Origin of the sequence: Thiobacillus sp. SCN 63-57, from assembly GCF_001725555.1 — a bacterium.
In the GTDB taxonomy this organism is placed as follows: Bacteria; Pseudomonadota; Gammaproteobacteria; order Burkholderiales; family Thiobacillaceae; genus Thiobacillus.
This window is the reverse complement of record NZ_MEGP01000004.1, coordinates 1-55,741: the sequence shown is the minus strand read 5'-3', so window position 1 is coordinate 55,741 and position 55,741 is coordinate 1. Positions and strand designations below refer to the sequence as shown.

Here is a 55,741-nt window from a genome sequence, read left to right as displayed (position 1 = left end):
TCGCTGCGCTGATGAACCGCCAGCATCCCGGGCAGAACTTCGGCGCCAGCCTGCAGAACGAGATCACGCCGGAATTCGTGCGCGACGAAGTCGCCCGCGGCCGCGCCATCATCCCCAACAACATCAACCACCCGGAATCCGAGCCGATGATCATCGGCCGGAATTTTCTCGTCAAAATCAACGCCAACATCGGCAACTCCGCGCTCGGCTCCAGCATCCAGGAAGAAGTCGAGAAGATGACCTGGGCGATTCGCTGGGGCGGCGACACCGTGATGGATCTCTCCACCGGCAAGAACATCCACGAGACGCGCGAGTGGATCATCCGCAATTCGCCCGTACCCATTGGAACAGTCCCGATCTACCAGGCGCTCGAGAAGGTCGACGGCAAGGCGGAAGAACTGACCTGGGAGATGTTCCGCGACACGCTGATCGAGCAGGCCGAGCAGGGCGTCGACTACTTCACCATCCACGCCGGCGTGTTGCTGCGCTACGTGCCGATGACCGCCAACCGCATGACCGGCATCGTTTCGCGCGGCGGCTCGATCATGGCCAAGTGGTGCCTCGCGCATCACAAGGAGAGCTTCCTCTACACGCACTTCGAGGACATCTGCGAGATCATGAAGGCCTACGACGTGGCCTTCTCGCTCGGCGACGGCCTGCGCCCCGGATCGATCTACGACGCCAACGACGAGGCGCAGCTCTCCGAACTGCGCACGCTCGGCGAGCTGACCCAGGTGGCGTGGAAGCACGACGTCCAGGTCATGATCGAAGGCCCCGGCCACGTGCCGATGCAGCTGATCAAGGAGAACATGGACATCCAGCTGGAGTCCTGCTCCGAGGCGCCGTTCTACACGCTCGGCCCGCTGACCACCGACATCGCGCCCGGCTACGACCATATCACCAGCGGCATCGGCGCCGCCATGATCGGCTGGTACGGCACCGCGATGCTGTGCTACGTCACGCCGAAGGAGCACCTCGGCCTGCCGGACAAGGATGATGTGAAGGAAGGCATCATCACCTACAAGCTAGCCGCGCACGCGGCCGATCTGGCCAAGGGCCATCCCGGCGCGCAGATCCGCGACAACGCGCTCTCCAAGGCCCGGTTTGAATTTAGGTGGGACGACCAGTTCAATCTTGGCCTCGACCCCGACAAGGCGAAATCCTTCCACGACGAGACGCTGCCCAAGGAGTCGGCCAAAGTCGCGCACTTCTGCTCGATGTGCGGCCCGCACTTCTGCTCGATGAAGATCACCCAGGACGTGCGCGAGTTTGCCGCGAAGGAGGGCCTGAACGAAGCCGAAGCCCTCGAGAAGGGCATGGAGGTGAAGGCGGTCGAGTTCGTGAAGCAGGGCGCCGAGGTCTACCGCAAGATCTGACATTCCAGTACACGACCGGCGCCGAACTTGTACAACAGATTGTTCAGATGGCTTTTTCGGCTTGTCGCCATGCTGGTTTGGCTGGGCAGCGTACCGGTGGCTGCCCAGCCGCTGTCAGCCGTCCTCGATCATGAGTCGGCCATTGGCCTGTCGACGGAATTTCTGAAAGAGCAGGACGGGCGGCTCACCCTGCCGGCCGCGATTGCGGCCTACCAGGCGGGACAATTCTCTCCGGGGAACAGCCCGGTCCTGAATTTCGGCATTGGTTCGAAGCCTGCGTGGATCCATTTTGCGGTGGACAACCCGACCGCCGCGCCGCTGCAGAAAAGACTGTCCATCGAAATCGCCTGGCTCGACCAGGTCGAGGTCTACGTCCAGTATCGCGGCAAGACGGTCGAACGGTACCGGGCCGGCGATACGCTGCCCTTCGCGCAACGCCCGGTCGACAGCCGTTACTTCGTGTTCGACCATACGTTCGAGCCGGGGACCAGCGACGTGTTCATCCGCCTGGAGACGCCCGACCCCATGGTTGCGCCGATCTATCTGTTGAGCCCGGAAACATCGCGGCTCCGGCAAATGCAGCAGGAATTCAGCTATGGCATCGTCTATGGTTTCCTGCTCGCCCTGATGGCGTATAACGCCATTCTTTTCGCCAGTCTCCGTAGCTCGCGCTATCTGTACTATGCGCTCTACCTGGCGATGTTCGTCGCCATGAATGTCGCCTATACCGGTCATGGTTTCGCCTGGTTCTGGCCCGATTCGACCATCTGGCAGCAATGGTCCAACCCGGTCCTGATGTTCCTGTATGGCGTGTCCGGCCTGCTGTTTGCCATCCGCTTTCTCGATCTGCAGGTGTATTTCCCGCGAGTGCGCAAGGCGGTCATCGGGTTTTGCGTCATCTTCGGTATTCTGCTGGCGGCGGCCATCCTGCTGGACAGCCAGAAATATGCGCTGCTGGATGCATTCGTCTTCGCGTTCCTGTTCAGCAGCATCATGCTGTTGCTGGGCATCATCTCGGTCCGCACCGGGCAGAAACCGGCGCAATATTTCCTCATTGCCGCCCTCTCGGCCATGGTGGGCGCCCTGCTGACGACCTTGTCGGTCTGGGGCTTCATCCCGCACAACAGCTGGACGTTCCGTGCCGTGGAAATCGGCATGCAGCTCGACGCCACGCTGCTTGCCCTGGCGCTGGCCTACCAGCTGCGCGTCGGCCAGGAAGAACGGTTGCGTGCCGAACGGCTGGCGCAAATGGACCCGCTGACCGGATTGAACAACCGGCGCGCCTTTTACGACAAGACCGGCGCACTGTGGAGCCACGCCATTCGCCACGGGCATCCCACGTCGGTCATGCTGCTCGACATCGATCTGTTCAAACAGGTCAACGACGCCTATGGGCACGCACACGGCGACGACGTGCTGAAGGCGACCGCGGCCATTCTCAGGCAATCCATTCGCCTGGGCGATGTGCTGGCCCGCTGGGGGGGCGAGGAATTCATCGTGTTCCTGCCCGAAACCGATCGGGATGAGGCGACAAAGCTGGCGGAGCGGCTGCGTACCGCGATCGCGGCCATGCGCGTGCCGCACGAATCCGGCGCAAGCGCGGTGACGGCGAGCTTTGGCATTGCCCAGCGTGCGCCCGCCCATCTCACGCTGGACGCCCTGATCGCGGCCGCCGACGAATGCCTTTACCAGTCCAAGCAACAGGGACGGAACCGGGTGACCGCCTGCGAGTCTGAACAAGCGCTTTCTCTCTGAATGCCGCGATCACGAAGCGGCCATGAGCGCCGCGTATAATCCGCAGCGCGTCAGCCCGACGCGTTTTTTTTTTCATGCCCAGACCCTTGCCATGACCGATCCCACCATTCTCCTGCACGCGCTCATCCTCGGCATCGTCGAGGGCCTGACCGAGTTCCTGCCGGTGTCCAGCACCGGCCACCTGATCCTGGTCGGACAGCTGCTTAACTTCAACGACGACAAGGGCAAGGTGTTCGAGATCGCGATCCAGTTCGCGGCGATCCTGGCAGTGGTGTGGGAATACCGGGCGCGCCTCGGACATGCGCTGGTCAATGTCACGACCGAGCCGGCCTCGCAGCGGCTGGCGATCAACCTGATCGTGGCCTTCCTGCCTGCGGCGGTGCTGGGCTTTCTGTTCATCAAGCAGATCAAGCACTATCTGTTCAATCCCATCGTCGTCGCCTCCGCGCTGATCATCGGCGGCGTGCTGATTTTGTGGGCGGAACGGCGCAAGCACGTCATCCGTGCGGAAACGGTCGACGACATGACCTGGCGCGATGCGTTGAAGGTCGGATTTGCGCAGGCACTGGCGATGATTCCCGGCACCTCGCGTTCGGGGGCGACGATCATCGGCGGTCTGTTTTTCGGCCTGTCGCGCAAGACGGCAACGGAGTTCTCGTTTTTCCTCGCGATCCCGACCATGTTCGCCGCGACGTTCTACGACGTCTTCAAGAACCGGCATCTTTTCAGTGCGGACGACATCGGCCTGTTTGCAGTGGGCAGCGCGGCTTCGTTCATCAGCGCGCTGCTGGCGGTGCGTGGCCTGATCCGTTTCGTCAGCCGCCACGATTTCACGGTGTTCGCCTGGTACCGCATCGTGTTCGGCCTGTTGGTGCTGCTGACGGCGTATACCGGATGGGTCGACTGGGGCAGCGGCGGCTAGCCCGCGCTGACGGACCCCGGCGTTCAACCCGCCTTCGGCGGGTTCTTGTCGAGTTTTCGCTGCAGGGTCCGGCGGTGCATCTTCAATGCGCGCGCGGTGGCCGAGATGTTGCCGTCGTGTTCGTTCAGCACCTTCTGGATGTGTTCCCATTCCAGCCGTGCCACGGATAGCGGCTCGGGACTGACTTCCAGCGCGGCATCGGGCTGGTCGCGCATGAGCGCGGCGAGGATCTCGTCGGCATCCGCCGGTTTCGCCAGGTAGTGTCGTGCGCCTAGGCGGACCGCCTCGACGGCGGTGGCGATGCTGGCGTAGCCGGTGAGCACCACGATGGCAGGCGCGGGTGTGCGCGCGGCGAGCGCGGCCACGACAGCCAGCCCCGATTCGCCCGGCAGCTTGAGATCGACGACGGCATGACTGGGGGAAAAGGCCGTGGCCACGGACCGGGCTTCTACCGCATCGTGCGCCACGGCAGTCTCGAAGCCGCGCTTGCCCATGGCGCGCGACAGGGCCGCCGCAAAATCGGCGTCGTCTTCGACGATCAGCAATTTCTTGTTCATACGGGATGTGTCCAAGGCAAGGTGATGCGCACGCGGGTACCGCCGCCGTTGCGTTCGGCCAGGGTCAGCGTGCCGCCGATCCGTTCCAGGGTGGCGTGGGTGAGCGCGAGGCCCATGCCCCAGCCGCGCCCTGGCTTGCCGCTGAACAGCACGCGTCCCGCCTGCGCCTTCTGTTCGGGCGTAAAGCCGGGGCCGCGATCCGCGATATCGATCGCCAGCGCGTCGCGGCTGGCGGTGGCTGCGAATTCGACGGCGTGGGGCGACACGTCGGCTGCATTGTTCAGCACGTTCAGGATCGCCTGCTCCAGGCCCTCGGGCGGGATGAAGTCGCGGCTGTCGTTCAGTAGCGTGAAGCGGACATGGGCGTCGGGGCGCAGCACCTGCCAGCGCTCGACCAGGGTGGCGAGCCAGGCATCGAGCGGATGGGCGGCCGCCGCACTGTCCTGGGCGCGTGCGGCAAGCTGGGTGAGGATCTGCTTGCAAGCCTGGGCCTGTTTTTCGAGCAGATGGCAATCGGCGCCGATGTCGGGGTCGTTGGCGAATTCGCGCGCGAGCTCATGTGCCGTGGTCTGGATGGTGGCGAGTGGGGTGGCGAGTTCGTGCGCAGCCAGCGCGGCCTGCGTGCCCAGCGCGACGATGCGTTCGTCGCGCAGCTGTTTTTCGCGCAGCGCGGACAGCTCCTGGTCGCGCGTGCGCAGGGCGGCATGCATGCGGGTGACGAAGAAGGCGATCAGCCCTGCGCTGATGAGGAAGTTGAACCACATGCCGCCCAGATGCATGCCGTAGGCGGCGATCGGATCGGTCACGGCGAGCGGCTGGAAATAGAACAGCAGCAGGCCGTAGAAGCCGCCCGCCACGGCTGCCAGCAGCCACACCCAGCGCGGGCGCAGGCTGATCGCCGCGATGACGACGGGCACCAGCATGAGCGAGACGAAGGGGTTGGTCACGCCGCCGCTGAAAAAAACCAGCACCGCGAATGCGGTGAGGTCGGCGAGCAGGTGGGCCAGAAATTCCATCTGGGTAGCGGGCAAGTCCAGCCGCAGCCGCCATGCCGTGGTGAGCGAGAACATGCCCATGAGCAGCAGGACCGCACCCATCGGCAACAGCGGCATCGGGATGCGCAGGCCCCAGTGCAGCCAGACGATGCCGGCCGCCCAGCCGCCGATCAACGAGAGGCGCACCGCCAGCAGACGCCCCAGCAGGGCACGCGCGGGCAGGGTGGACAACAGGGTGGAATCGGTCGCTGACGACATGGCGGCATTGTAATACCCGTGTCGCCGGGTGCCGCGGGCTGCGGCAATTTGTCCAATTGTGCGCATCGTGCGCCGTCTTTAAAGTGTGCAGGCGTTTTACCCGCGCTCTGCTCCAAACCTGTCCCGCCTGCCCGGCGGGATTTTTTTGCCGTGTCGCCTGCCGTCGAATGGTGGCGTTGAAATGAAACGAGCCCCGGGCACACAGCGCCGCGGGACCCGGATTCGCAGCGGGGATTAAAGCCCGCTGCGGCATTCCTAGAACTGGTAGTTCACGCCGGCATAGACCGAGCGACCCGGGCCGGGCACGGCGATGCCCCAGGGGATGCCATTGATGGACATCGTCATGCCCTGGCCGACATAGGCGCCGCCCAAGGGCAGCGCATAGCCCCTGTCGAACAGGTTGTCGATCCCCACGTCCAGGCGGACCTGCTTCCATGCGTAGCTGCTGCGCAGATTGAACAGGCTGTAGCCGCTGGTTTCCACTTCGTTCCGGACATCCGAGACGGTGTGTTTGGCCGCGACGAACTGCGCTTCGACCGTGTTGGTCAGGCGTCCCCGTTTTTGCGTCAGGGCCAGCTTCGCGTTCAGCGGCATGATGTTGTACAGGTTGTCACCCGTATCCCGGTTTTCGCCGCGGGTGACATTCACGATGCCGCTCACGGTGAAATCGCCATACGCGGGCGTGCTGGCGGCGAGGAGATGACCGGAGAGGTCGACGCCAACCAGCCGGGCCGACTGGTTGACGTACTTGAGCACGTTGAATTGTCCGTCGGGGCAGCTGGCGCTGCTGCAGCGTGCGTCGATGTAGTCCCGGACATGCGTGTAGTAGGGCGCGATGCGCACGCCCCAGACTTTCTGCCGGGCATCGTGCCAGTCGGCGGCAAGGCTCAGCGTGTGCGCCACCTCCGGCTTGAGGTCGAGGTTGCCGACATAGCCGTTTCCGTCGCCGACGAAGTTGTTCATGATCGCTGCCATGGGCCAGGTGGACCAGGTGTAGCGTTCGTACAGATTGGGCGAGCGGGTCTTTTGCGCGAGGCCTGCCTCGTAGGTCTGCGTGGCATCCGGGGTGTAGCGCGCCAGCGCGGTCAGATCCCAGTTGCGATCGGTCCTGCTGTGATCCTGGCTGTTGAAGCTGGCGCTATCGGCAAGCTGGTTGCCCATGCACATGCCGCTGGTGCAGTAGCCCGCCGCATCGCCCGCATCCGTCCTGACCGTCTCGTGGCGCAGCCCCAGCAGGCTGGTCCACTGCGGCGTGAGGCGCGCCTCCCATTCGCCGAACAGGGCGTAGCGGTCGCGCTGGCCGTCGTTGATGTTCCAGAAGGTGCCCGGAGACATGCCACCCGTCCCCGACGGCGGCCACCAGTCGTCCAGTCGATAGACCTGGTATTCGCTGCCGACCCGCACGGTGTCGCGTTCGGAAAGCCGGATATCCGCGTTGACCGATACGCCGGTGGTCTTCCCGTCGGAGTTCATCGGCATGCCCGGGGCGGTGCCGTACACGAACTGCTTGTCGTCGCCGAAGTTCATTTCGTGCCGGGTCTTCTCGTGATAGACGCGCGCCTTCAGAACGCCCCACTGATATTGCCCGGTGTAGCCCAGATTGACCTGATCGCTCGTGTTGTCGGTCATGTCCATGCGCTGGTTCGGGAAATTCTCGTACGGAATGTGCTGGCGACCCAGCTTCAGATCGAACAGGTGATTCTCATTGCGCAGCGCGATCGCGAGCGCCTGGTTGATCGACCGGTAGGCGGACGAGCCGACTTCGTCGAGCGGCAGCGTATGTCCGGGTCGTCCCGTGAGCGTGCTCGTCTTGAAATTGTCACCCGCCTTGTAGTTGTCCGACTGCGCGGTCGAGCCGGTATAGGTCACGCTGAGGTTTTCGCCGGCCACCGTGACGGCGGCGTTGGCGCCCATGGCATTGCCGTTGCTGCGGTAGAAGGTGCCGACCGATCCCCGGGTGAGGACGCCTTCGCCGGCGCGGGCGAATTGCGGTTTGGCCGATTCCACGATGAGAGTGCCGCCGATGCTGTCGCCACCGACGCTGACAGGCGTGATGCCGGCGAATACCTTGACAGCATCGACCCGGGTGGGATCGATGTAGGACAGGGCTGGGTTCATGTGGTTGGGACAGGACGCGATCAGGTCCATGCCGTCGACCTTGATGCGCAGGCGGTCGTCGCCCAGGCCGCGAATCGACGGCAGGCTCGACACCCCGCCGGCACCCTGGAGATTGAGGCCCGGAACGTCCCGGAGCAGGCTGGCCGTGTCGCTGGTGGCGGCATGCAGGGGCTGCAGGCTTGCCGCATCCAGGGTCACGCCGTTGAGCTCGGCATCGGTGGAATCCGGCGCGCCCACGACGACGACGGTCATGAGCGGCGTCTCCGGGAGAACGGGCGAGGCGTCGCTCTGTGCGGCGGCATTGTTCCAGATTGCCGACAGGGCAAGCGAGAGGGCGAAGGGGAGGGGCTTTCGGGGAAACAGCATGTTCTTCTCGGCGTTGTTGAAATTTTGCCCGAGTCTAAAAAAGCCGCGCGCCGCCGAGAATGTGACAAATCGCCGCAACCCATGCGGTTGACGCCCCGATTGCATGCCGTTCCGGGCGCCAACCCGTCGTACATTCTTTCGCGCATGCCGCACGGCGTCTGGCCCGGGCGGTTTGCGGCATGTCGAGGAAAGGTGGATGGATGCATGCGCACGACATGCGACGATATGTCGCACTGCCGGGGGTGGACAATTTGTTATCGTGCACGAACTGAAACCCCTGCGTGACGTGACGAATGAACCCCACCTGGCAGACCGGCCTTGCGCTACCGCTGTTGCTTCTCCCGATGGCCGCAGCCGCCAGTTGCGGTTCGGCGTTCTGCACGATCAACACCGACTGGGATACCCAGACACCCTGGCAGGAAAACGCCACACGCCTGGACCTGCGCATGGAAATGATCCATCAGAATCAACTGCGTTCCGGTACGGACAAGACCACGGCCGCAGGCGTGACGGGTGAACACGACGAGATCAAGACGCTCAACCGGAATATGGTCGCCAGCGTGAGCCATGCCTTCAGTTCTTCCCTGGGCGTGACGTTGCAGGCCCCGCTGGTGTCGCGTGACCATTCCCACGTCTTCAACGGCGTTGGCGGCCCCGAACCGGAAAGCTGGAATTTCACCCGGCTCGGTGACGTGCGTGTGCTGGCGCATCTGCGGCTGGATGATGCACAGTCCGCGCACGGCCAGGCCTACGGCCTGATCGGCGGCGTCAAGCTGCCGACGGGTTCGACCAAGGTACGCAATGCCGACGGCGAACTGGCGGAACGATCATTGCAGCCGGGATCGGGTTCCACCGACGTGATCGCGGGCGGGTTCGTCTCCGGCCATCTGGCGCAAACGGGCTGGCACACGCAGATGAACTGGCAGCATGCGGTCAGCGAGCGGCAGGATTACCAGCCGGGTGACCATGTCAGTCTCGATGCGGGGGTGACCTATCCGCTCGGGGCAGTGCACGCGCTCGCGCAAATCAATCTGCTCTGGCGGGGACACGATTCCGGCAGCAATGCCGAACCGGCCGACAGCGGTGGAAAGTATGCGTATTTTTCCCCTGGCCTGGCGATGCCGGTCGGCCATAATGCCCAGGTCTACGGGCTGGTCCAGCTGCCGCTGTATCAGAATGTGAACGGTACGCAACTGACGGCGGACTGGGCGGCGACCCTGGGTTTGACAATGCATTTCTGAGAGAAGAGGAAACCGGAATGAAACATGGATGGATGATTGCAGCAGTCTTCAGCCTGGCAGCGCAGACGGCCTGGGCCGCCAATATCAGCGTGACCGATGCATGGGTACGCGCCACCATGCCGGGCCAGCCCGTCGGCGGCGCCTACATGCAGATCCAGTCGGATGCCGATGCGCGCCTGGTCGGCGTCTCCAGCAGCGTCGTGCCGCGGGTGGAAGTGCACGAAATGAAAATGGATGGCGACGTGATGCGGGTGCGTGAAGTGAAGGCGGTCGATCTGCCGAAGGGCAAGACCGTCTCGCTGGAACCGGGCGGTTTCCACATCATGCTGATGAATCTGAAAAAACCGATCGCGGCAGGTGATGTCATCCCGCTCACGCTGGTGATCGAATCAGGCGGCAAACAGCAGACCGTCGAGGTGAAGGCCGAAGCGCGTGCCATGGGCGGCGCCATGCAGATGCAGCACCCTCACTGAGCCGCGTCACCCGCTCACGCCCGTTCTTCAGCGGGCGTGAGCGGGTGAAACTGCCGTACCGAGTATCGCGCCGCGCGCCCGCATATCCTCCAGCAGCGCGCCGCCAGCCTGCAGGATCAGCGCAGGGTCGGGATGGCGGCTTTCGGCGGCGATGCGTTCCAGCGCGGCGCGGCCGCTCAGCGTGCCGGATTCCAGTAGCGTCAGCAGGCGCGCGGTGAAGGCGTTGATCTCGCTGAACTGCACTTGATCGGCCGCATCGCGGAACACCAGCAGACAGGTGTCCGCAGGCCGTATCTTGCGGCGCGGGCCGATTCGATGGACCGGCCAGTCGTAATGCAGATTGGCCAGTACCGGGTTCAGGATGGGCAAACCATCGACCAGGTCGCCCGCGTCGTCGATGTCGCGATCGGCGACGCGGTCCGACACGGACAACACCAGTTCGATCCACTCGTAGTGCGCCAGTGCGAGCGTCCAGGGCGGGTAGGTTTCCGGCGTGTTCCATTCGTTCTGCAGGAACTGGATGAACTCGTCGGGGATCTGCCGGAAGTAGGGCGTGCGGCAGCGATGCGTACTGAAGAACGCGCGCACCAGCCGTGTCCACCTGCGCGTGCCGAGCACCTGCCGCAACACCGGAAAGCACGCCAGCAGGAATCCCTCGATATTGTCGTAGAGCAGCGTGTTGTAGATTTTCATGCGCCGCGCCTCCACGCCGTGCGGACGCGGGTTCGCCTTGGGGTCGCGGATATGCGCCGTGAAGGCGAATTGGTAACGCTGGAATTCAGGACGTGCGGGCGACGGAGGCATGCGGACGGTAAGTGGCCTGAATGCGCGCGATATGCTCGACCTCGTGCGCCAGGTCGGCCAGCGGTGGAATGTTGAAGTCGCGTTCCAGCAGCGTGGGGGCGACGCCGTGGATGCGGTAGGTTTCGTCGAGCAGCGACCATACCGGATCGATCACGTCGGCGCCGTGGGTGTCGATGATCAGATCCTGTGCTTCGTTGTGATGTCCCGCCATGTGCAGGTACACGATGCGTTCGGTCGGCATGGCGCGGATGAATTCGACCGGGTCGTAGCGGTGGTTCACGCTGTTGACGTAGACGTTGTTGACGTCGAGATGCAGGTCGCAATCGGCTTCCTGCAGCACGGCGCGAATAAAGCCGGCTTCGTCCATGTCGGCGATCGGTGCGGCCGCGTAGAACGACGCATTCTCGATGGCGATGCGGCGTTCCAGGATGTCCTGCGTGCGCCGGATGCGTGACGCGACGTAGTGGACGGCCTCCTCCGTGAAAGGGATCGGCAGCAGGTCGTACAGATGGCCGTCGTCCGAGCAATACGACAGGTGCTCGGTAAACAGTGCGATCTGATGCAACTCCATGAACTGCCGGGTTTTGTGCAGCAGCATGTCGTCAAGCGGTGACGGCCCGCCGAGCGACAGCGACAGGCCGTGGCAGACAAACGGGTAGCGCTCGGTAAAACTGCGCAGGTCGCGGCCGCGTGCGCCGCCCATGTCGATCCAGTTCTCCGGGGCAAGCTCGAAAAAATCGATGGCGTCAGGGACGCGGGCTTTCAGCGCAGGGATGAGTTCGCGCCGAAAGCCCAGCCCCGCACCGGACGGGCGCAGGGGCTTCATGCTTACTTCATGTCGCCTTTGTTCATCCCGTCAGCCTTGGGGGCCTTTTTGGGGGCGCCACACTTGCCCTCGCCGCACTTGCCTTCCGGCATTTTCTTGTCGGTGGCCTGCATCTCGACTTCTGCGGCTTTTTTCTTGGTGGCGCCGCATTTTCCGTCCGCGGGCTTGGTGGCCTGGTTGTCGGCCACCTGGTAACCGCTCGAGAGCGCGGACAGGGCGAAGGGGTTGCTTGCGGCGGAAGCGAGGGGGGCGGCCGCCATACTGGCAACGAACGCGGAACCGGCAGCAGCGACGAACAGGGATTTTTTCGACACGATTTGTCTCCTGATATTAATTAAAAAAGTTACGACAACACCGGAAAATCCCGGCTTCTTGCAACACGCTCAGCGATCGAGCTTGTCCTGCAATTCGGTTGCGATGCGCTGACGGGCCGTGTCAGTGAGCCCCTTTGCGTCATCGTAGGCATCCGTTTCCACGCTGAACAGTCGGCGCATTTCATGCAGCTGCCGGGCGAAGCGGGTGCAGTTCTCGCAAATGAGCAAATGCAGCTGCATGGCCACCCGATCAGCAAACGGCAGTCGCGCGTCCATCGCACGTGAGGCGAGCACGGTGGTTTCCTTGCATGTCGATATCCACTTCATGCTGCACCTGCCTTCGAAAAGCCATTCAATTCCAGGCATTGCCGCATGAACAATCGTGCGCGATGCAGCAGTACCCAGCAGTTGGTCGGCGAGATACCGAGTTCCTTACAAATTTCTTCGGTTTCCATGCCGGCGACCTCGCGCAGGCTGAACACCTGGGCCATGGCGGGCTTCAAGCGGTCGGCACACTCGTCCAGCACGCGCCGTAACTGGTTGAGTTCGGCCTCGGCCTGCGGATTGCCCCAGGGCCGTAGTGGTTCGGCCCAGTGGCCATCCTGCTTGAACAGGAGGTCGACGGCTTCCTCGCCTTCTTCGTCGCAGGGAAGCGCGACTTCGCGCAGCTGTTTCCGGATCAGATCGACGATCTTGTGTTTGAGGATGCCGGTGAGCCAGGTGCGCGGGCTGGCATCGCCCGCATAGCGGGCCTGGGCGGCGATCGCGGCGAGCAGGGTTTCCTGCACGGCGTCCTCGGCCTGTTCGTCGGAGTGCAACTGGCGTCGTGCGACCCGGAACAGATAGTCCCCATGGTCGGCCAACCAGGTTTGCGCGTCGAGTGTGCTCATCGAATGATCCTTGTTCCCACGTCGTGGGGGCGTAGGCACTTTAGAGGCTGCTGCCCAAAGGGACAAGCCGGCCTCTTGAAAAGCCGGACGGGTTGCCCCAGATCATGCGTATCCGCAACGTTTGTCAACCAGAAGGAGGACACGATGTCTAACATGACCCGCTACGATCCGTTCGAAACCGATTCCCTGGACAACCTGTTCCGCGGCTTTTTCCGCCCGGTGAAACTGGACAGGGACATGCCGCAGATCCGCATGGATGTGAAAGAGGATGAAACCGGCTACGCCGTGCATGCTGATATCCCGGGCGTGAACAAGGAAGATATCCATATCACCATCGACGGCAATACCGTATCGATCAGCGCCGAGACGAAAAAGCTTACCGAGCAGAAGGACGGCGAGAAAGTGCTGCGTCGCGAGCGTTATGTCGGCCGCGTCGGTCGCAGCTTCGCACTCGAGCATGAGGTCGACGAGGCAAGCGCAAGCGCCCGTTATCAAGATGGCGTGCTGGAACTGGTGCTGCCGAAAAAAGCAGCGGCCGCGGCCAAGCGTCTGGCCGTGCAGTAAGCCGGCGGTTTCGGGCTCGAAAGGCGGCCGCGCGCCGCCTTTTTTATTGGCGTAAAATCCGCGCAATCTTATACGGAGCCATCATGACCCCCCTCCACACTGCCGCCGAGAAGGCCAACATCCTGTCCGAGGCGCTGCCCTACATCCAGCGCTTCTACGACAAGACCATCGTCATCAAGTACGGCGGCAACGCCATGACCGAGCGGCATCTGATGGAGGCCTTCGCCAAGGACGTGGTGCTGCTGAAGCTGGTGGGGATGAACCCGGTGGTCGTGCACGGCGGCGGCCCGCAGATCGCCGGCCTGCTGCAGCGCATCGGCAAGCAGAGCGAGTTCATCCAGGGCATGCGGGTGACCGACGAGGAAACGCTGGATGTGGTGGAAATGGTGCTCGGCGGCCTGGTCAACCAGGACATCGTCACATTGATCAACAAGCATGGCGGCCGCGCAGTGGGGTTGACCGGCAAGGACGGCAATTTCATCCACGCCAAGAAGATGCTGGTGCGCAGCAAGGAAAAGGCCGACGAGATGCTCGACATCGGCCAGGTCGGCGAAATCACCAGCATCGACCCGGAAATCATCCAGGTGCTCGACGCACGCGATTTCATCCCGGTGGTGGCACCGCTCGGTACCGACTCCGAAGGCAACGCGTACAACATCAACGCCGACGTCGCCGCCGGCAAGATCGCTGGCGTGCTGCAGGCCGAAAAGGTCATTTTCATGACCAACACGCCGGGCGTGCTCGACAAGCAGATGCAGCTGTTGACGGGGCTCACCCCGCGCGAGGTCGACGAGTTGATCGAGGACGGCACCATTTCCGGCGGCATGATTCCCAAGGTCGGCTACGCGGTCGACGCGGTGAACAGCGGTGTCAAGACTGCGCACATCATCGACGGCCGCGTCGAGCACGCCCTATTGCTGGAAGTGCTGACACCCGAAGGCGTCGGTACCCTGATCAAGCGGGCCTGACCATGCGCTACTGGCTGATGAAATCCGAGCCGAGCGACGTCAGCATCGACGACCTCGCCGCCATGCCCAAGCAGAGCGTCGCCTGGTATGGCGTGCGCAACTACCAGGCGCGCAATTTCATGCGCGACCAGATGAAGCCCGGCGACAAGGTGCTGTTCTATCATTCCTCGTGTGCCGAACCCGGCATCGCCGGGCTGGCCGAAGTCAGCGTGCTGGCCTATCCCGACGCCACCCAATTCGATCCCAAGAACAAGTACTTCGACCCCAAGGCCACGCCGGAAACGCCGCGCTGGTTCAATGTCGACGTGAAACTGGTGAAGAAGACGCGGCTGATGTCGCTGGCGGAAATCCGTGGCTATCCCGAACTCGCCAACATGCGCATCCTGCAGAAGGGCAATCGCCTGTCCATCACCCCCGTCGACCCAGCCGAGTACGCTTTCATCGTCAAGCATCTTTGATGATCGAACTGGCCGCATTGGCGCCTTATGGCGACCTGTCGCTGTTCGCCGCCTACGGCGGGCTGGGGCTGGTGGTCGGTTTCGTGGCTGGCCTGCTGGGCGTCGGCGGGGGCCTCATCATCGTGCCGGTGCTGATCATGCTGCTGCACACGCATGGCCAGGCGGTCGGAATGGAACCGCAACTGGCATTGGGAACCTCGCTCGCGACCATCCTGTTCACGTCCCTGTCCAGCGTTCGCGCACACCAACGCCGCGGGGCTGTCGAATGGTCTCTGGTACGGCGCATCGCGCCTGGCATCGTGCTCGGCACGCTGGCGGGGGCAGCCTTGGCAGCGCGGATGCCGGCCACGGTGTTGAAAATATTTTTTGTGATTTTCTTGTTCTACGCGGCCATCCAGATGTGGCTGGATTTCAAGCCGGCGCCGCATCGCGGCCTGCCCGGACGCGTCGGGACCTCGCTGGCTGGCGGCGTGATCGGCGTCGTGTCGAGCTGGGTCGGTATCGGTGGCGGCACCTTGTCGGTACCGTTCATGCTCTGGCACAACGTCCCGCTGCACCGGGCGATCGCCACGTCGGCGGCGATCGGCTTTCCGATCGCGTTTGCCGGCGCGGTGGGCTACGTGCTGGGCGGCTGGACGGTGAGCGGCCTGCCTGCAGGCAGCTTGGGATTCGTCTATCTGCCAGCGCTTGCCGGCATCGTGCTGGGCAGCGTGCTGACCGCCCCGCTGGGTGCGCGCACCGCCCACCGGCTGCCGGTGCGTCCCTTGAAACGGGTTTTTGCGCTGCTGCTGTTTACGCTCGCGCTGCGCATGGTATGGACATTCTAGGGATGCCCGCCCGTAGCCTTGATCTAGCGTTCCGAGGCGCGGATTCCCACTAGATATGGGGTGGTGACGCGAGGTTCAATTTCGTGCTTGAGCGGGCGCCAGCCGCGCGTTAGTCTCTGGACACATGCCGAAAATTCGTCGCATGACCGATCAATGTCCTCGTGGAGAAAGCATCATGGCGCACCTGCAAGCTGTACGGACCACTCTGCAACCACAGCAGAACGATTACAGTCAACTTACGACGTACTACGACGAGCACAATCAGGTTGCCTGGGGCTACATGAACGCGGCGCCGCGCCCCTGTTTCACGGGGACGTTGCTGCGGGAGATCGTCGATTGGTTTGGTGACGTGGCCCGACGCGTGGACGATCCGGAGTGCGCCGACGTGAATTATGTGGTGGTGGCCTCCGGCCATCCCGGGATCTACAACCTGGGGGGTGACCTCAGTCTGTTTCGCCAGTTGATCGAGGCGCGTGACCGCGAAAACCTGTGCAAATATGCGCAAGCCTGCATCCGCCCCTTGTTTTTGAATGCCCTGCATTTGAACCGCCCCAATCTGAAAACCATCACCCTGGTGCAGGGAGACGCACTGGGGGGCGGCTTCGAGTGCGCGCTTTCGGGAAACATCCTGATCGCGGAGCGCGGGACGAAAATGGGCTTTCCGGAAATACTGTTCAATCTGTTCCCCGGCATGGGCGCCATGACCCTGCTCGGCAGGAAGATCGGTTACACCAAGGCCGAGAAAGTCATTCTCAGCGGCAAGCTTTATACGGCCGAGGAAATGTACGAACTGGGCGCCGTGGATGTTCTGGTCGATCCGGGCAGCGGCGAGCAGGCGGTCTACGACTTCATTCGCAAGGAGGCGCGTCAGCGCAACGGCGCCCTGGCATTGCGGGCGGCGCGCGAACTGTCCCAGCCGATCGCACATGACGAGCTGATGCGGATCGCCGAAATCTGGGTGGATGCGGCGTTGCGGCTGGAGAGCAAGGATCTGCGCATGATGGAACGCCTGGTCATGCGGCAGACCGGCAAGGTCGAAACCGCACATACCGGCGATTCAGTTGTGCTCAGCGCGTAATTTGCTGGTTTGATAGGCGGCGAGTGTGGCCTGTGCGGCCGCCAGGGCGTCCCGTACTGAATCGAGCCTGGCGCGGGCCACGGGCGTCGCGAGTTCGAACGGCTTGATGCGTTCGGCTTCCGAGCAGAATTGGGCCAACTGGTTGGCACCGACATCGCGGGCGCCGCCCTTGAGCATGTGCAGCTGGTCGTGCCACTGGCCATAATCCTGGACGGTCAGCGCGCGCTCGATGTTGCGCAAGGCGCGTGCGCTGTCTTCTTCGAAGCTCGTCAGCAGGTCTTCCACGAAACCCGGTCCGCCAAGCTGGGCGAGATTGTCGAGAATCGATTCGTCCAGTTCATCCACCGCCGGCTGCGCGCGGGCAGGGGCATTCGTCGCTGTTTGCGCCGACTGCCCCGCCAACCGGGCGATCACCTCGATCAGCTCGCGGCTGTTGACCGGCTTGGTGAGGAAGGTGTCTGCGCCAGCTTCTTCGCAAGCCACCTGCGCTTCGCTCCGCGCATCCGCAGTCAGCATGATGATGGGCAAATGGCCGGTTTCCATGAAACGCCAGCGTTGCACCACCTCGGGTCCCGACAGTTGCGGCATATGCATGTCGATGATGGCCAGGTCGAATGGCTGCTCGCCGGATTCGAGCATGGTCAGCGCTTCTTCGCCGTCATGCGCCAGATAGGTCGTGTGTCCGGCATGTTCCAGCAGGCCGCGGATCACCCGCTGGTTGACCGGATTGTCCTCTGCCACCAGGATGTTCAACCCCGGTGTGTGCCCCGCCTGCGCCTGCAGGTGGTTGGCCAGCGAGACTACGTTGGACGGCGTGTCGTGGCTGGTGACGGCGTGGATGGCGTTGAACAGCAAGGTCGTGTTGACCGGGGTACGCAGCACCGAGGCGTAGCCTTCGCGGAGCAGCTGCGTATCGCGCGACAGGGTGACGCGGGCATCAGATTCGATCAGGATGACCGGCAGGGCCGCCAGACTGGGATCGTCGCGCAGTAAGTGCAGGAAGGCGACCGGATCGCCCGGCAAGGTGCTGCGTTCCACCACCACTGCGCCCAGCGGCGTGCCGCCCGACAGGTAGGCCGACAACTCGGCGGCAAGCCGGGTGGTGTTGTCGACCGCCACCGTATCGGCCCCCCAGTTGCGGATCACGCTCTGGATGCGCGTCGTGAGTTCGCCGCTTGCCAGGATCGCCACGCGCATCGGCGCGTCGAACTGCTCGGGCACGGGGCCGGCCTGGCTTGCCTGCAGCGCGAACGGCAATTCGAACCAGAAGGTCGTGCCCTCCCCTTCGCGGCTATGCACGCCGATCTGGCCGCCGAGCGCTTCCACCAGCTGCTTGGCGATGGTGGTGCCCAGGCCGCTGCCGCCAAAGCGGCGCGTGATGCTCGGGTCCGCCTGGGTGAAGGTGTCGAAAACGCGGGGCAGGGCGGCTTCCGAAATGCCGATGCCGGTATCGACGACCTCGAAGCGCAGGCGTTGCGGATTGGCCTGTCCGATCGGCCGGACGTAGATATCCACGCGTCCGTGCTCGGTAAACTTGATGGCGTTGCCGATCAGGTTGATGAGGACGTGGCGCAGGTGGCGTACATCGCCATGCAACTGGAACGGTGTCTGCGGCGCGATATGCGACGCCAGCACCAGACCCTTGCTCTGGGCCTGGGTGGTCATCATCGCGATCGTGCCGTTCACCAGGCGATGCAGGTCAAAATCCTCTTCGTTCTTGGCAATGCGGCCGGCTTCGATGCGTGAAATATCGAGTACGTTTTCGATCAGATCCAGCAGCGTATTGGCCGATGCACGGATGATCTGGGCGAATTCCTTCTGTTCCTTGTCGAGCCGCGTTTCCGCCAGCAGGTCGGCGACGCCGATGACGCCGTTCAGCGGCGTGCGGAGCTCGTGGCTCATGTTGGCGAGGAAACTGGATTTGGCCTGGTTGGCCTTGCGTTCGCGCTGGATGGCGGAATGGACCTGCTTCAGCAGCGACGCCGAATACAGCGGTACGGCAATCATGGACAGCAGGAATGCCACCCCGATGGACATGTGCTGGCTCCAGTAGGGCGAAAGGGCGAGGACCAGTACAAACCCCGCGATCGCCATAGCGGTGGCGGCATACAGGTAATTGGCGCCGTAGCGGAAGCCATTGCCCAGCGTGACCCACAGATACACCACCAGCAGGGGGCTGCCGGCCTCCCCGGTATAGGTCAGCAGGAATGAACACGTCGCATAATCCAGTGCCATCGCGACGAGGCGGCGTGCCGGAGAAATATTCAGTCGGATCAGCGAAAGCGCGACGATCAGGATGGCGATTCCGGTGAACAGGATGCTGATGAATTGGGCCGGGCCGCGAATGGCGTCATCCAGAACGGCATAATCGCTGGAGAAGTAGGCCAGAAAGATGAATCCGATCACGACGCGGATCAGGGCCTGCTGGCATTCGGTATCCGGCCGGCTACGAATCCGCTTGATCAGATAGTGCAGAAATCGAGGCGTCGATGTGGAGAACATGGCCTTCATGCGTTACGCGTGCTTGTCGCCAAGCACGCGCATGATGGCAACCACGGAGTCGATGCGCCGTTCGAACGCACGAACGCAGTCGGGGTCGAAATGGTGTCCGCTCTCCGTCTGGACATACTTGAGGGCATCCTGGAACGACCAGGCGCGCTTGTAGGGCCGATCGGAGGTGAGCGCGTCAAACACGTCGGCCACGGCCACAATGCGTGCCGCGAGCGGAATGGCGTCACCCGCCAGGCCTTGCGGATAGCCGCTGCCATCGAATTTCTCGTGGTGGCCGAGCGCGATGACCGCGCCCATCTGCAGATAGCGCGACGGGCTGTCAGCGAGGATCTCGTGGCCGATCAGCGGGTGGCGACGCATGATTTCCTGTTCTTCCGGGGTGTGGCGCCCTGGTTTGAGCAGGATCACGTCGGGGATGCCGATCTTGCCGATATCGTGCATGGGTGCGGCGGCCTCGATCTCGTCGCATTCCATTGCGGTGAGCTTGAGTTCCTCGGCGATCAGGCGCGCATATTTCGACATGCGGATGATGTGGTTGCCGGTTTCCTGGTCGCGGTATTCGCCGGCCTTGGCGAGTTTCATCAGGGTTTCGCGTTCGCGCGTGCGTACCTCGCGGGTGGCTTGCAGGACCTGATCCTCCAGCCATTGCGCGCGATCCGACACCATCTTCTGGCTGCGCCGCAGCGCCAGCAGGTTGAGGCAACGGGCGCGACATTCCTGCGGGTCGATCGGGCGGGTGAGGAAATCCGTGGCGCCGTTCTCCAGCGCCTGGTAACGAATCTGGCGGTCCTCGACCACGGTGACGATGATGATGGGGACGTCGGCCAGACGGCGTTCCGCGCGGATACGGCGGGTAAACTCGATGCCGTCCATGCCGGGCATGCGGTAATCGGTGATGATGAGATCGGGCGTACCCTTGTTCTGCATGTGCGTCAGGGCGTCGAGCGGATCCGCGTAGCTTTCCACGATCACGCCAGGCTCCAGCGTACGGGCCAGGCCTTCCAGCAGGCTGCGCGCTGTGCTCCGGTCATCGACGATGACGACGCGTGCGGCGCCGCGAGACCGCGAGTCGCGCTGCGGGGTGGAGGGTGCAGAAGAGGGCACAATGCGCAACGGCTTGGCGGTCACTTTATATTTACCTGGATGGTTGATAAAACCACGAATTCGTAGAATTATCGGGCAAATGGAGCGTTAACTTTAACTCTGCGGGGTACCGAGATGAAGCAAAACATTTGGATGGGTCTGATGGGCGGTTTGGTGGCCTTGTTCTCGGTCGTTGCGTTTGCCGAGCCGACAGCCGATTATGCGCGCGAAAAAAAATGGGCGGACGAGGTGGTGCCCGGACTGGTGGTGGGCGATCCGGTCTATTTGCAGACACCGCGCGGCCATCACAAGTTTCTTGCCTTGTTCACGCCCGTCGAAGGCGACAAGGCGGTCGTCGTCGTCCATGGCATGGGAATCCATCCGGACTGGGGCATGGTCGGCACGCTGCGCACCGAACTGGCCGATCGCGGTTTTGCCACCCTGTCGATCCAGATGCCGGTGCTCGCCGCGGACGCCCAGGGCGCGGCCTATCCCCCGACCTTCCCGGAGGCCGCCGAGCGCATCGCCCAGGCCGTCGATTTCCTCAAGGCGAAAGGCTACACGCAATTGGCCATCGTTTCCCACAGCATGGGCTCGCGCATGAGCCGCGCCTATTTCAGCGGCCAGCCTGATGCCGCGGTGAAAGCGTGGGCGAGCCTGGGACTGCAGCAGGATGACTATGCCGGGCTGAAACTGCCGGTCCTGGATATGTATGGCGACAACGACCTGCCGCCGGTGCTGACGGACGCGGCGAAGCGCAAAGGCAGCCTGCCGGCCGGTCATTCAAAGCAGGTGGTGATCCCGCATGCCGACCATTTTTACACGGGCCACGAGGAAGAAATGGTCGAGACGGTGGCGTCGTTCCTGAACGATACCCTGAAATAGCAGGCGTTCAAGCCAGCAGCCGCGTCATCACCTCGCGGTATTTCTCGCTGGTCTTGGCCACGATCTCGTCAGGCAGCACCGGCCCCGGCGCCTGCTTGTTCCAGCCGCTGCCTTCCAGCCAGTCGCGCACGAACTGCTTGTCGAAACTGGGCGGGCTGCTTCCCGGCCGGTATTGGTCAGCCGGCCAGAAGCGCGACGAATCAGGCGTCAGTGCCTCGTCGATCCATACCAGTTTGCCGGCTTCGTCCAGACCGAATTCGAATTTGGTGTCGGCGATGATGATCCCGCGTGTGAGCGCATACTCTGCGGCAGATTTATACAGGGAAAGGCTGGCGTCGCGTACCTGGGTGGCCAGATCCTGGCCGATCAGGGTGGCCATCTGCTCAAACGTGATGTTCTCGTCGTGCGCGCCGAGCGCCGCCTTGGTCGAGGGCGTGAAGATGGGTTCCGGCAGGCGACCGGCCTGCACAAGCCCGGCGGGGAGCGGAATGCCGCAGACCGATTGGCTGACCTGGTATTCCTTCCAGCCGGAGCCGGCCAGATAGCCGCGCACGATCGCTTCGACCGGCAAGGCCTTCAGCTTTTTCACTACGATGGCGCGCCCGGCGACCTGATCGCGCTCGGATTCCGCCACGACCGACTCCGGGGCGATGTCGAGCGCCTGGCTCGGCACGATGGCTTTCAGCTTGTCGAACCAGAAGGCGGACACCCGGGTCAGCACCCCGCCCTTGCCGGGGATGGGGATCGGCATCACCACGTCGAAGGCCGACAGGCGGTCGGTGGTGACGATCAGCAGCTTGTCGTCGCCGACGGCGTAGATGTCGCGCACCTTGCCACGGTGGACCAGCGGTAGCGACGCGATGTGGGATTCAAGTAAGGGCTGGCCGAGTAGGGGTGCGGACATGGCGGACGAAGCGGAATCGAAAGAGCCGGCATTATAGCTGCCGGCATAGAAGTCGCTGGCTTCGTATACGCCGCGCAATTCGCGCAGCGCCACCAGCAGGATCGCCGCCAGCGGCACCGCCAGCAGCACGCCGACGAAGCCGAACAACTGGCCGAATGCCGCCAAGGCGAAGATGACCGCCACCGGGTGCAGGCCGACGCGCTCGCCGACCAGGCGCGGCGTGATGACATAGCTTTCCAATGCCTGCCCGGCGAGATAGATGCCCGCCACCCAGGCCACGCCGGTCCAGTCGGTAAATTGCAGCAGGGCCACCAGCAGCGCCAGGATCACGCCGAGGCCGAAGCCGAGGAAGGGCACGAAGGACAGCACGCCGGTAAGGATGCCGATCGGCAATGCGTAATCCAGTCCCGCCGCCCACAACGCAAGGGCGTAATACAGCGACAGGGTCGCCATCACCGCCAGCTGGCCGCGCAGGAACTCGCCGACGACCGCGTCCATGTCGCGGGCAATGCGGGTGACGGTCCCCAGCCAGCGACGGGGCGCCAGGGTCGCGATCCGTGCCACCATCACGTCCCAGTCCCGCAGGAGATAGAACATCACGACCGGGATCAGCAACAGATTGGCCAGCACACCGACGATGGCCAGTGCGCCGGTTTGCAGGGAGGGCAGCCAGGCAGTGCCGTTCTGGGTGGCCTTCTCGGTGAGCCAGGTCTTCAGCGCAGCCAGGTTGAAGTCGATGCCGATGCCGAAAGTCTGTTGCAGCCAGGGCAGGAAGCGGGTCCGCAGCAGGTCGAGGGCCGCTGGCACGCGCTGGCTCAATTCGGCGAACTGTCCCTGGAACAGCGGCAGCGCCACCAGCAACAGGGCCGACACCGCTAGCCCTGCCAGCACGATGACGACCACCGTACCGGCCGTGCGCGACAGTCCGCGTGTTTCCAGCCGGTCGACCAGAGGGTCGAAGATGTAGGCCAGCAAGGCGCCTGCAAGGAACGGCGTCAGGATGGGTCCCAACAGATAGACCAGTCCGCCCGCGACGAGCAGTACCGCGAAGGCAAGCCAGGGAGTGTTGCCGGGGAAGCCTGGGCGTCGGATCGTGTGCATAGGCGGTAAAATAGCGCACTTTTTGATTCTGGAGCCGGGCGTGTCTTCCATTTCCTATAAAGATGCCGGCGTCGATATCGACGCCGGCGATGCACTGGTCGAGCGCATCAAGCCGCTGGCCAAGCGCACCATGCGTCCCGAAGTGCTGGCCGGCATCGGCGGTTTTGGCGCACTGATCGAGATTTCCAAGAAATACCAGGAGCCGGTGCTGGTGTCCGGCACCGATGGCGTCGGCACCAAACTCAAATTGGCGTTCGAGCTCAACCGCCACGATACCGTCGGCATCGACCTCGTCGCGATGAGCGTCAATGACATCCTGGTACAGGGCGCCGAGCCGCTGTTCTTCCTCGACTACTTCGCCACCGGCAAGCTCACGCTCGACACCGCCGAGGCCGTGATCGCCGGCATCGCCACAGGATGCGAGCAGGCCGGCTGCGCGCTGATCGGTGGCGAGACGGCCGAGATGCCCGGCATGTACGCCGAAGGCGAATACGACCTCGCCGGTTTCGCCGTCGGCGTGGTCGAGAAATCGAAAGTGATCGGCGGCCAGTCCATCGCGCCGGGCGACGTCGTCCTGGGACTCGCGTCCAGCGGCGCGCATTCCAACGGCTACTCGCTGATCCGCAAGCTGATCGACATCAGCCACATCGGGTTGAAATCGGACTTCCATGGCCGCCCTTTTGCCGATGCAGTGATGGCGCCGACCCGGATCTACGTCAAGCCGTTGTTGGCGCTGATGGCGAAGCTCGACGTCAAGGGCATGGCCCACATCACCGGCGGTGGTATCACCGGCAACCTGCCGCGCTGTCTGCCCGAGGGAGTGGCGGCAAAGCTGGATCAGTCAAGCTGGACGCGGCTCCCGCTGTTCGACTGGCTGCAGCAGGCCGGCAACGTCGAGCCGGCCGAAATGCTGCGTACCTTCAACTGCGGTATCGGCATGTGTGTGGTCGTTGCCGCATCGGATGCCGCCGCCGCGATGGCGCATTTGCAGGCCAGCGGCGAAACCGTGTGGCAGATCGGCGAAATCGTCGCGCGTCCGGATGGCGCCGAGCAGGTCATTTATCTGTGACCTGCCGCGTCGTCGTGCTGCTGTCCGGGCGTGGCAGCAATTTTCAGGCAATGATCGAGGCGCAGCTACCGATCGACATCGCGGCCGTCATCAGCAACCGGCCGCAGGCGGCAGGGCTGGCGTATGCCCGTTCGCGAGGTATCCACACCGTCGCGCTCGATCATACGCAGTACCCGGACCGCGCGGCCTTCGACGCCTTGCTGGCCGATGAAATCGAGCGCCATCGCCCCGACCTGGTGGTGCTGGCCGGCTACATGCGGATCCTCAGCCCGGCCTTCATCGCGCGTTTCGAAGGCCGCCTGCTGAACATCCATCCCTCGCTGCTGCCCATGTTCCCGGGCCTGAAGACGCACGAGCGCGCGCTCGCCGAAGGCGTGAAAATCCACGGCTGCACGGTGCATTTCGTCACCGCCAACCTGGATCATGGCCCCATCGTCATCCAGGCGGCCGTGCCGGTGCGCGCGGACGACACGCCGGACACGCTCGCGGCGCGGGTGCTGGCGCAGGAGCATCGCATCTATCCCCAGGCCATCCGCTGGTTTGCCGAAGGCCGGCTGATCAATGTGCATGGCCGCGTAAACTTGAAGGACGATTTGGCGTCACAGTCTGTGTTATCACCCGGAACGTGACCATGCTCAAGATCATTCTGCTCGCCGCCGCGCTGGTTGCGGGATCTGCCCAGGCGGCAGGCCTGTCCCAGATGAACGTGGTGTACGACCTCTACCGCAACGGCATCAAGCTCGGCCAAGTGGTCGATACCTTCACCCGCAACGGCACCCGCTATGTGTTGAGCAGCGAAACGCACGCGAGCGGACCGCTGAAAATGTTGTGGCCGGGCAATATCCACCTGGAAAGCGCGGGGGTGGTGACGCCGAAAGGCCTGCGGCCCATGCAGTTCCAGCACGCCCGCAGCGACGCCCCCAACAAGCTGGCGACAGCCCGGCTCGACTGGAAGCAGCGCACTATCACGTACCAGTACAAAGGTGAGACGCGGCGGGTGGATGGCTTGCAGGACGGGGCGCAGGACCAGTTGTCCCAGCTCTATCAGTTCATGTTCGCGCCCGGCCTGCCCGCCGATTACAGCGTGCAGGTCGTGAGCGGACGCGGCCTCAACGACTATCACTATATGCGCAGCGATGGCGGCTCAATCCAGACGCCGTTGGGCGCAATGGCGACCCAGCAGTATCAACGCATCACGCAGAAACCCGATGAAAAGGCCATCACGGTATGGGTGGCGCCGGCACGCAACAATCTGCCGGTGCAAGTCCGTGTCAGCGAGGATGGCGTCACGATCGAACAGCGCCTGGTACGCGCCAGCGTCAAAGGCTGAAGCGGGTGGGGCGCCGCGTTCGCCTGTGGTGGTGGGCGCTGGCCATCTCGCTGTTGTTGCATGGTGGCTTGTTGGGCGGCCTGGAATGGCGACTTCCGCACGAGTCTGTACCTCCCGAGCCGGCGCCGATCGACGTGGAGCTTGTTCCGGCCCCTGCGCCGATCGCGGCAGCCGTTTCGCCTTCCCCTCACCCCCGGCCTGCGCAAAAACCGGCAGCCTCCCGGCCGGCTGCACCGTCACCGCTTCCCGTAGCGCCCCCACCCGAACCGCCTGCCGAGGCGGCCGCGCCTGAAACGCCCGCCGCTTCCGTCGTTGCCGATACCGTGTCAGCATTCACTGCGCAACCCACGGCCCCGGCTCCGCCACCTGTCGAACCCGTAGTTGCGTCCCCTGTTCCTCTGAACCCCTTGCCGCCGCGCATCGACCTGCGGTTCGAGGTGCGCTACGGGCTGGCATCGGGCGAGCAGACCCTGGTGTGGGTGAACGACGGGACGCACTACACACTGACCAGCGTGGTGGGGGCGACCGGCCTGACCGGTCTGTTCTACCGGGGACGCTTCGTGCAGACCAGCCGCGGCCGTATCACGCCGCACGGTTTGCAACCAGAGGAGTTCTGGGATCAACGCGGCGACAAATTCAGCAATGCGCGTTTCGATTCCACGCAGGGCCAGCTCACGCTGATGCCAGAGAAAAGCGAGCCGCGCCACTTCGCCTATCAGGGCGACGTACAGGATGTCTTGAGCCTGTTCTTCCAGTTTGCGCTGACGGCGCCGCCGCCGGACGGACAACGGCTGACTTATCAGGTGTTCAACGGCAAGAAGCTGCGCGACTACACCTACGAAGTGCGCGGCGAGGATAGGCTGGATACTGCGCTGGGTACGTTACGTACGCTGCATATTGCGCGGGTGGCCGATGACGACGGTCGTTTCGAGGCCTGGCTGGCGATCGATCGCCACTACCTGCCGGTGCGCGTGCTCCGCAGCGACGACGCGGGTCGCGAGATGGAGCTTCGGGTGCGGTCGATCGCACCCTAGCAAGCCTACTTCGGCAAGCCGTCCACCCGCATGCGCGGCGTGATCCCGCGCTTCTGGAATTCGCCCTGCCACACTTCCAGCGCATAGCGCACGTCGACGCTCGGGCAGTGCCGCGTCTCGGTGCGCGGTTGCATGTCGGCGAGGCTGGCGATGCGGCCCGTCGCGTCGATGAAGGCGATCGACAGCGGCAGCGGCGTGTCGCGCATCCAGAAGCAATAGCGCCCCGGCCGTTCGAATACGAACAGCATGCCGTTATCGGCAGGCAGATAGGAACGCCCCGTCAGACCCTGTGCGCGCTCGCGTGGCGTATCCGCGATTTCGACCTGGAAGGTGTGCGGGCCGATGTGCAGGGTCGGCTGCGCCGCTTCCACGGCGGGTGCGCCGCCGGCGAGCAGCAGCGCAAGTGCCAGGCGAAGACGAGGATCGGTGAGCGCGCCACAGCGGCTGCCCTTTATGTATGCGCTAAAGCGGCTGCCCTTTATGTATGCGCTAAAGCGCATGGCGCACCTGTTCGGCCAACCGCAGCGCGGCGTCCGGATCGGCATCCAGCACGTTGAAATGTCCCATCTTGCGGCCCGGCCGTGCGGTCTGCTTGCCGTACAGGTGCAGCTTGATATTCGGGTGCGCCAACAGCGTGTTCCAGTGCGGTCCGCCGTTCTGCCAGCGGTCGCCGAGGATGTTGACCATCGCCACCGGCGACAGTAGGCGGGTGGCGCCCAGCGGCAGGCCGCATAGCGCGCGCACCTGCTGCTCAAACTGGTCGGTGACGCAGGCGTCGAGGGTGTAGTGGCCGGAGTTGTGCGGGCGCGGCGCGATTTCGTTGACCATCAGGCGGCCGTCGGCGACAAAGAATTCGACCGCCATCACGCCGACGTAGCCGAGCTTGTTGGCCACGTCGCGCGCCATCTCGCACGCCTGATGCGCCAGACTGTGCGGCACACGGGCGGGGACGATGGAAACGTCGAGAATGCCGTTCTCGTGGCGGTTTTCGGCGACCGGGAACAGTGCACATTCGCCGGTATCGCTGCGGGCGAGTACCACCGACACCTCGCATTCCAACTTGACGAAGCCTTCCAGCACGCAGGGCTGGCCGTCGAATTCGCGGAACGCGGCGCGCGCTTCCTCGCGCGTGTTGACGCGGGCCTGGCCCTTGCCGTCGTAGCCGAAGCGCGCGACCTTGAGCAGTGCGGGCGCCCCCACGTCGGCCATGCCGGCATCGAGGTCCCCCTCGCTGTAGACCAGCGCGAACGGCGCGGTGGCGAAGCCGTTCTGGGCGAGCCAGGATTTCTCGTGGCTGCGGTCCTGCACGATGGCGACGGCGGCGGCGCCGGGCGATACCCGACAATGATTCGCCAGTTCGATCAGGCTCGCGGCGGGGACATTCTCGAATTCAGTGGTGACGGCGGCGCAGGCTTCGCCAAGCCGCTTCAACGCCTCATGGTCGGCATAGTCCGCCTGTAGATGCGTATCAGCCATCTGTCCAGCGGGGCTGGCAGCATCGGGGTCGAGCACCATGACCCTGTAGCCCATGGTGCGCGCGGCGATGGTGAACATGCGACCGAGCTGGCCGCCACCGAGGATGCCCAGTGTCGCGCCGGGGAGGATGGGCGGTTTACTCGACATCGGGCAGGTCCATCGCCATCACCGTGTCCGATTGGCTGCGGCGGAATTCATTCAGCTTGGCTGCCAGGCCGTCGTCGTAACGGGCGATCAGCGAGGCGGCAAACAGCGCCGCGTTGGCCGCGCCCGCCTCGCCAATGGCGAAGGTGGCGACCGGGATGCCTTTCGGCATCTGTACGATGGACAGCAACGAATCCATCCCCTTGAGGTATTTCGACGGCACCGGCACACCCAGCACCGGCACGATAGTCTTGGACGCGATCATGCCGGGCAAATGGGCCGCTCCGCCCGCCCCGGCGATGATTGCCTTGAGCCCGCGCGCCTCGGCGCTGGCGGCATACTCGAACAGCAGGTCCGGTGTGCGGTGCGCGGACACCACCTTGGCTTCGAAGTGGATGCCCAATTGCTTCAGCAGCATCGCTGCATGTTTCATGACTTCCCAGTCGCTGGAAGACCCCATCACCACCCCCACCTGAGGCGCGTTCATCATGCTGACCCTTGCAATGCGAAAGGCCGCATTTTACCAGCCTGGCGACGTGCGGATTCCCTACAATGGTGCCGTGCGATTCCGGACGTCGATCATGCCCGCCTCCCTGCAAACCCTGATCCTGCTCACCTGTTCCAATGTCTTCATGACCTTCGCCTGGTATGCGCACCTGAAGGACATGAACAACAAGCCCTGGATGATCGCTGCGTTCGCCAGCTGGGGTATCGCCCTGTTCGAATATCTGCTGCAGGTGCCGGCCAATCGCATCGGCTACACCGTGATGAGCCTGCCGCAGCTGAAGATCATGCAGGAGGTGGTCGCACTGGCGGTATTCATGCCGTTTGCCGTGCTGTACATGAAAGTGGAACTGAAGTGGGATTTCCTGTGGGCGGCGCTGTGTATGGTGGGGGCGGTGTACTTCATGTTCCGCAGCCATCCCTGAGCAGCCGTAAAAAAGCCCCGCAGGGCGGGGCTTTTGACGAGCTGACGAGAATTTACACGCAGCCGGTCGGCTTCGGGGTGCCGGCGTAGCGACCAGCCTGCTTGGCGGGGCCGAACGGGAAGAGATCGAACAGGAATTTCTTCTCGCCCCATTCCGGGCCGAATTCTTCCTTCAGACCCTTCTGCAGGAAGCGCAGGTTGGGCGCAGTGCCGTTCTGGGCGAAGAAGTCGCGCATGTAGTGGATGATCTTCCAGTGGTTTTCGCCCAGCTCCAGCTTGTCTTCCTTGGCCAGCTCGACCGCCAGTTCCTCGGACCAGTCTTCCAGGTTGACCAGATAACCTTCGGGGTCGGTTTCGACCATCTTGCCGTTGATTTCGCGTTCCATGATGCAGTCCTTGCAGTAAATAATTAATTGCGATGACGCACAATAGAATAACCGAGCAAATTAGTCAACTACTCACTCCGGACAGGAGATTATTTGCGGGCGATCTTCCCACCGGCCAGCTTGTATGCCTCGAGGCCGCCCTCGATGAAGCGCGCCTTGACGCCCGCAGCCTGCAGCCGGTCGACCACGCTGTTCGATACCGTGCCGCCGCGCGCGCAGTAGATCACCACGTCCTGCGTGAGCGGCAGGGCGCCTATCCAGGCGTCGATCTTGTCCGGATTTTTCCACAACGCACCCGGGATGACCTCGTTTGACGCGGCGTAATCGGCCTCGCGCCGCACGTCGAACACCAGCGTGCTGTCGGGATTAACCTTGGCAGGTTCGATCGTGCGCGGCAGGTCCGGGCATTTGTCGGTCGGACTGCCGCATCCACAGCGTTTCAGGGCATACGACTCCACACGCACTTCAGTGCGTAGTGGATCGGAGTCCTTTAGGGGTTGAGCAACGGGTTCCATACGATCCTCACATGAAAAATGAATAAGCCAGCCCGAGCAGGGCGCATACGCCGATCACTGCCGTGATGTCGGCCTTGTATCGCGACAACGCGATGAACGCAGCCACGGCGACGATGACGGCGAGTCCGTCGAAACCGCCGGCGAACGGGGCGTCTGCCGTGGCGTGCGGCCAGAAGGCATGCCAGGCGAAGAATACCGCGAGGTTGAGGATGACGCCCACTACGGCTGCGGTGATGCCGGTGAGCGGTGCGGTGAAGGCCAGCTCGCCGCGGGTGGCTTCGACCAGGGGGCCACCCACCAGGATGAACAGGAAGGACGGCAGGAAAGTGAAGAAAGTCGCGACTGCCGCGCCTGCCAGTCCGGCCGCGACCGGGTTGTCGACGACGTGCCCTGAGACACCGCCGAGATAACCGATCCAGGTGACGATCATGATCAGCGGGCCGGGCGTGGTCTCGCCCAGCGCCAGGCCGTCCATCATCTGCGGGCCGGTGAGCCATTGGAAATGCTCGACCCCGCCCTGGTAGACGTAGGGCAGCACCGCATAGGCGCCGCCGATGGTGAGGAAGGCCGCCTTGGTGAAGAACGCCCCCATGGCCTGGAGAGTCGGCATGCCCAGGAGCATGCCCATCGCGCCCAGCCAGATCAGCACGAAGGCAGCGAGTGTGAGCGCGAACCTGCGCCAGCTGAAGCGTGCGTGCGCCGGCGGCGGGGTGTCGTCGTCGATGATTGCCGGGCCGGCCTGCGCGTGGCGGGTGCCGTGGCCGCCGCCTGTCCTGAACTTGTGTGGTGCGAGTTTGCCGCCCAAGGCGCCGAGCAGGCCGGCGGCCAGCACGATCCACGGGAATGCGACGTGGAAAACGAAAATGCCGACGAAAGCCAGTGCCGCCATGCCCCACAGTAGGTCGTTCCTCAGGGCGCGGCTGCCGATGCGCCATGCGGCGAAGAGTACGATCGCCACTACCGCGGGCCGGATGCCGTAGAACACCCCCTGCACCAGTGGCAGCGTGCCATAGGCGAGATACAGGCCGGCGAGCCCTGACAGCAGCAGAAAGGACGGCAAAAAGAACAGCACGCCCGCGATGACACCGCCGCGGATGCCGTGCATCAGCCAGCTGATGTAGATCGCCAGCTGGGTCGCCTCGGGTCCGGGCAGCAGCATGCAGTAGTTGAGGGCGTGCAGATAGCGTTGCTCGGAAATCCAGCGGCGCTTGTCCACCAGTTCGTGGTGCATGATCGCGATCTGCCCGGCAGGACCGCCGAAGCTGATGAAACCGAGTTTGAGCCAGTAGTTGAAGGATTTACCCAGGGTGACGGGCGCGGGTCGGGTGTGGTGTGCGGTGTCCAAGCAATTAACTCCAGGTTAAAGGATAAGAGCCAGTCTTGGACGGGACACCGTCTTGCGGATGCGAGCATCCTGACGCCGGGGGCTGGTGCCCCGACAGAGGCGATTCTAGCCGAGTGTCGTTTGGGCAGGTGAATTCGCAGGTCCCAGCACGAAGGTCTTGAATGCCTGCGCCACAGGCGACAGCCGCTTGTCGGTGCGATGCACGACGTACCAGTGGCGCATGATGGGAAAGCCCTCGACCGCGAGCACCGCCAGCCGTCTGAGCGCCAGTTCCATCTCCAGCGTTTGCAGCGACAGGATGCCGAGGCCGAGGCCGGCCTGCACCGCCTGCTTGATGGCCTCGTTGCTGCTCATTTCCATGCTACTTCGGATTTCCAGCCCGCGGGCGGCGAAGAAGCGCTCCATCGCGCCACGGGTGCCGGAACCCGCTTCGCGCACCAGGAAGGATTCGGACGCCAGATCGCGTACGGAAATTTTCTTTTTGCCGACCAATGGGTGGTCGGGTGGGGCGATGACGACCAGCGGGTTGTCCATGAAGCGGGTGGCTTCCAGGCCGAGCCCGTCCGGTACTTGTCCCATGATGGCAAGATCAATGTGGTTGCCGACCAGCTGGTCCAGCACGGCTGCCCGGTTGGAGACGTCCAGATGGATCGCCACCCCGGGATGCCGGCCACGGAAGCGGGCGAGGATATCGGTGGCGACGGCATTCACCGTCGAGGTCGCGGCCATGTTGAGACGACCCGTGTCGACGCTCCGCAGCTGTGCAAGATTGTGCTGCAGGTCGTCGAGGCGGGCGGTGATCGCCTGGCTGGCGTGCAGCACCTCAAGGCCGGCGTCGGTGAGGAAAATCTTTTTTCCCAGTTGTTCGGTGAGCGGGACCCCCAGGATGGCCTCGATACCCTTCACCTGCATGGAGACGGCGGGTTGCGACAGATGCAGTTCCTCGGCCGCTCGCGAGAACGACAGATGACGGGCGACTGCTTCAAACACCCTGAATTGGCGTAGTGTCAGGCGGCGCATATATGTATAAGTCTAAAGATATAGTTTTTATCAGAACTATTGAATTTTAATTATATAAGCGACTGCGTATAGTCCACCCCTGTCGTGTTCAGGGGCATTGGCTTCTGAAACCTTGTTTATCTACCGCAGGAGCCAAGCAATGGATCAGTCCGCACGTTACGCCGACCTTTCCCTCAAGGAAGAAGACCTCATCAAGGGTGGCAAGCACATCCTCGTCGCCTACAAGATGAAGCCCAAGTCGGGCCACGGCTATCTGGAAGCCGCCGCCCACTTCGCCGCCGAGTCCTCGACCGGCACCAACGTCGAAGTGTCCACCACCGACGAATTCACCAAGGGCGTCGACGCGCTGGTCTACCTGATCGACGAAGCCACCGAAGACATGCGGATCGCCTATCCGCTGGACCTGTTCGACCGCAACGTCACCGACGGCCGCATGATGATCGTCTCCTTCCTGACGCTGGCCATCGGCAACAACCAGGGCATGGGCGACATCGAGCACGCCAAGATGATCGACATCTATTTCCCCGAGCGCGCGATCCAGCTGTTCGACGGTCCCTCCAAGGATATCTCCGACCTGTGGCGCATCCTGGGTCGTCCGATCCAGAACGGCGGCTACATCGCCGGCACCATCATCAAGCCGAAGCTGGGCCTGCGTCCCGAGCCATTCGCCAACGCGGCCTACCAGTTCTGGCTGGGCGGCGACTTCATCAAGAACGACGAACCCCAGGGCAACCAGGTGTTCTCGCCGCTGAAGAAGACTATCCCCCTCGTCTATGACGCGATGAAGCGCGCGCAGGACGAAACCGGCCAGGCCAAGCTGTTCTCCATGAACATCACCGCTGACGACCACTACGAAATGTGCGCCCGCGCCGACTTCGCGCTGGAAACCTTCGGTCCCGACGCCGACAAGCTGGCCTTCCTGGTCGACGGTTTCGTGGGCGGCCCCGGCATGATCACCACGGCCCGCCGTCAGTACCCCAACCAGTACCTGCACTACCACCGCGCCGGCCACGGCATGATCACCTCGCCGTCCGCCAAGCGTGGCTACACCGCGTTCGTGCTGGCCAAGATCTCGCGTCTGCAGGGGGCGTCGGGCATCCACGTCGGCACCATGGGCTACGGCAAGATGGAAGGCGACGCCACCGACAAGGGCATCGCCTACATGATCGAGCGCGACGAGTGCCAGGGCCCGGTCTACTTCCAGAAGTGGTACGGCATGAAGCCCACCACACCGATCATCTCCGGCGGCATGAACGCGCTGCGCCTGCCCGGCTTCTTCGAGAACCTGGGTCACGGCAACGTCATCAACACCTCCGGCGGCGGCTCCTACGGCCACATCGACAGCCCGGCGGCCGGCGCGATCTCCCTGCGCCAGTCGTACGAGTGCTGGAAGTCGGGTGCCGATCCGATCGAGTTCGCCAAAGAGCACAAGGAATTCGCCCGCGCCTTCGAGTCCTTCCCGAACGACGCCGACAAGCTGTATCCGGGCTGGCGCGAAAAGCTGGGCGTGCACAAATAAGCAAGCAGGGATGGAAACGCATCCCCAAGCGGGAAGGGTTTGAAGCGATCTCCTAGCCGTCGATAACCGTCCCCGCGCTACACGCCCCCGGCATCCCGGGGGCGTTTTTTCTTCCGCAGCGAGGAATGAAGATGACAAATAAAGACCAGTACAAGGTTGAACAGGAACCGTTCTACCAGCAGCAGAAGAACGAGGTCGCGCTGTACGAGGCCGCCTACCGCAACCGCCTGCCGGTGATGGTGAAGGGCCCGACCGGCTGCGGCAAGTCGCGCTTCGTCGAATACATGGCGTGGAAGCTCGGCAAGCCGCTGATCACGGTGGCCTGCAACGAGGACATGACCGCGAGCGACCTCGTGGGGCGCTACCTGCTCGAAGCCAACGGTACCCGCTGGCTCGACGGCCCGCTCACGACCGCCGCACGCATCGGCGCGATCTGCTACCTCGACGAAATCGTCGAGGCGCGCCAGGACACCACCGTGGTGATCCACCCGCTCACCGACCACCGCCGCACTCTGCCGCTCGACAAGAAGGGCGAGCTGATCCACGCGCACCCCGACTTCCAGCTGGTGATCTCCTACAATCCCGGCTACCAGACGCTGATGAAGGACCTGAAGCAGTCGACCAAGCAGCGCTTCACCGCCTTCGACTTCGACTACCCCGATGCCGCGCTGGAAGCGCAGATCGTGGCGAAGGAAACCGGCACGGACGAAGCGGTCGCCGCGAAGCTGGTGAAGATCGGCGGCGTCGCACGCAGCCTCAAGGGGCACGGCCTCGACGAGGGCATCTCGACGCGCCTGCTGGTCTACGCGGCGACCTTGATCAAGGACGGCGTAGAACCGACGGACGCCTGCCGCATGGCGCTCGTGCGCCCGATCACCGACGACGCCGACATCCGCGAAACGCTCGACCACGCGATCGACGCAACGTTTGTGTAAGCCCTGAACGTGCCCCACACGACCGCATACCAGCACCCGTTGATGGCTGCCTACTGGAAGCAGCTCGACACCCGCTTCCCGCAGGTGGAGGAGGTGTTCGACGACGTCATGGCCGAAGCGCTGGCGGTGCTGACGCGCGAAGGCATCGGTGCCTACCTCGAGGCCGCACGCCTCATCGGCAAGCTGGGCCGCGGCGTCGAGCCGATGCTGGCGTTCATGGAGGAATGGCCGTCCGCCGCAAAAGCCATCGGCGAATCCGCGCTGCCCGCGGTGATGGCGCTGGTCCAGCGCCTGCAGAAATCGCCCAACGGCAAGGCCATCACGCCGTTTTTGCAGACGCTGGCGCCGGTGGCGCGGCGCCTGCAGTCGCCAGAGCAACTGCAGCACTACCTGGACATCACGCTGGACCTGAAGGCGCGCACCACCGGCTCCATCCACGGCCATCACACCACCTTCCCCAGCCCCGGACTGCCGGCGTTCTTCGCGCAGGCGCCGGCCCTGCTCAACCAACTGACGCTGGCCGGCCTCAGGAACTGGGTCGAATACGGCATCCGTAACTACCGCACCCATCCCGAGCGGCAGCAGGACTACTTCAGCCTGCAGTCGGCTGACGCGCGCGCCGTACTGCAGCGCGAGCGTCACGGGACCTTGCTGGTCGACGTCGAGCGCAAGCTCGACCTCTATCTGCGCGGCCTGTGGCAGGACAGCGATCACCTCGTGCCGTACTCGACCGCGTTCGACGAAATCCGCAAGCCGGTGCCGTATTACGACAAGCTCGGCATCCGCCTGCCGGACGTGTACGACGATGCGGGAGACATTTCGGGGCTCGATCGCTACCGTGCCACGCTCGCCCACATGGTCGGCCATCGCCGCTGGTCGGAGGCGCAGGTGGCCGACAACTGGAGCCCGTTCCAGCGCATGGCGGTCGAGTTCTTCGAGGACTGTCGCATCGAGACGCTGCTGATCCGCGAATATCCTGGCCTGCGCCGCCTGTTCCTCGCGCTGCATCCGAAGCCCCTGGAGGCCGCCTGTGATCCGGAAACCACCTCCTGCCTGCGCCACCGCATGGCGATGCTGTCGCGCGCACTGCTCGACCCGGACCACGGCTACACCGGCGCCGACCTCAACGACTACGCCGCGCGCTTCCACACGATCATGGCGCAGGGCGAATCCTCAACGCGTGAAATCGCCGCGCTGGCGCTCGCCTACGTCGCCAAGACCCGCCGCCAGAGCGACCAGTTCGCCAGGGTGCATTTCGACGACACCGTGGTCGACTACCGCGACGACAACCGCCAGCTGTGGAAATTCATCGAGGCGGGCGACGAGGAAGAGGCCTTCGACGAGCCGCGCAAGATCGAGCCGGGCGAAGAAATCCGCGGCCTGCCGCCGCGCCACTATCCGGAGTGGGACTACGGCGGCCAGACCTACCGTCCGGACTGGGCGAGCGTGTACGAGGCGCTGCATCCCCATGGCAACCCCGCCGACATCGACCGCCTGCTCGCCAAGCACGGCGCGCTCGCCAAGCGGCTGAAGAAGATGCTCGACCTCCTGAAGCCGCAGGACAAGGTGCGCATCCGCTATCAGGAAGAAGGCAGCGAGCTCGACCTCGACGTCGCCATCCGCTCGCTGATCGACTTCAAGGGCGGCGCCACACCCGACCCGCGCATCAACATGAGCCATCGCACCGACGGCCGCGACATCGCCGTCATGCTGCTGCTCGACCTGTCGGAATCACTCAACGACAAGGCGACCGGCAGCGAGCAGACCATCCTGGAACTTTCCCAGGAAGCCGTCTCGCTGCTGGCCTGGGCGATCGAGAAACTGGGCGACCCGTTCGCCATCGCCGGCTTCCATTCCAACACCCGCCACGACGTACGCTACCTGCACATCAAGGGCTATGGCGAACGCTGGAACGACGACGTCAAGGCACGTCTGGCTGCGATGGAGGCGGGCTATTCGACCCGCATGGGCGCGGCCATGCGCCATGCCGCGCACTACCTGGCCGCGCGTCCGGCCGACAAGAAGCTCATGCTCATCCTCACCGACGGCAAGCCGTCCGACGTCGACGCCCACGACGAGCGCCTGCTGATCGAGGACGCCCGCCAGGCCGTCAAGGAACTCGACCAGCAGGGCATCTTTCCCTACTGCATCAGCCTCGACGCTAACTTGAGGCCGGGGGCCGACAACTACGTCGGCGACATCTTCGGCCGCCAGTTCACCGTCATCGACCGCATCGAGCGGCTGCCGGAACGGCTTCCGCAGCTGTTCATGGCGCTGACGAAGTAGGCCGCTCTCCGTCCCGGCCGCGCTTCCGGTCGGTCAGACATTCAGCAGTTGCACGCCGCCAATCTCCGGGGATAGCCGGGCCTCGGGATTTACTTGGCTGGGAATTTTCATTAAAATTATTTTGTGCAAAATGATATTGCACACGTGTTACGGCGGATTTCCCGGCAAACCCGCTGATTAATAAACAAAAATAGCTCGGCCGTTTCCTGCGACTGTAATTTCCTCCGACATACCCGGCGTTGATGTCTTCCTGGAGGAGACATCACTCCACGTTCACGGTATCCCCGCCGATACCCGGACGTCCGGGCTGCGCAAATTTGTGCAGTTCACCGAGCGTGCCAACCCTACGTTGGCCTTTCTTCCAACGAGCGTGCCTCACCGCCGCCCCGATTTTGGAGACTTCATGCCTGACATGTTCCAAGGTTTCGACCCCATCCCACTTGCCTCGGAGCCCCCCCGGCATCCGCCCCTGACTTGCGCGGCCGTACTGGGCGCCGGTGCCTGGGGCACTGCCCTGGCCAGTGCCTTGCAGCGCGGTGGCATCCCCACCTGGCTGTGGGCGAGGCGCCCGGAAGTCGCCGAGGCGATCCACAACCGGAACCACCATCCACACTGTTTGCCGGAGATCGATCTGCCGTCCGGCCTGGGGGCAACCCACGATCTGGCGCATGCCTTGCATGGCGCGCAACTGGTCATCCTGGCCGTGCCGTCGGCCGCGACGCGGGATACCGCGCGCAAAGCCGCAGGGCTGATGACGCCCGGCACGGTGGTGCTGACCGCCAGCAAGGGGATCGAGCAAGGGAGTGGAGCGCTGATGACCCGCGTGCTTGACGAGGAACTGGGCAAGGTCATGCTGACCGGATCGATTGGCGGACCGAGTTTTGCCGACGAGGTGGCGAGCGGCAAATCCACCTTGTTGACCCTGGCCATGCCGGCACTGGCGCGTAATCATGCGCAATACCGGGATGCGCAGCGTGTCACGGGCAGTCTGATGCAGCAGCTCGCTCGGGCCGGCGTTACGCTGGAACTGACTCCGGACGTCATCGGAGCCCAGGTGGGCGGGGCCCTGAAGAACATGATTGCCATCGCCTGTGGCATGGCGACGGCGCAGGGCATGGGCGAAAACGCGCGTGCCGGGATCGTCACCCGCGGGCTCGACGACATGCGCCGCCTCACCCTGGCCATGGGGGGCCGCGTCGAGACCCTGTTGGGATGCAGCGGCGTGGGCGACCTGTTTCTCACCGCCGGATCCGAACAATCGCGCAACACGCGCCTGGGAATGCAGCTTGGACGGCCGGGGGGCTCAGCTTTCGACGCCGCAGGCGAATTGGCCGAAGGCGCCGTCAGCGTGATGTCGGTGCAGATCCTCGAACGCGAATTCGGCCTGCGTCTGAACGTGGCGGCCGCCGTGCGCGACGTGTTGCAGCAGCGCGTTCCGGTCGAACAGGCCTTGCAGCGTCTATTGCACGACAACGCGCGAAGCGTGGTAGCTCCTGTGGCGCGCATGCCTCGCCCACGCAGCCTCAAGCCTGGGACCGGACGCGGCGGCAGCGAAACGACGCGGCCTGTCACGCAGCCCTGGGGCCTCAGCTATGCGTAAGGCGGCCAGCGGTGCGCCACGGACCGTCCTCGCCACCGACCTAGACGGCACTTTTCTCGGCGGCAGCGTCGCACAGCGCGACACGCTGTATGACTGGATTGCGCAACGCCGCGACGAGATCGTGCTGATTTTCGTCAGCGGTCGCGGCATCGAGTTCATGCGCGGGCTGGCCGACGAACTGCCGGTACAGCCCGACCACCTGGTCGGCGACGTCGGCACCAGCGTCGCCTGCGGCCCCGCGTACGAGCCGCTGCCGCACCTGGAGCAGTGGCTGGATGCCAGTTGGCCGGCCGATGCGCACGCACGCATCGGCGCGACCATGCAACAGCATCCGGGGCTGAGCGAGCAGCCGATCGTCGGGGGACGTCGCCGCTCCTATTACTTCAGGGATCATGCCTATGCGACGGCCGCCCGGCACGACGTGCAGCAGCTGGGCTTCGATGTCCTGATTTCGGACAACCTGTATTTCGACGTGCTGCCGCGCGGCGTGCAGAAAGGGCCCACCCTGCTGCGCACCCTGCAGGCGCTGAACCTGCCTGCGCATCGCACGCTGGTGGCCGGCGACACGCTCAACGACCTGTCGATGTTCGACACCGGGCTGGCCGGCGTCGCCGTCGGCAACCGCGAAGCCGCGCTCGACGCGGCCATCCAGCAGCATGGCAACGTGTACCGCAGCCCGCATCCGGGCGCGGCCGGCGTGCTCGACGCGCTGCAACGCTTTCACCGAACGGAGGATTCACATGGCTTCATCACTGGTCATCGTCTATCACAGGCAACCCTATGAAGAGCATGTCGTCGGCGGCAAGACCGTACTCCGGGAAAATGCCAGCCCCAACGGCATCGTGCCCGCGCTCAAGGGCTTCATCGGACAGACCGAGCGCGCGAGCTGGATCGCCTGGAAAAAGGCGCCGGCCGGCAAGCCGCCGAAATTCGAACGCCGCATCACCGTGGAAGACGGTTATGGCAGCTACGAAGTGGTGCGCCTGCCCCTGACCAGCGAACAGATCAGCCAGTTCTACCATGTCACCTCGAAGGAGGCGCTGTGGCCGATTCTCAACAGTTTCCCCTCGTTGTACTCCACTGAAAATTGCGACTGGGCCACCTTCCGCGAAGTCAACCGCCTGTTCGCCGAAGCGGCCTGCGAGGAAGCCGCGCCCGGGGCCGTGGTCTGGGTGCACGACTACAACCTGTGGCTGGTGCCGACGTTCGTGCGCGAGATGCGTCCCGATGTGCGCATCGCCTTCTTCCATCACACGCCGTTTCCGCCGGCGGATGTCTTCAACATCCTGCCGTGGCGCGACGAGATCATCGACAGCCTGCTGGCCTGCGATCTGGTGGGCTTTCACATTCCGCGCTACGCATGCAATTTCGTCGCCACCGTGCAGTCGCTGCGTCCGGTGGACGAGGTGGTTGAACGCGAGGTATCCGATGAATTGCGTGCCACTGGCACGGCACTGTCCGAACCGGTGACGCCGGTGTCGATCCGGTGCGGCGGCCGACAGATCCGGATCGACGCCTTTCCCATCGGCACCCACGCCGAGCTGATCCGCAAGACGGTACAGCAGGACGACAAGCTGGCGCAGGTCGCGCAGATCCGCCGCGACATTCCGCAGGAGAAGATCATCGTCTCGATCGGCCGCGTCGACTACGCCAAGGGCACGCGCGAAATGCTGATGGCCTACGAACGGCTGCTGCAACGGCGCCCCGAGCTGCACGGCAAGGTCAAGCTGCTGGTCACCGCCGTGGCCGCGGCCGACGGCATGCGCGCCTACAAGAAGGCGCAGCAGTCGATCGAGCAGCTGGTCGGCCGCATCAACGGGCACATCGGCACCCTGTCGTGGCAGCCCATCCTGCTGTCGACCACGCCGATGCCGTTCGCCGACACGCTGTGCTACTACCGCGCCGCTGACATCTGCTGGATCACGCCGCTGCGCGACGGCCTCAACCTGGTCGCCAAGGAATTCATCGCCGCCCACGTCAACGAAAGCGGCGTGCTGGTGCTGTCGGAATTCGCCGGTGCGGCGGTCGAGCTGCAGGACGCGGTGCTGGTCAATCCCTACAGTCTCGTCCAGATGGACGCTGCCATCGACCGCGCGCTGGACATGCCGCGTGAGGAACAGCGCGCACGCATGCAGCGCATGGACACACTCATGGATCGTTATGACATCGGGCACTGGACCGGCCATGTGCTGGCATTGTTCGAACAGCTCCGCCTGCAGTCCGCCGACAACCGCGCGGCGGCCTGACGCTCGGTTCGTCCGCATTTCCTGTTCGCCCCCGTGCCTGCGCAAGCACTTCACCCGAGGATCCTCCCATGACCCTGCGCAACCAGGTCCAGCTGATCGCTTATCCCGACCGGATGGGCGCCAACCTGGCCGAACTGTCTATCCTCATCGACCGGCACTTCTCGAAGGCCATCGGCGGTGTCCATATCCTGCCGCCGTATCCGTCGAACGCCGACGGCGGATTTTCGCCGCTGACGCACAAGGAAATCGACCCGAAGTACGGTACCTGGGCCGACATCGAAAAGATCTCTGCGCGCTTCGATCTCTGCCTCGACCTGACCCTGAATCACATCTCCGACGAATCCGAGGAATTCAAGGACTTCGTCGCCAAGGGCTACGATTCGGAGTACGCCGACCTGTTCGTGCACGTCGACCAGCTCGGGTCGATCTCGCAGGACGACTTGGCGCGCATCCACATCCGCAAGGAAAAAGAACCGTTCCGCGATGTGAGCTTCGCCGATGGCACGAGTGGGCGCGTCTGGTGTACCTTTACCGAACACCAGATCGACCTCAACTACAACTCGCCCAAGACTTACGCGCTGATGGAGGACGCCATCAAATTCCTCACTGCGCGCGGTGTGAAGCTGTTCCGCCTCGACGCGTTCGGCTACACCACGAAGAAGATCGGCACCAGTTGCTTCCTGGTCGAGCCGGATGTCTACGATATCCTCAAGTGGATCGACGGCGTGGCGCGTGAACATGGCGCGGAGACCCTGCCCGAGGTGCACGACCATGCCAGTTTCCAGTACGCCATCGCGTTGCACGGCATGCATCCCTACGGCTTCGCGCTGGCGCCGCTGCTGCTGTATTCGCTGTTTGACGCCAACAGCGTCTATCTCAAGCAGTGGTTGCGCATGTGTCCGCGTAATCAGCTCACCGTGCTCGACACGCATGACGGCATCTGCATCCCGGATGTCGAGGGCGTGCTGCCCAAGACCGAGATCCAGGCGGTGATCAACAACGTCAGCCAGCGTTCGGCCGATCCCATCCTGCGCCGTTCCGCCGCCAACGTGCACAGCGTTGGCGCGATCTACCAGCTCACCTGCACTTACTACGACGCGCTCAAGCGCAACGACGACGCCTACATCGCCGCGCGCGCGATCCAGTTTTTCGCGCCGGGCATACCGCAGGTCTATTACGTCGGCCTGCTCGCCGGCAGCAACGACCAGGAACTACTGGAAGCCACTGGCGAGCAGCGCGACATCAACCGCCACCGCTACAGCGCGGCCGAGGTCGACGAGGCCGTGAAGTCACCCGTGGTGCGGCGTCTGCTCAAGCTGATGGAGTTCCGCAACAGCTATCCTGCGTTCGACGGCGTGTTCCACCTGATGTACTCGAATGACAGCAGCGTGGCGATGTGCTGGCGCAACGGTGAATGGCGCTGCGAGCTGTTCGTCGACCTCAACTTCAAGAAGGCGACGATCGGCTACGTGGACGTGAAGTCCAGACGCTGGCTGAGCATGCGCTGCTAGGGTATGGGGGACCCAGGCGGCCTGATGGCTGCCGCACGGTTTTATGCAGGCTGGGCGTCGGCCTGGCGGAACGTGCCCTTGCCGTCACGTTTCGCGGCGTAAAGTGCCGCGTCGGCTTTCTTCAGCAGGGCATCCAGCGTGTCGCCGTCCTCGCAGCACATGGCGATACCCACGGAGGCGCCGATGTGGGCGCTGGCCCCATCCGCCAGCGGGATAGGCTGCCGCAGGGAATCCACCACGCGGCGTGCCACCTCGCGTGCGGCCTCCGTATCGTCGACCTGGACCAGCACGATCACGAATTCGTCTCCGCCAAAGCGGGCGATCACGTCCGCTTCGCGGAGCAACTGCTTCATCCGCTGGGCCGCTGTCACGAGCACCGTGTCGCCCGCCGCATGCCCGTGCTGATCGTTGACGGCCTTGAAATTGTCCAGATCGACAGCCAACACCGCCATCTGCGTCCGCGCGCGGCGCGCGCCGGCGATCATGTGTCGCGTGTTTTCCTGCAGGAAACGCCGGTTGGCAAGCCCCGTCAACGGGTCGCGCAGGCTGAGTTGCCGGATCGTCTGCTCGGCATGGATACCTGCCCGGATCAGACGAACGGTTTCCCGGTACAACCCGAACAAGGCCAGGCCTGTCCATAATCCGGCGATTCCCAGCAGTGCCGACGACAGGCTTTCGCCATGGACGCGTGCCGCTTCGCGCGTTTCCAGCTGATTCAGCTCTTCCCGCTCGGCTTCGATCAGAATGCGATGGATTTGTTCGATGGCGGATTTGTCGAATCCGCCCAGTTCCTGTCCGGGCGGCAGGGCAGCGCCTCCTGTCGTGCCTTGTTGCAGCGCGCTGAATCCGGTTTCCAGGGCCGCCTGCAAGGCCGGCAAGGGGGCCAGGCGAGCTGCCTGGGGACCGTCGTTGCCGATCAAGGCAATCAGTTGTTCGGCACTGGGGCACGATGATGGGCGGCAGATCAGGCTGGGATCGAGATCGGTGCGGTTCTGCGAATCGGCATACTGGCGGACCGCATTGTCCAGGTTGAGCAGGTAGGTGCGCAGCGCGTTGATGTAGGCGATGACCTGGCGCGTGTGCTCCACCGAGTGAACAGCCTCGGCCGAGCGCTGGTATTGGTAGAACATCATGGCAAACAGGATCGTGATGATGAGCGCGAAGATCAGCAGGCCCTTCTGGAGCACCTGCCTGAAACCGGCGAAGACGGAGCTATCGATATCGGCAAGCGCGGGCAGGGTGCCCGAATTCATTCCCAATGCTGCGGCAAGGCGGGACATCAGGGCATTCTTGTTTTGACGCATGACAGACAATCCGGGCAGAGGTGCCCATTGGGGTAGCAAGGTTGCGGAAAGTTCTCGGGTAACGGCCTGAATACTAGCGGGCCGTGGGGCCGGATCAACCAGTATTTGTGCGTACCGAAGCCTGCCTGCGCGGAATGGCCGAGGAAACCATGTGCCTGGATGTGGAGTCGAAGAAAGACTATCCCCAAGGATCATGGTCAAGTATAGGATGAAGCAGCGCAGCGCCGGATCGACCGGACGCGTATGCGCGTCGCCCGGACACCCAAACCCGTCAGGCCTTCCGAACCGAGGCAAAGGAGGTGCATCGTGAACCGTCTTGTTGTTGCAGTCATCGCATCCATCCTGGGCATTGCGCTGGCAGGGTGCTCGTACGCGTCGCCCGCCACGCCTTTGCCCGATCCGGCCGTCGACACCCCGCTCGCCGGCGTGAGCGGCATGCAGACGGCTGTGCTGGCCGGCGGATGCTTCTGGGGAATGGAGGGTGTGTTCGAGCATGTCAAGGGCGTCACCCGGGTGGTGTCGGGCTACGCCGGCGGCAACGCGGATACGGCCACGTATGGCCAGGTGAGCAGCGGCCGGACCGGCCACGCCGAATCGGTGCATATTTTCTACGACCCGGCGCGCATCAGCTACGGGCAGCTCCTGAAGGTGTTCTTTTCCGTCGCGCATGATCCGACGGAACTGAACCGGCAGGGGCCGGATACCGGCACGCAATACCGTTCGGCGATCTTCTATGCCAACGCCGACCAGAAGCGCGTGGCCGACGGCTACATCGCCCAGCTCCAGGCAGCGGGCGTGTTCAGGCGCCCCATCGTCACCCAGGTCGTGCCGCTGAAGGGGTTCTACGATGCGGAGGCCTACCATCAGAACTATCTGGACCGCCATCCCAACCAGCCGTATATCGTCATCAACGACTTGCCGAAGATTGCCGCGCTGCGACAACAGTTCCCGGCCTGGTATGTGGACAGATAGGTTGGAGCGAACCGGTTCGGACGAGGTGAACCATCATGGACAGACGAACATTCATCAAACTGACGGCCAGCGTGCCGGTGCTCATGCAGCTCGCGCTACCCGGGCCGGCCTGGGCGGCGGAACGCATCGACCGGCTGGTTCTCAGTAACGCCGAGTGGAAGAAGCGGCTTACGCCGGAACAGTTCGACATCCTGCGCGAGGAGGGGACCGAGCGGCCCTTCAGCAGTCCGCTCGACCATGAAACGCGCAGCGGCCTGTATGTGTGCGCGGCCTGCCGACTGCCGCTCTTCCCCTCCCGGTTCAAATACGACAGCGGCACCGGCTGGCCCAGCTTCTACGATGTGCTTCCGGGACACGTGGAAACCAAGACCGACCTGAAACTGCTGCTGCCGCGCACCGAATACCACTGCGCACGCTGCGGCGGCCACCATGGCCACGTCTTCAAGGACGGGCCGAAGCCCACCGGCCTACGCTACTGCAACAATGGTGCGGTGCTGACGTTCGTTCCCGACAAGGCGTGACCGTGGCGCTCGTGCAGCATCCGGATCACGCCTGCCACACCCCATATCCGGCTTCGCGGAAATCGATCGCCAGTTCAACCTCCAGGGTGCGGGCGTCTTCATACGACAGCAGGCCGTAGAGCTCATAAAGCTCAGGCAGCAGGCGCAGGCCGTATTCCTTGACGAATCGGTTGAACTGGATGCCGGCCTTGTGCTTGTCGAATCGCACGTCGGGATCCAGCCCCGTCATCCCGACATAGAGACAGGGCTTGCCCATGGCATAACCGGGGTTGGCTTTCTTGAACCGGCCTTCGTAAAGCACATCGTTCGACAATTCGATCACATAGACGTGATAGTGGTCCCGGCGTCCCATTGCCTCATTCGTCGCGTTCGAATGCTGCGATGCGTTCGGTCTCCGCCACGCCGTCTGCCACCCATTCCTGCAACGCCGGCAGCGCCAGCACTGCCGCCGCATAGTCGCGCGCCGCGCCTTCCAGCGCCACGCCATAGGTCTGGAAGCGCAGCACCACCGGCGCATACATCGCATCCGCAATGCCGAAACGCCCGAACAGGAAATCGCCGCCAGCGCCGAAGCGCGCGCGACACTCTGTCCAGATCGCCAGGATGCGCGCGACATCCGCCAGGCATTCCGGCGTGCGTCCCTGGCCCGGGCGCCGTGCCCGGATGTTCATCGACATGTGCTCGCGCAGCGCGGAAAAGCCCGCGTGCATCTCCGCGCTCACCGCGCGCGCCACCGCCCGCGCCGCTGCGTCGACCGGCCACAACTGCTTGTCCGGAAAACGTTCGTTGAGGTATTCGCAGATCGCCAGCGAATCCCACACCCGGAGGTCGCCGTCATGCAGCGCCGGCACCTTGCCCGAAGGCGACCATGCCGCCAGTTCTTCAGTGGATCCGGGTGCGTACAGCGGGATGCGCACTTCCTCGAAGGGAATGCCTGCCTGGCGCAGCAGCAGCCAGGGCCGTAGCGACCAGGACGAGTAGTTCTTGTTGCCGATGACGAGGGTAAGCGATGGCATGACAGATCGATCCGGAATGAATGTGGATGAAGCGCAAGGCTATTCGGGTGACGCGCGAAATCGACCGGGCCTTGCGAGCTGTTCGGTTGGACATTATCAGGCTGGGCCGATCGAATCGCCATCCCGTTCGAGCGATGCGCGATCCCAGGCGCCCAGGTCGGCCGCAGCGTCATACGTCGTTTGCAGAAAGGCGAGCAGTGCGTCGTCCGGTGCCGCCGCCTGTCGCACGGCATCGTAGGGCAGGATGAATTCGCGAAGCTCGGTGCTGTAGAAGGCGGCAGCGGGCTCGACCTTCGCCTTGGCGTAGCCTGCAGGTTCCGGGTAGGCATAGGAATAGAACGCCGCATAGGGAATCGGGCCGCCGCCGGGCCAGAATCCACCACTGCTGACTTCGTGCGAATATGCTTCCCGGGTCACCCAGTCCGGCAGATTCGCAATGCCGCCGGGATGCCGTGGGGCCGGTCGCCCGGAAAAACGCGTCACGGCCAGGTCTGGCGCCCCCCAGAAAAAATGCACCGGACTGCACTTGCCCATGAAGCGCGCGCGGAACTGCTTGAATACCCGGTCCGCCTGAACCAGGACCTGCCAGAACCGGGCGGCAAACTCCGGATCGTAGGCACAGTGCGTTTCGTCCTGATCGAAGGGTTGGGGGTCGGCGACTTCGCAAGGAAGAAGGTGAAGTTCCACATGCAGCTGGAGTGCATCCAGTTCGGCCATCAGGCGCGCATAGAACGTGGCCACTGATTGCGCCTGGAGCGAGAAGGACGCCATTCCGCCATCGCTCGACTGTATCGTCAATCGATGCGCGATGAAGTCGAAATCGATCTGGAACGTCCGGGTGCCATACGGGATGGAGGTGGTGGTGAGGCCGCGCGCCGTCACAACCAGCGTGACATGCCAGGCATGGTTGACCCAGGGGCTTTGCACCAGCCGGATCTTGCCGACGATCTGGGTCCACAGGTGCAAGGTTGCATAGGTGTCGCGCCAGGCCTCAAGCGGCAGGCTGGGCCAGGGTTCCGTATGGGAGGCGGTCTGTATGTCCATGATTTCCCCTCGAACTTTACAAGCGCAAGTGGCCAACTATGATCCTAGTAGACTATGCGTCGCAGTGTGTGCACCGGAGGGCCATCCAGACAGGCCCGGCACGGGACAAAGACCACGCGATGTTCTGACATTCAAGCAGGCAAACCAAGGAACCATGGTCATTCCCGACTCAATGCCGGCATCGCCGGATGAACAGCGCAGCGTTTGGACGAACGCCTATCTGAACGTGCGACAGCAAAGCGAAGCGCTATGCGCACCGTTGACGCGCGAAGACCATGTGATCCAGACCGCCCCCGAGGCCAGTCCGGCCAAATGGCATCTGGCACATGTGAGTTGGTTCTTCGAGACCTTCCTGCTGAAGGCCTATCTTTCGGGCTACGCGGAATTCCATCCCGTATTCGGCTATCTGTTCAATTCCTATTATGAGCAGATCGGAAAATTCCATCCCCGCCAGGAACGCGGATTTCTGTCGCGTCCGGACGTCGACGACATCCTCCGTTACCGGGCGCATGTGGACGAACACATGCTGACCCTGCTGCAGCGTGCCGGCGACGACGTATGGCCGGCCCTGCAGCAGCGGCTGGAGATCGGCCTCAACCACGAACAGCAGCATCAGGAATTGCTGTTGACCGATATCAAGCTCAACTTCAGCGCCAATCCGTTGCGTCCCGCCTACCGCGACGACCTGCCCGAAACCTCATCTGCCACTGCGCCGCCCCTGCACTGGATCGCGCTTCCAGGAGGCATCCACGAGATCGGCCATCAGGGTAGCGGCTTCGCCTACGACAACGAAAAGCCCCGCCACCGGGTCTATCTGAACGCGTTCCGCCTGGCTTCGCGCCCGGTGACCAACGGCGAGTTCCTCGCATTCATGCAGGACGGCGGCTATGACAATCCCGCATTCTGGCTCTCCGACGGCTGGGCGACGTCAAGGCGCCTGCATTGGTCGAGCCCGCTGTACTGGGAATCGCAAGACGGGACAGAGCGGCACTTCACGCTCGGCGGGATGCGCCCGCTGAACCTGGAGGAACCGGTCTGTCATGTCAGCTACTACGAAGCGGACGCGTACGCTGCCTGGGCAGGCAAACGGCTGCCCACGGAAGCCGAATGGGAAATCGCGGCGCGCGGAGTGGCCGTTGGCGGCAACCTGCGCGACAGCGGCAGGCTGCATCCGGCACCCGCGCTGCCCGGGGAGGGGCTGCTGCAGATGTACGGCGACGTGTGGGAGCATACCGCCTCGCCTTATCAGGCCTATCCGGGCTTTCGCCTGGCCGACGGTGCGCTTGGCGAATACAACGGAAAGTTCATGTGCAACCAGACGGTGTTGCGCGGCGGCGCCTGTGTCACCGCTGCCGACCATGTCCGCGCCAGCTACCGCAACTTCTTCTATCCTCATGATCGCTGGCAGTTCCAGGGAATCCGGCTGGCGGAGGACGCATGATGGAAACGGCGCTTCCGAATTTTCACTTCCATGATCTGCATCCCGAGCCGGAGGATTTCCATTCGGACGTCATTGCCGGACTGCGCCAGACCCCCCGGCAGCTGTCGCCCAAATTCTTCTACGATGAACGCGGATCGCAACTGTTCGACGCTATCACCCGGCTGCCGGAATACTACCCGACGCGCACCGAAATCGATCTGCTGCAGCGGCATGGCGAAGACATGGCCGACATGTTGGGCAACGACGGCCTGCTGTTCGAGCTCGGCAGCGGCAGCGACACCAAGATACGCGTGCTGCTCGATGCGCTGCAGCCCCAGACCTATGCGCCGATCGACATTTCGCGTGAGCCGCTCCGATTGTCCGCAGGGGCCATCGCCGGGGACCATCCGGAACTGGAGGTACATGCGATCTGTACCGATTATTCAAAGCCGCTCGCGCTTCCCGGTGTCGTCGCCGCGAAGCGGCGGTCAGCCTTTTTCCCCGGTTCCAGCATCGGCAATTTCGATCCCGGCCAGGCCCGCGATCTGCTGCGGCGCATCGCCAACATCATCGGCCCCGAAGGCCGGCTGCTGATCGGCGTCGATCTCAAGAAAGCTCCGTCGCGCCTGCATGCCGCCTACAACGACAGCGAGGGCGTCACCGCGCAGTTCAACCTGAACCTGCTGACGCGGATCAACCGTGAGCTGGATGCCGATTTCGACCTCGCGGCCTTCCGCCATGAAGCCTTCTACAACGCGCAACTGGGCAGGATCGAGATGCATCTGGTCGCCACCGCACCGCAGCGCGTCCGGATCGACGGCTGCTGCTTCGAATTCCAGGCCGGAGAAAGCATCCATACCGAGAACTCCTACAAGTTCAGCGTCGAGGAATTCCAGGCGCTGGCAGCGCAAGCTGGAATGGCCAGCCTGCGCGTATGGCAGGACGACGACGCGCTATTCAGCGTCCATTGCCTGCAACCCGTCTAGAACGTGTTAGCCCTGGCAGGAAATAGCCTCTGCCACTGCGGCGACCGCAGCCGCCAATTGCGCCTCGGTGGTGTAGAAGTGCGGCGAAAAGCGCACGCCGCCGCCGCGGTGGGCGCAGATCACATTTCGCGCAAGCAGGTGCTGGTGCAGGTCTGCCGCATCGATGCGGCGATGGCGGAAGCTGACGATCCCGACATAACGTCCGGGCTGGCGCGGAGTGAGAATCTCGACGCCGGGCAGTTCGCTCAAGGCCTCCATCAACCAGGCGCTGTTTTCAAGCACGCGCGCCGCCACTGTCGCCATGCCCACCTCGGCCAGCAGCGCAAGGCTCGCGCTCAGGGCATGAATGCCAAGCATGTTGGGGCTGCCGCATTCGAAACGGCGGGCGCTCGCCGTGGCTTGCCAGTCATGGCGGGAAAAATCCAGGTGGTGTTCCACCATGTGCCAGCCGTACTGCCTGAGCCGTAGCCGATCCCGGGCCTCGGCGCGGACGTAGAACACCGCGCAGCCTTCCGGCCCGAGCAGCCATTTGTGGCCGTCGGCCATGGCGAAATCCGCGCCGCAGGCCTGGACATCCAGCGGCAGCGCGCCCAGGCTCTGGATGGCGTCGATGCAGAACAGCACGCCGCGCGCGCGGCAGTATGCGCCCAGCTGCGCCAGATCCAGCCGCAGTCCGCTGGCGTACTGCACCGAACTGATCGCCAATAGGCGGGTGCGCCCGTCCATGCACGCGTCGAGCGCCTGTTCGGGCGATGCACCGCGCGACAAGTCGACGCAGCGGGTTTCCACGCCTTGGTCCTGCAGCGACTGCCAGACGATACGGTTGGAGGGGAATTCCTGATCGCTGATGACCACGTTGTCGCCCGCCTGCCAGGTCAGGCCATGTGCCACGACGGACAGTGCTTCGGACGTGTTTTTCAGGAGCGCGATGTCGTCAGCGGAAGAGGCGTTGAGCAGGCTCCGGCATTGTTCACGCAAGCGGGTTTCCGTCTCCAGCCAGCGTGGATAATCGCGCCCGCCCTGGTGCAGGTTCTCCTCGGCAAAGCGTTTCACCGCTTCTGCCGTACGGCGCGGCCAGGGCGACACCGCTGCATGGTTGAGATAGATCAGACCGGGATCGAGCGGAAATTCATCGCTGAAGTCGCTGGGGCGCATGTCGGCTGCGGAGGTGGATGTGATGGAAGCCAGTTTATGCCGCCTGTGCTGTTTGACGTGCCTGCGTGCGCCAAAGCATCGCCACGCCGAGCACGGACGACAACACCGAGGCGGCGAACACCGCGATCTTGGCGACGGCGAAATCGCCGGCAAGCGGGAACGCCTGCCCGGCGATGAAGAGCGACATGGTGAAGCCGATGCCGGCCAAGGTTCCGGCCCCCGCGAGCTGCCGCCAGGAATACGCATCGGGCTTGTGCGCGAGTCCGATGCGAACGGCCAGGGCGGACGCCAGGATGAAGCCCAGCGGCTTGCCGACGGACAGGCCGGCCACGATGGCGAACACGAGCATGCCGTGCTGGCTGAACACGTCCGTGCTGATGGGGACGCCGGCATTCGCCAGGGCAAAGATCGGCAGCACCAGATAGCTGGACCGTGGCGCGGCATTGCGCAACATGCGGCCCGCCGGGGATTCCAGGCGATCGTGGATCGCATCCAGCGCCTCCAGCGCGGGGGCGGACGGCCCGTGACGGAATTGTTCGCCACGGTGTTGGGCCTCGGTCGTCAGAATCGCTTCGGCCTGCATCGCGAGGGTCGTGTAGTCGGGCGGCGGACGCGTGGGGATGAAGGCAGCCAAGATGACGCCGGCCAGCGTGGCGTGGAGGCCGCCGGCCTGCACGCAGGCCCACAGTGCAACCCCTGTCAGCATGTAGGGCAGGACACGATAGATTCCCGCTCGATTCAACAGGACCAGTACGCCGGTGGCGGCGAGATAGCCGGCATGCAGATCGCCGGAATAGAAGATGGCCACGACGAGAATGGCACCGATGTCGTCGACGATGGCCGCCGCCGTCAGAAAGATGCGCAGCTCTACCGGTACGCGGGCGCCCAGCATCGCGACCAGGGCCACGGCGAAGGCGGTGTCGGTCGCCATCGGCACGCCCCAGCCAAGCGACCACGGACCCGCCGGGATGAGCATCAGGTAGATGAGCGCCGGCACTGCCATGCCGCCGATTGCAGCCGCAATCGGCAAGGCGGCCGCGCGGCGGCTAGCCAGGTGGCCGACGGTGAATTCGCGTTTGATTTCGAGTCCCACGACGAGAAAAAAAATCGTCAGGAGCGCATCGTTGACCCAGTGCAGCAAGGACATCCGGAAGCCGGTTTCGCCGAATGCAAACCCGAATCCGGTGTGCCAGAAGGCTTCGAAATCGGCACCCAGCCGGGAATTGGTGAGGACCATGGCCAGGATGGAGGCCAGCAACAGCAGGATGCCGGCCGACGGCGCCCAGCTCGCGAAGCTCAGTGCGGCCGTGCGAACGCGATGCCCGAGCGAGCCCAGCATCGCATCGGTAAAGGAACTCTCGTCCCAGGGCCCATCGTAACGGCGCCCATTGATGAAAAACGTCGGCGTGTAGCGCACGCCGCTGGCCTGCGCGCTGTCGATGTCGCGCGCCACGCGCTCTCGTGCCCGTTCGGCCACTGCGTGCGCCCTGTCGGCATCCATTCGCGTCAGGCCCAGCGTGTCCGCAACCGCCCGCAAATCGTCCTCGGTCAAGGTGTGCGATCGCGTCATCAAGCTCACGTGCGCGTCCCAGAACTGCGCATGGCTCGCGGCCGACTCCGCCAATTCGGCCGCAGGCCGCGCGATGTCGCTGCCGATCAGCGGCCGATGGCGGAACACGTAGCGCAGGCGATCCCCCAGCTGGTTGCGGACTTCGGTAATGCGTTCATTGGCCGCCCGGCAGTGCGGGCACGCGTAGCTGCCGTATTCCACCAGCGTGATCGGCGCCTGCGCAGGGCCGAGAATGTGGTCCAGCTCGTCGTCGACCGGGCGGTCGAGGCGTACGCCCGTTGCCGCGAAGTCCGAGGTTGCGGTCATTGGCCTGCGCGCGACTCAGTAATCCGCGAAGGCGTCGTCCGGGTAGCAGTACAGCCAGCGCTCCCCGGGCTCCGCTGACGCAATCACCGGATGACCGCTCATCTGCGCATGCCGGGTGGCATGGCGGTTGGGCGAGTTGTCGCAGCACAGGGTCGTCCCGCATGTCTGGCAGGTCCGCAGGTGGACCCAGCTGTCGTCGGTCTTGATGCATTCCTCGCATACCTGGTTTTTCGCATGCTTGACGGCCGTGATCGCATCGATATGGTCGCAGGGGGGGTGTGCTGCCATGATGTCTCCTTTATTCGTGAAGCGCCTGGTGCGCCGGGGATGTTGGTTTCGAGCAGGTGGGCGCGCGGCCGAGCGCCCGATGGGCCGCAGAATGATGCGCCGCCTTCCGGAAACATTTCTTCAGGGTAGAGCCTGCTGAAACAATTTCCAAGGCATTTGCAGATCGTCAGCAAAACCCACACGCCCGGCAGCTTGCCCGAAGGCGGTCATGTCGCCAGTGCCGCGGCCAACTTGGCCCGACACAGCGGAATGCATACTGGTTCTAAAGAAATGCTCGCGGCGCAGCAGTAGACAGGGTCGCAGTGATCAGAAGGAGGTTTTTGTTGCGATGACGAGGGTGAGGGGAAGCGTGGTGGGCCGATTTCGGTTTCTGTAACAAGGAATACGCAAAGTAAGTTACGACAACTGGGGTGGAGTGTGAAAGTCCGCCTTCGACCTGTACCGGACGGCCAAGCAGAACACATCACGTGTCGGGTTGTCGGCCGAAGCCGACTTCGGCCCAGCTAGGCAAGTGTGTCCGCTCAGGGCTTCTGAGCGGTCAAATTGACCTAGTTAAGCAAAAATGAGGTTTGTAATAGTTATCAATGCGTATTATTCAGGTATGCGCTGGAGCAACACCTAGTCCTATTGCCCTAGTGCTGCGACAAACAGACGGGGATAAGGGCGGAATATGACTCGCATGGCGGTCTTAAATAATTCATGAGCGCGACACAGGACAACGCTGGCGGCCCGACGGCCATTCGCGGCTACCTCGTGCAGACGCTCGTCGCCTTGCTCAAAATCGCGCAGGCTGATCCACCTTTTACTGTAATTACGCTAGAACCCGCACACGCGGATGAACAGTTCGACTTCGTTTGGAGCAACGCCCAAGGCACCTTCGCCGTACAGGTGAAATCCACTATCAACGAATTCCAGAAAAGCGCCGTTGAAGGATGGGCTAAGAAATTGGAAGCTGCCCGCAAAAGCGAAACGTGCAGTCTCATGTTGGTAGGCAATTACCACACAAGCCTGGCGCAAGTGAACAAAGTTGGTGCAGTGGGCATCGAGAAGAAGAACCTTGACCTCCCAGGACTCATCGGAGAAGCGGCCCATCTGATCGCAAAATTTATCGAAACGCAAAACCTCAATGCGGGCAAAGCCGACGAGCGCGAAATGATCGCCCACAGCCTCATCTCAAGATTGCTGCACTATTCGACAACTCGTGAGCCCCTCACCCGTGATGAATTCATCAAGCTGATGACCGGCTGGATCAAAGAAGCGCCTTTCGAAAGCAAGCTTCACGGAAAACAGCGCAGTGATTTGCTAAATTCGTTTACAACCGACTGGTTGCTGAATGGTCCGCCAGTCGCAATATTGCAAGGATTCCCTGGATGTGGCAAAACTCAATTGGCCTCGGCAATTGCGGCTAACGTTCCACTTAGCCTTGATCCGATTGAACCGTCGCCGGATGCTCAAGACTCTTCGGTGGATATTTTAGTGGGTCTGGCTGGTGCGCTAGCTAGCGAAGGTATAACTGATTTGATGGATGAGTTTGAAAAGGGCGCTGACGGCGACCTTTTCAGTGCCTTGCTTAAAGTGCTTCGGCGTGAACGGATACTAATTGTTGTTGACGAATTCCAGCGCTTATTTTCCAACAGAGATACTCTCCCACCAGTGGGCTGGCAAGATCTGATAGAAAAGCTCAATAACTCCAGTCGCCCCGTCGGCAGGTTATTACTCATAAGCAATCGTGCAGTCAAAAAAGTGCGGTGGTGCGAGAAGTGCCGCATTCAAGAACTTAAAGGCCTTTCGGACACAGAGGCGGCGGCCTTTCTTACTGAACAGCTTCAGTCAAAGGATTTAACTTCAAAAGTTCCCGCCGATAGGTTGGAGGAAATATGCCATCGCTTAGGCGGCAATCCACGAGCTTTGGCAACATTAGTTGAATGCTTGGTTTGCGATTCCCTTGAAGACTTGCTTTAGACGTTGAGATAAATCATGACTTGGTTGAAGATTTTGAACGTGGCTTGATCGAACGGACTCTTTCCCGCATGGAGGGCGATCTGCTGAAATTCATGCGATGGATGGCAGTACATCGTCGAGCATTCAGAAAAGAAGCATTTTCTGAATTTCCAAGCACCGACGTTTCTGCAGAAGTTATGAGGAAACAGCTTATCTACAGATTTCTACTGATTGATACACCAAGCGGTAACACCATGCATCCGTTGGCGCGCGAGATCAGCGTTACGCGGCTACGCGACGAGGAGGCCGAGTGGAAGCGGGCTCACAATCTCGCAGCAGACTACCATTTCAGACATTTCAAAGCCGTTCAAGTGAAGGATGCTGAGAGATGTATTACATCTTATGCAGAATTGAGGCACCACCTTTTTGAGGCAGGACGCATTAGCGAACTTTATCTGGCCAGCGATAGGTTGGCACAACTCGCTTTGTCGCAAATTCCGAAGACCACTTATTCACAAGCTCCCACCAATAATGAAACATTGGAAGAGCGTATCGCATTGATTTCGGCGTTGCCGGAAGATAGGAGGCCAAAGGGTTTGG

Annotated in this window: 54 protein-coding genes and 1 pseudogene (1 of these 55 cut by a window edge); 29 read left to right on the top strand and 26 right to left on the bottom strand. The window is 63.3% G+C overall.

Annotated features, from left to right (window positions below; all coding sequences use genetic code 11):
- From thiC to ABT23_RS02025, 3 genes are all read left to right on the top strand, one after another.
- Positions 1-1,376 carry the 3' portion of a phosphomethylpyrimidine synthase ThiC gene (gene thiC / locus ABT23_RS02035; protein WP_296630431.1) on the top strand. 568 nt of this gene lie to the left of the window's left edge, so the window shows 1,376 of its 1,944 coding nt (coding positions 569-1,944); its start codon lies beyond the left edge, outside the window; the stop codon is at positions 1,374-1,376.
- Positions 1,377-1,445: 69 nt separating this feature from the next.
- Positions 1,446-3,131 carry a diguanylate cyclase gene (locus ABT23_RS02030; RefSeq protein WP_296630429.1) on the top strand — a complete coding sequence of 562 codons (1,686 nt, stop codon included), beginning with the start codon at positions 1,446-1,448 and terminating at the stop codon, positions 3,129-3,131.
- Positions 3,132-3,222: 91 nt separating this feature from the next.
- Entirely contained in the window at positions 3,223-4,053 is an 831-nt protein-coding gene (locus tag ABT23_RS02025; RefSeq protein ID WP_296630767.1) for an undecaprenyl-diphosphate phosphatase, read from the top strand.
- Positions 4,054-4,076: 23 nt separating this feature from the next.
- On the opposite strand, the gene ABT23_RS02020 is transcribed toward ABT23_RS02025, so the two are convergent.
- From ABT23_RS02020 to ABT23_RS02010, 3 genes are all read right to left on the bottom strand, one after another.
- Complete coding sequence (locus ABT23_RS02020; protein ID WP_296630427.1) at positions 4,077-4,610, bottom strand: response regulator transcription factor; 534 nt, start codon at positions 4,608-4,610, stop codon at positions 4,077-4,079.
- Positions 4,607-5,863, bottom strand: a complete 1,257-nt coding sequence (locus tag ABT23_RS02015; protein WP_296630425.1) for an ATP-binding protein — start codon at positions 5,861-5,863, stop codon at positions 4,607-4,609. Before ABT23_RS02015 ends, ABT23_RS02020 begins: the two co-directional genes overlap by 4 nt.
- Positions 5,864-6,118: 255 nt before the next feature.
- Entirely contained in the window at positions 6,119-8,347 is a 2,229-nt protein-coding gene (locus ABT23_RS02010; protein WP_296630423.1) for a TonB-dependent receptor, read from the bottom strand.
- Positions 8,348-8,640: 293 nt separating this feature from the next.
- Here ABT23_RS02010 and ABT23_RS02005 point away from each other — a divergent pair, with 293 nt between their 5' ends.
- Positions 8,641-9,588, top strand: a complete 948-nt coding sequence (locus tag ABT23_RS02005; RefSeq protein ID WP_296630420.1) for a hypothetical protein — start codon at positions 8,641-8,643, stop codon at positions 9,586-9,588.
- 17 nt (positions 9,589-9,605) lie between these two features.
- Entirely contained in the window at positions 9,606-10,061 is a 456-nt protein-coding gene (locus ABT23_RS02000; protein WP_296630418.1) for a copper chaperone PCu(A)C, read from the top strand.
- A gap of 27 nt (positions 10,062-10,088) precedes the next feature.
- Here ABT23_RS02000 and ABT23_RS01995 read toward each other — a convergent pair whose 3' ends face one another.
- The 5 genes from ABT23_RS01995 to ABT23_RS01975 form a co-directional block, all read right to left on the bottom strand.
- Positions 10,089-10,865 (bottom strand): putative DNA-binding domain-containing protein, encoded by a 777-nt coding sequence (locus ABT23_RS01995; RefSeq protein ID WP_296630415.1) that lies wholly within the window; start codon positions 10,863-10,865, stop codon positions 10,089-10,091.
- Positions 10,840-11,691 carry a DUF692 domain-containing protein gene (locus ABT23_RS01990; RefSeq protein WP_296630412.1) on the bottom strand — a complete coding sequence of 284 codons (852 nt, stop codon included), beginning with the start codon at positions 11,689-11,691 and terminating at the stop codon, positions 10,840-10,842. Before ABT23_RS01990 ends, ABT23_RS01995 begins: the two co-directional genes overlap by 26 nt.
- Before the next feature lie 2 nt (positions 11,692-11,693).
- A complete protein-coding gene (locus ABT23_RS01985) occupies positions 11,694-12,005 on the bottom strand; it encodes a hypothetical protein (protein ID WP_296630410.1) in 312 nt (103 codons plus the stop codon).
- Positions 12,006-12,074: 69 nt separating this feature from the next.
- Complete coding sequence (locus ABT23_RS01980) at positions 12,075-12,299, bottom strand: hypothetical protein (protein WP_296630406.1); 225 nt, start codon at positions 12,297-12,299, stop codon at positions 12,075-12,077.
- A gap of 29 nt (positions 12,300-12,328) precedes the next feature.
- Entirely contained in the window at positions 12,329-12,895 is a 567-nt protein-coding gene (locus tag ABT23_RS01975) for a sigma-70 family RNA polymerase sigma factor (RefSeq protein WP_296630403.1), read from the bottom strand.
- A gap of 144 nt (positions 12,896-13,039) precedes the next feature.
- On the opposite strand from ABT23_RS01975, the gene ABT23_RS01970 reads away from it, so the two are divergent.
- From ABT23_RS01970 to ABT23_RS01950, 5 genes are all read left to right on the top strand, one after another.
- Positions 13,040-13,459 (top strand): Hsp20 family protein, encoded by a 420-nt coding sequence (locus ABT23_RS01970; protein ID WP_296630401.1) that lies wholly within the window; start codon positions 13,040-13,042, stop codon positions 13,457-13,459.
- 83 nt (positions 13,460-13,542) lie between these two features.
- Positions 13,543-14,427, top strand: a complete 885-nt coding sequence (argB, locus tag ABT23_RS01965) for an acetylglutamate kinase (protein ID WP_296630398.1) — start codon at positions 13,543-13,545, stop codon at positions 14,425-14,427.
- A gap of 2 nt (positions 14,428-14,429) precedes the next feature.
- Positions 14,430-14,885 carry an EVE domain-containing protein gene (locus tag ABT23_RS01960; RefSeq protein ID WP_296630392.1) on the top strand — a complete coding sequence of 152 codons (456 nt, stop codon included), beginning with the start codon at positions 14,430-14,432 and terminating at the stop codon, positions 14,883-14,885.
- Positions 14,885-15,712 carry a sulfite exporter TauE/SafE family protein gene (locus tag ABT23_RS01955; protein WP_296630389.1) on the top strand — a complete coding sequence of 276 codons (828 nt, stop codon included), beginning with the start codon at positions 14,885-14,887 and terminating at the stop codon, positions 15,710-15,712. The genes ABT23_RS01960 and ABT23_RS01955 overlap by 1 nt, the downstream gene beginning before the upstream one ends.
- A gap of 175 nt (positions 15,713-15,887) precedes the next feature.
- Positions 15,888-16,790 carry a crotonase/enoyl-CoA hydratase family protein gene (locus ABT23_RS01950; protein ID WP_296630387.1) on the top strand — a complete coding sequence of 301 codons (903 nt, stop codon included), beginning with the start codon at positions 15,888-15,890 and terminating at the stop codon, positions 16,788-16,790.
- Here the strand turns inward: ABT23_RS01950 and ABT23_RS01945 are convergent.
- Both ABT23_RS01945 and ABT23_RS01940 read right to left on the bottom strand, forming a co-directional pair.
- Complete coding sequence (locus ABT23_RS01945) at positions 16,770-19,301, bottom strand: ATP-binding protein (RefSeq protein ID WP_296630384.1); 2,532 nt, start codon at positions 19,299-19,301, stop codon at positions 16,770-16,772. The genes ABT23_RS01950 and ABT23_RS01945 overlap by 21 nt on opposite strands.
- A 3-nt stretch (positions 19,302-19,304) precedes the next feature.
- On the bottom strand, positions 19,305-20,429 hold the full coding sequence (locus tag ABT23_RS01940) for an HD domain-containing phosphohydrolase (RefSeq protein WP_296630378.1): 1,125 nt from the start codon (positions 20,427-20,429) through the stop codon (positions 19,305-19,307).
- Between the two features lie 90 nt (positions 20,430-20,519).
- Here ABT23_RS01940 and ABT23_RS01935 point away from each other — a divergent pair, with 90 nt between their 5' ends.
- A complete protein-coding gene (locus ABT23_RS01935; protein ID WP_296630376.1) occupies positions 20,520-21,269 on the top strand; it encodes a DUF3530 family protein in 750 nt (249 codons plus the stop codon).
- A gap of 7 nt (positions 21,270-21,276) precedes the next feature.
- Here ABT23_RS01935 and ABT23_RS01930 read toward each other — a convergent pair whose 3' ends face one another.
- The gene (locus ABT23_RS01930; protein ID WP_296630765.1) at positions 21,277-22,173 is read right to left on the bottom strand and encodes a phosphoribosylaminoimidazolesuccinocarboxamide synthase; all 897 of its coding nucleotides are present in this window, start codon (positions 22,171-22,173) and stop codon (positions 21,277-21,279) included.
- An 87-nt stretch (positions 22,174-22,260) separates the two neighbouring features.
- Positions 22,261-23,274 (bottom strand): annotated as a pseudogene (locus ABT23_RS01925) (AI-2E family transporter); the annotation flags it as partial.
- Between the two features lie 40 nt (positions 23,275-23,314).
- Between ABT23_RS01925 and purM the strand changes: the two are divergent.
- The 4 genes from purM to ABT23_RS01905 are packed head-to-tail and all read left to right on the top strand — an operon-like array spanning position 23,315 to position 26,707.
- A complete protein-coding gene (purM, locus tag ABT23_RS01920; RefSeq protein WP_296630374.1) occupies positions 23,315-24,343 on the top strand; it encodes a phosphoribosylformylglycinamidine cyclo-ligase in 1,029 nt (342 codons plus the stop codon).
- Positions 24,340-24,972 carry a phosphoribosylglycinamide formyltransferase gene (gene purN, locus ABT23_RS01915; protein ID WP_296630371.1) on the top strand — a complete coding sequence of 211 codons (633 nt, stop codon included), beginning with the start codon at positions 24,340-24,342 and terminating at the stop codon, positions 24,970-24,972. Before purM ends, purN begins: the two co-directional genes overlap by 4 nt.
- Positions 24,973-24,974: 2 nt before the next feature.
- Positions 24,975-25,673 carry a DUF3108 domain-containing protein gene (locus ABT23_RS01910; protein WP_296630367.1) on the top strand — a complete coding sequence of 233 codons (699 nt, stop codon included), beginning with the start codon at positions 24,975-24,977 and terminating at the stop codon, positions 25,671-25,673.
- A complete protein-coding gene (locus ABT23_RS01905; protein ID WP_296630363.1) occupies positions 25,571-26,707 on the top strand; it encodes a DUF3108 domain-containing protein in 1,137 nt (378 codons plus the stop codon). Before ABT23_RS01910 ends, ABT23_RS01905 begins: the two co-directional genes overlap by 103 nt.
- Positions 26,708-26,712: 5 nt before the next feature.
- Here the strand turns inward: ABT23_RS01905 and ABT23_RS01900 are convergent, their stop codons facing one another.
- Genes ABT23_RS01900 through purE form a run of 3 tightly spaced genes read right to left on the bottom strand, consistent with a single transcriptional unit; the run spans position 26,713 to position 28,817 of the window.
- Positions 26,713-27,207: a DUF192 domain-containing protein gene (locus ABT23_RS01900; protein ID WP_296630360.1), complete on the bottom strand. Its 495-nt coding sequence runs from the start codon at positions 27,205-27,207 to the stop codon at positions 26,713-26,715.
- The gene (locus ABT23_RS01895; protein ID WP_296630359.1) at positions 27,197-28,330 is read right to left on the bottom strand and encodes a 5-(carboxyamino)imidazole ribonucleotide synthase; all 1,134 of its coding nucleotides are present in this window, start codon (positions 28,328-28,330) and stop codon (positions 27,197-27,199) included. The genes ABT23_RS01900 and ABT23_RS01895 overlap by 11 nt, the downstream gene beginning before the upstream one ends.
- The gene (gene purE / locus ABT23_RS01890; protein WP_296630356.1) at positions 28,320-28,817 is read right to left on the bottom strand and encodes a 5-(carboxyamino)imidazole ribonucleotide mutase; all 498 of its coding nucleotides are present in this window, start codon (positions 28,815-28,817) and stop codon (positions 28,320-28,322) included. Before purE ends, ABT23_RS01895 begins: the two co-directional genes overlap by 11 nt.
- 91 nt (positions 28,818-28,908) lie before the next feature.
- Here purE and ABT23_RS01885 point away from each other — a divergent pair, with 91 nt between their 5' ends.
- Entirely contained in the window at positions 28,909-29,256 is a 348-nt protein-coding gene (locus tag ABT23_RS01885; protein WP_296630763.1) for a DMT family protein, read from the top strand.
- 52 nt (positions 29,257-29,308) lie between these two features.
- Here the strand turns inward: ABT23_RS01885 and ABT23_RS01880 are convergent, their stop codons facing one another.
- From ABT23_RS01880 to ABT23_RS01865, 4 genes are all read right to left on the bottom strand, one after another.
- Positions 29,309-29,641, bottom strand: a complete 333-nt coding sequence (locus tag ABT23_RS01880; RefSeq protein WP_018507402.1) for a TusE/DsrC/DsvC family sulfur relay protein — start codon at positions 29,639-29,641, stop codon at positions 29,309-29,311.
- 89 nt (positions 29,642-29,730) lie between these two features.
- Positions 29,731-30,156 (bottom strand): rhodanese-like domain-containing protein, encoded by a 426-nt coding sequence (locus ABT23_RS01875; RefSeq protein WP_296630352.1) that lies wholly within the window; start codon positions 30,154-30,156, stop codon positions 29,731-29,733.
- Positions 30,157-30,163: 7 nt separating this feature from the next.
- Entirely contained in the window at positions 30,164-31,501 is a 1,338-nt protein-coding gene (gene chrA / locus ABT23_RS01870) for a chromate efflux transporter (protein ID WP_296630350.1), read from the bottom strand.
- A 105-nt stretch (positions 31,502-31,606) separates the two neighbouring features.
- Positions 31,607-32,521 (bottom strand): LysR family transcriptional regulator, encoded by a 915-nt coding sequence (locus ABT23_RS01865; protein WP_296630347.1) that lies wholly within the window; start codon positions 32,519-32,521, stop codon positions 31,607-31,609.
- Positions 32,522-32,660: 139 nt separating this feature from the next.
- On the opposite strand from ABT23_RS01865, the gene ABT23_RS01860 reads away from it, so the two are divergent.
- From ABT23_RS01860 to gtfA, 7 genes are all read left to right on the top strand, one after another.
- Positions 32,661-34,040, top strand: coding sequence for a ribulose-bisphosphate carboxylase (locus tag ABT23_RS01860; RefSeq protein ID WP_296630343.1), 1,380 nt, complete (start codon positions 32,661-32,663; stop codon positions 34,038-34,040).
- A gap of 131 nt (positions 34,041-34,171) precedes the next feature.
- A complete protein-coding gene (locus ABT23_RS01855; RefSeq protein WP_296630341.1) occupies positions 34,172-34,975 on the top strand; it encodes a CbbQ/NirQ/NorQ/GpvN family protein in 804 nt (267 codons plus the stop codon).
- Between the two features lie 42 nt (positions 34,976-35,017).
- Positions 35,018-37,261 carry a VWA domain-containing protein gene (locus tag ABT23_RS01850; protein ID WP_296630338.1) on the top strand — a complete coding sequence of 748 codons (2,244 nt, stop codon included), beginning with the start codon at positions 35,018-35,020 and terminating at the stop codon, positions 37,259-37,261.
- Positions 37,262-37,664: 403 nt separating this feature from the next.
- Positions 37,665-38,861: an NAD(P)H-dependent glycerol-3-phosphate dehydrogenase gene (locus ABT23_RS01845; RefSeq protein ID WP_296630335.1), complete on the top strand. Its 1,197-nt coding sequence runs from the start codon at positions 37,665-37,667 to the stop codon at positions 38,859-38,861.
- On the top strand, positions 38,854-39,645 hold the full coding sequence (locus ABT23_RS01840) for an HAD family hydrolase (RefSeq protein ID WP_296630332.1): 792 nt from the start codon (positions 38,854-38,856) through the stop codon (positions 39,643-39,645). Before ABT23_RS01845 ends, ABT23_RS01840 begins: the two co-directional genes overlap by 8 nt.
- The gene (gene ggpS, locus ABT23_RS01835; protein WP_296630328.1) at positions 39,602-41,107 is read left to right on the top strand and encodes a glucosylglycerol-phosphate synthase; all 1,506 of its coding nucleotides are present in this window, start codon (positions 39,602-39,604) and stop codon (positions 41,105-41,107) included. Before ABT23_RS01840 ends, ggpS begins: the two co-directional genes overlap by 44 nt.
- Positions 41,108-41,175: 68 nt before the next feature.
- Complete coding sequence (gtfA, locus tag ABT23_RS01830) at positions 41,176-42,618, top strand: sucrose phosphorylase (protein ID WP_296630326.1); 1,443 nt, start codon at positions 41,176-41,178, stop codon at positions 42,616-42,618.
- Between the two features lie 41 nt (positions 42,619-42,659).
- Here gtfA and ABT23_RS01825 read toward each other — a convergent pair whose 3' ends face one another.
- Positions 42,660-43,922, bottom strand: a complete 1,263-nt coding sequence (locus tag ABT23_RS01825; protein WP_296630323.1) for a diguanylate cyclase — start codon at positions 43,920-43,922, stop codon at positions 42,660-42,662.
- 306 nt (positions 43,923-44,228) lie between these two features.
- Here ABT23_RS01825 and msrA point away from each other — a divergent pair, with 306 nt between their 5' ends.
- Together msrA and msrB are read left to right on the top strand one after the other, a co-directional pair.
- Positions 44,229-44,894 (top strand): peptide-methionine (S)-S-oxide reductase MsrA, encoded by a 666-nt coding sequence (gene msrA, locus ABT23_RS01820; RefSeq protein WP_296630320.1) that lies wholly within the window; start codon positions 44,229-44,231, stop codon positions 44,892-44,894.
- A gap of 35 nt (positions 44,895-44,929) precedes the next feature.
- On the top strand, positions 44,930-45,415 hold the full coding sequence (msrB, locus tag ABT23_RS01815) for a peptide-methionine (R)-S-oxide reductase MsrB (RefSeq protein WP_296630318.1): 486 nt from the start codon (positions 44,930-44,932) through the stop codon (positions 45,413-45,415).
- Positions 45,416-45,440: 25 nt separating this feature from the next.
- On the opposite strand, the gene ABT23_RS01810 is transcribed toward msrB, so the two are convergent.
- The 3 genes from ABT23_RS01810 to ABT23_RS01800 form a co-directional block, all read right to left on the bottom strand.
- Positions 45,441-45,767 (bottom strand): hypothetical protein, encoded by a 327-nt coding sequence (locus ABT23_RS01810; RefSeq protein WP_296630315.1) that lies wholly within the window; start codon positions 45,765-45,767, stop codon positions 45,441-45,443.
- Positions 45,768-45,771: 4 nt separating this feature from the next.
- Positions 45,772-46,431, bottom strand: coding sequence for a glutathione S-transferase family protein (locus tag ABT23_RS01805; protein WP_296630312.1), 660 nt, complete (start codon positions 46,429-46,431; stop codon positions 45,772-45,774).
- A 96-nt stretch (positions 46,432-46,527) separates the two neighbouring features.
- The gene (locus ABT23_RS01800; protein WP_296630310.1) at positions 46,528-47,475 is read right to left on the bottom strand and encodes a DUF5996 family protein; all 948 of its coding nucleotides are present in this window, start codon (positions 47,473-47,475) and stop codon (positions 46,528-46,530) included.
- Between the two features lie 154 nt (positions 47,476-47,629).
- Here ABT23_RS01800 and egtB point away from each other — a divergent pair, with 154 nt between their 5' ends.
- Both egtB and egtD read left to right on the top strand, forming a co-directional pair.
- Positions 47,630-48,916, top strand: a complete 1,287-nt coding sequence (gene egtB, locus ABT23_RS01795) for an ergothioneine biosynthesis protein EgtB (RefSeq protein ID WP_296630307.1) — start codon at positions 47,630-47,632, stop codon at positions 48,914-48,916.
- Entirely contained in the window at positions 48,913-49,881 is a 969-nt protein-coding gene (egtD, locus tag ABT23_RS01790) for an L-histidine N(alpha)-methyltransferase (RefSeq protein WP_296630304.1), read from the top strand. Before egtB ends, egtD begins: the two co-directional genes overlap by 4 nt.
- A gap of 6 nt (positions 49,882-49,887) precedes the next feature.
- On the opposite strand, the gene ABT23_RS01785 is transcribed toward egtD, so the two are convergent.
- Genes ABT23_RS01785 through ABT23_RS01775 form a run of 3 tightly spaced genes read right to left on the bottom strand, consistent with a single transcriptional unit; the run spans position 49,888 to position 53,200 of the window.
- Complete coding sequence (locus tag ABT23_RS01785) at positions 49,888-51,036, bottom strand: aminotransferase class V-fold PLP-dependent enzyme (protein ID WP_296630302.1); 1,149 nt, start codon at positions 51,034-51,036, stop codon at positions 49,888-49,890.
- A gap of 34 nt (positions 51,037-51,070) precedes the next feature.
- Positions 51,071-52,912 carry a Na+/H+ antiporter NhaA gene (gene nhaA, locus ABT23_RS01780; protein WP_296630299.1) on the bottom strand — a complete coding sequence of 614 codons (1,842 nt, stop codon included), beginning with the start codon at positions 52,910-52,912 and terminating at the stop codon, positions 51,071-51,073.
- 15 nt (positions 52,913-52,927) lie between these two features.
- Entirely contained in the window at positions 52,928-53,200 is a 273-nt protein-coding gene (locus tag ABT23_RS01775) for a UBP-type zinc finger domain-containing protein (protein ID WP_296630296.1), read from the bottom strand.
- Between the two features lie 699 nt (positions 53,201-53,899).
- On the opposite strand from ABT23_RS01775, the gene ABT23_RS01770 reads away from it, so the two are divergent.
- Positions 53,900-55,162: an ATP-binding protein gene (locus ABT23_RS01770; protein ID WP_296630293.1), complete on the top strand. Its 1,263-nt coding sequence runs from the start codon at positions 53,900-53,902 to the stop codon at positions 55,160-55,162.
- 20 nt (positions 55,163-55,182) lie between these two features.
- On the top strand, positions 55,183-55,741 hold a 559-nt coding region (locus ABT23_RS01765), incomplete at its 3' end, for a hypothetical protein (protein ID WP_296630290.1).

Coding starts and splice junctions, on each gene's coding strand:
- ABT23_RS02030 (WP_296630429.1), top strand. CDS start 1,446: ATGCTGGTTTGGCTGGGCAGCGTACCGGTGGCTGCCCAGCCGCTGTCA.
- ABT23_RS02025 (WP_296630767.1), top strand. CDS start 3,223: ATGACCGATCCCACCATTCTCCTGCACGCGCTCATCCTCGGCATCGTC.
- ABT23_RS02020 (WP_296630427.1), bottom strand. CDS start 4,610: ATGAACAAGAAATTGCTGATCGTCGAAGACGACGCCGATTTTGCGGCG.
- ABT23_RS02015 (WP_296630425.1), bottom strand. CDS start 5,863: ATGTCGTCAGCGACCGATTCCACCCTGTTGTCCACCCTGCCCGCGCGT.
- ABT23_RS02010 (WP_296630423.1), bottom strand. CDS start 8,347: ATGCTGTTTCCCCGAAAGCCCCTCCCCTTCGCCCTCTCGCTTGCCCTG.
- ABT23_RS02005 (WP_296630420.1), top strand. CDS start 8,641: ATGAACCCCACCTGGCAGACCGGCCTTGCGCTACCGCTGTTGCTTCTC.
- ABT23_RS02000 (WP_296630418.1), top strand. CDS start 9,606: ATGAAACATGGATGGATGATTGCAGCAGTCTTCAGCCTGGCAGCGCAG.
- ABT23_RS01995 (WP_296630415.1), bottom strand. CDS start 10,865: ATGCCTCCGTCGCCCGCACGTCCTGAATTCCAGCGTTACCAATTCGCC.
- ABT23_RS01990 (WP_296630412.1), bottom strand. CDS start 11,691: ATGAAGCCCCTGCGCCCGTCCGGTGCGGGGCTGGGCTTTCGGCGCGAA.
- ABT23_RS01975 (WP_296630403.1), bottom strand. CDS start 12,895: ATGAGCACACTCGACGCGCAAACCTGGTTGGCCGACCATGGGGACTAT.
- ABT23_RS01970 (WP_296630401.1), top strand. CDS start 13,040: ATGTCTAACATGACCCGCTACGATCCGTTCGAAACCGATTCCCTGGAC.
- argB (WP_296630398.1), top strand. CDS start 13,543: ATGACCCCCCTCCACACTGCCGCCGAGAAGGCCAACATCCTGTCCGAG.
- ABT23_RS01960 (WP_296630392.1), top strand. CDS start 14,430: ATGCGCTACTGGCTGATGAAATCCGAGCCGAGCGACGTCAGCATCGAC.
- ABT23_RS01955 (WP_296630389.1), top strand. CDS start 14,885: ATGATCGAACTGGCCGCATTGGCGCCTTATGGCGACCTGTCGCTGTTC.
- ABT23_RS01950 (WP_296630387.1), top strand. CDS start 15,888: ATGGCGCACCTGCAAGCTGTACGGACCACTCTGCAACCACAGCAGAAC.
- ABT23_RS01945 (WP_296630384.1), bottom strand. CDS start 19,301: ATGAAGGCCATGTTCTCCACATCGACGCCTCGATTTCTGCACTATCTG.
- ABT23_RS01935 (WP_296630376.1), top strand. CDS start 20,520: ATGAAGCAAAACATTTGGATGGGTCTGATGGGCGGTTTGGTGGCCTTG.
- ABT23_RS01930 (WP_296630765.1), bottom strand. CDS start 22,173: ATGTCCGCACCCCTACTCGGCCAGCCCTTACTTGAATCCCACATCGCG.
- ABT23_RS01910 (WP_296630367.1), top strand. CDS start 24,975: ATGCTCAAGATCATTCTGCTCGCCGCCGCGCTGGTTGCGGGATCTGCC.
- ABT23_RS01905 (WP_296630363.1), top strand. CDS start 25,571: ATGGGTGGCGCCGGCACGCAACAATCTGCCGGTGCAAGTCCGTGTCAG.
- ABT23_RS01900 (WP_296630360.1), bottom strand. CDS start 27,207: ATGCGCTTTAGCGCATACATAAAGGGCAGCCGCTTTAGCGCATACATA.
- ABT23_RS01895 (WP_296630359.1), bottom strand. CDS start 28,330: ATGTCGAGTAAACCGCCCATCCTCCCCGGCGCGACACTGGGCATCCTC.
- purE (WP_296630356.1), bottom strand. CDS start 28,817: ATGATGAACGCGCCTCAGGTGGGGGTGGTGATGGGGTCTTCCAGCGAC.
- ABT23_RS01885 (WP_296630763.1), top strand. CDS start 28,909: ATGCCCGCCTCCCTGCAAACCCTGATCCTGCTCACCTGTTCCAATGTC.
- ABT23_RS01880 (WP_018507402.1), bottom strand. CDS start 29,641: ATGGAACGCGAAATCAACGGCAAGATGGTCGAAACCGACCCCGAAGGT.
- ABT23_RS01875 (WP_296630352.1), bottom strand. CDS start 30,156: ATGGAACCCGTTGCTCAACCCCTAAAGGACTCCGATCCACTACGCACT.
- ABT23_RS01865 (WP_296630347.1), bottom strand. CDS start 32,521: ATGCGCCGCCTGACACTACGCCAATTCAGGGTGTTTGAAGCAGTCGCC.
- ABT23_RS01860 (WP_296630343.1), top strand. CDS start 32,661: ATGGATCAGTCCGCACGTTACGCCGACCTTTCCCTCAAGGAAGAAGAC.
- ABT23_RS01855 (WP_296630341.1), top strand. CDS start 34,172: ATGACAAATAAAGACCAGTACAAGGTTGAACAGGAACCGTTCTACCAG.
- ABT23_RS01850 (WP_296630338.1), top strand. CDS start 35,018: ATGGCTGCCTACTGGAAGCAGCTCGACACCCGCTTCCCGCAGGTGGAG.
- ABT23_RS01845 (WP_296630335.1), top strand. CDS start 37,665: ATGCCTGACATGTTCCAAGGTTTCGACCCCATCCCACTTGCCTCGGAG.
- ABT23_RS01840 (WP_296630332.1), top strand. CDS start 38,854: ATGCGTAAGGCGGCCAGCGGTGCGCCACGGACCGTCCTCGCCACCGAC.
- ggpS (WP_296630328.1), top strand. CDS start 39,602: ATGGCTTCATCACTGGTCATCGTCTATCACAGGCAACCCTATGAAGAG.
- gtfA (WP_296630326.1), top strand. CDS start 41,176: ATGACCCTGCGCAACCAGGTCCAGCTGATCGCTTATCCCGACCGGATG.
- ABT23_RS01825 (WP_296630323.1), bottom strand. CDS start 43,922: ATGCGTCAAAACAAGAATGCCCTGATGTCCCGCCTTGCCGCAGCATTG.
- msrB (WP_296630318.1), top strand. CDS start 44,930: ATGGACAGACGAACATTCATCAAACTGACGGCCAGCGTGCCGGTGCTC.
- ABT23_RS01810 (WP_296630315.1), bottom strand. CDS start 45,767: ATGGGACGCCGGGACCACTATCACGTCTATGTGATCGAATTGTCGAAC.
- ABT23_RS01805 (WP_296630312.1), bottom strand. CDS start 46,431: ATGCCATCGCTTACCCTCGTCATCGGCAACAAGAACTACTCGTCCTGG.
- ABT23_RS01800 (WP_296630310.1), bottom strand. CDS start 47,475: ATGGACATACAGACCGCCTCCCATACGGAACCCTGGCCCAGCCTGCCG.
- egtB (WP_296630307.1), top strand. CDS start 47,630: ATGGTCATTCCCGACTCAATGCCGGCATCGCCGGATGAACAGCGCAGC.
- egtD (WP_296630304.1), top strand. CDS start 48,913: ATGATGGAAACGGCGCTTCCGAATTTTCACTTCCATGATCTGCATCCC.
- ABT23_RS01785 (WP_296630302.1), bottom strand. CDS start 51,036: ATGCGCCCCAGCGACTTCAGCGATGAATTTCCGCTCGATCCCGGTCTG.
- nhaA (WP_296630299.1), bottom strand. CDS start 52,912: ATGACCGCAACCTCGGACTTCGCGGCAACGGGCGTACGCCTCGACCGC.
- ABT23_RS01775 (WP_296630296.1), bottom strand. CDS start 53,200: ATGGCAGCACACCCCCCCTGCGACCATATCGATGCGATCACGGCCGTC.
- ABT23_RS01770 (WP_296630293.1), top strand. CDS start 53,900: ATGAGCGCGACACAGGACAACGCTGGCGGCCCGACGGCCATTCGCGGC.